Below are 55,773 nucleotides of genomic sequence, written 5' to 3'. Positions count from 1 at the left end.
TTGGCGGCGGCGCGGCCGATGGCGGTTTCGATGCGGTTGAGGGCGGCGACGCGCTTGTCTTCGAGGGGGCCGAGGATGGCGTTCTGGACGAAGTTGGGGCCGCCTTGGCCGACGGTGTCGACGAGGCGCTGGTTGGCTTCGTTGATCTGGGTCTGGAGCTGGGCGAGGTTGCGGTCGACCTCGGCCTGTGCGGACGCCGGGATCGCGGGCAGCTGGCCGGTGACGTCCGGGCAGGTGATCGTGCCGGGGCCGGCCAGTGTCCGGGCGCTCGTGCCGTTGCTCCGGGACGTCTCCCCGGCGAGCGCGAAACCGGCGATCACCGTGCCGGACAGCGCCACTGCGGCGGCGCCGCCGATGAACGCGACGCGACGCTTGTTGTACTTCGGAAGAGCCCTGGACATGCGGATGCCTCACTCGGGTTCGGGGGTGTTGTCGTGTACGAACGCGGCGCCTGCGTTCAGCGAGAGATACGAGTAAGCGGTTTCCCGCGTTCAATGTGTGTGCCGAATTTCCGTCGCCCGATTCCCGTCTCCCGCGGTCCGGATTGACGAATCATGCAGAGGTCTGCATACTCATGCAGGTCAATGTGTGGTGAGCGCACTGGCCTGACGACCGCCTCCCCGTTCACGCCACGGGGAGGCGGTGCCACACACGCAGACTCTTCCGAGGAGCGCAGCAAGTGAGCAGCAACAGCGGTGACGTCCGGCTCTGGGGCGGCCGTTTCGCCGACGGTCCCGCCGAGGCCCTGGCCAAGCTGTCCGCGTCCGTCCACTTCGACTGGCGGCTGGCGCCGTACGACATCGCCGGTTCTCGTGCCCACGCGCGCGTGCTGCACAAGGCGGGGCTCCTGACGGAGGACGAGCTGACCCGGATGATCGCGGGGCTCGACCAGCTGGAAGCGGACGTGGCCTCGGGTGAGTTCGTGGGCACGATCGCCGACGAGGACGTCCACACGGCTCTGGAGCGGGGCCTACTGGAGCGCCTCGGCCCCGACCTCGGCGGCAAGCTGCGCGCGGGCCGCTCCCGCAACGACCAGGTCGCCACCCTCTTCCGGATGTACCTCCGCGACCGCGCCCGCGTCATCGGCGGCCTGATCGCCGGCCTCCAGGACGCGCTGATCGGCCTCGCCGAGGCCCACCCGGACGTGGCGATGCCCGGCCGCACCCACCTCCAGCACGCCCAGCCGGTGCTCTTCGCCCACCACGTCCTGGCCCATGTGCAGTCGCTGTCCCGGGACGCCGAGCGGCTGCGTCAGTGGGACGAGCGGACGGCCGTCTCGCCGTACGGCTCGGGCGCCCTCGCGGGTTCCTCGCTCGGCCTGGACCCGGAGGCGGTGGCGAAGGACCTCGGCTTCGAGCACGGGTCCGCCGCCAACTCCATCGACGGCACGGCCTCCCGTGACTTCGTCGCCGAGTTCGCCTTCATCACCGCGATGATCGGCGTGAACCTCTCCCGGATCGCCGAGGAGGTCATCATCTGGAACACGAAGGAGTTCTCCTTCGTGACCCTGCACGACGCGTTCTCCACCGGCTCGTCGATCATGCCGCAGAAGAAGAACCCGGACATCGCCGAGCTGGCGCGCGGCAAGAGCGGCCGCCTGATCGGCAACCTGACGGGCCTGATGGCCACGCTCAAAGCCCTGCCCCTCGCCTACAACCGCGACCTCCAGGAGGACAAGGAGCCGGTCTTCGACTCCTGCGACCAGCTGGAGGTCCTGCTCCCCGCCTTCACCGGCATGATGGCCACCCTCACCGTCAACCGCGAGCGCATGGAGGAACTGGCCCCGGCCGGCTTCTCCCTCGCCACCGACATCGCCGAGTGGCTGGTCAAGCAGGGTGTCCCGTTCCGGGTCGCGCACGAGGTCGCCGGCGAGTGCGTCAAGGTCGCCGAGTCCGAGGGCAAGGAGCTGGACGAGCTGACGGACGAGCAGTTCGCGAAGATCTCCGCTCACCTCACGCCGGAGGTCCGCTCGGTCCTGAACGTTCCGGGTGCCCTGGCGTCCCGCAACGGCCGGGGTGGGACGGCGCCGAGCGCGGTGGCGGTCCAACTGGCCGAGGTGAAGCAGGACGTGGCGGCCCAGCACGAGTGGGCCACTGCCAAGAAGCGGTAGGGCAACGCCCCCAAGGGGCGCGGGGAACTGCGCGACACAGCACGATGAGCCCCCCATCCGCCCAGGAGTCGTACCACCCGAGCTCCTGGGCGCCCCGCTCAGCAAGCGCAGCGTCATCGCGGGTTACGTTGGTCGCAAGCCGCACCGGAACCGACCGAACGGAGCCCGCGATGCCCTTCGCCCGACTGGCAACAGCAACCACCCCGACCTGCCACATCGGACTGGGCCTCGCCGCCGTCGGCCGCCCCGGCTACATCAATCTCGGCCGTGCGGAAGACCTTCCGGCTGACCGCAGTGTCACGGCCCTGCGCGACCGTACGCACGAACTCCTGGACGCCGCCTACGCCCAAGGCGTCCGCTACTTCGACGCCGCCCGCTCCTACGGCCGCTCCGAGGAGTTCCTCGCGGACTGGCTCAACAAGAACCCCCGCATCGACGACGTGGTCATCGGCAGCAAATGGGGCTACACCTACACGGCCGGCTGGACGGCGGACGCCGACACGCACGAGGTCAAGGACCACACCCTCCCGACCTACGAGCGCCAGCACGCCGAGACCGACGCCCTGCTCGGCGACCGGCTCGACCTCTACCAGATCCACTCGGTGACCCCGGACAGCCCGGCCCTCACCGACAAGGACCTCCACGCCAGGCTGGCCGAAGCCGCCGCTCAGGGCCTCACCATCGGCTTCTCCACCAGCGGCCCCGCCCAGGCCGACGCGATCCGCGCCGCTCTCGCCGTGACGGTCGACGGCGAGCCCCTCTTCCGTACCGTCCAGTCGACGTACAACGCCCTGGAGACCTCGGCCGGCGCCGCCCTCGCCGAGGCCCACGACGCCGGGCTCACGGTGATCGTCAAGGAGGGCATGGCCAACGGACGGCTCGCGGACCCGTACGCGCCGGACGCGCTGAAGGCCGTAGCCGCAGAAACGTCTCTGGGCTGCGACGCCGTCGCCCTCGCCCTGATCCTCCGCCAGCCCTGGGCCGGCGTGGTCCTCTCCGGCGCCGCGACGACCGTACAGCTCGCGTCCAACCTGCACGCGGCGGTCGTGGATCTCGACGACGAGCAGGTGGAGCGGCTCGCGGCGCTGGTGGAGGAGCCGGCCGCGTACTGGGAGCGGCGCGGGCAGCTGCCCTGGCACTGAGGCGCCGGCCGAGTAGAGGGATGTGAGCTCTGCACCAGAGCTGTGAGCTCTGCATGCCTTGAATGAGACACCTGTGTCTCAGATGGTCTATGGTTGTCTCATGGCCGTCGATCGTGACCACGTACTGCGCAGCGCCGCAGCCCTGCTGACCCGCAAATCCACCGCGACCATGGACGAGGTCGCCAAGGCCGCCGGGATCAGCCGGGCCACGCTGCACCGGCACTTCGCCGGGCGGGACGCGCTCGTCCGGGCGCTGGAGGCGCTCGGCATCGCGGAGTGCGAGGCGGCGGTGGACGCGGCGCGGCTGGACGACGGGCCGGCGAGTGACGCCGTGCGACGTCTCGTCCGCGAGATCGAGTCCGCCGCCGGGCTCCTCGCCTTCCTCTACACCGAGAACCAACTGTTCGAGGGCGAGGAGCAGCACGAGGGCTGGTCGAGGATCGACGGCCGTATCGCCGCGCTGTTCCGGCGCGGACAGGACAGCGGCGAGTTCCGGATCGATCTCACGCCCGCCTGGCTCACCGAGGCCCTGTTCGGGCTGCTCGCCTCCGGCGCCTGGGTCGTGCAGAACGGCAAGGTCGCCCCCAAGGACTTCCACCACATGATCGTCGAGCTGCTGCTCGGCGGTGCGCTCAGAAGAGAGGAATCATGACCAGCACCCTGCAGCCGGCAACCACGACCGAGGCGGTGAAGCGTCCGGGCCGCTGGCTCGCGCTGTCCGTCCTCGTGCTCGCCGTGCTGCTGGTGGCCGTGGACGCGACCGTCCTCGGCCTCGCGACCCCCTACATCAGCGAGGACCTGAAGCCCTCCGGCACCCAGCTTCTGTGGATAGGCGACGTCTACTCCTTCGTCATCGCGGGTCTGCTGGTGTCGATGGGCAGCCTCGGCGACCGCATCGGCCGCAAGCGGATCCTGCTCGTCGGCGCCACGGCGTTCGGCGCGATATCCGTGCTCAACGCCTACGCGACGACACCTGAACTGATGATCCTGGCCCGGGCGTTGCTCGGCGTCGCGGGCGCCACCCTGATGCCCGCCACGCTCGCCCTGATCCGTAACCTCTTCCACGACCCGCGCGAGCGCAGCCTGGCGGTGGGCATCTGGGGCGCGACGGCCTCCGCCGGCACGGCAGTCGGCCCGATCGCCGGTGGCTTCCTCCTCGAACACTTCTGGTGGGGCTCGGTCTTCCTGATCAACCTGCCCGTGATGCTGGTCCTCGTCGTCGTCGGCATCAAGCTGCTGCCCGAATCACGCAACCCGAGTTCCGGGCCGTGGGACCTGGTCAGCGTCGTACTGTCGCTCGTCGGCATGATCGGCATCGTGTACGCCGTCAAGGAGGCCGCCACCCACGGCTTCACCTCGGCCACGCTCGCCGTGGGCCTGCTGGGCGCGGCCGCGCTGTACGGCTTCGTCCGCCGCCAGTTCACCCTGCCGGCCCCGCTGCTGGACATGCGGCTGTTCCGCCACCGCGGCTTCAGCGGTGCGGTGCTCGCCGACCTGCTGACCATCCTCGGCCTGTCCGGCCTGGTGTTCTTCCTCTCCCAGTTCCTGCAACTCGTGCAGGGCAGGGGCCCGTTCGAGGCGGGCCTCGCGGAGCTGCCCGCCGCGATCGGCGCCGTGGTGGCCGGCCTGATCGCCGGCCGCGTGGCCCGCCGCTTCTCGGTACGGGCCGTCGTCTCCGGCGGCCTCGCGGCAATCGGCCTCGCACTGGCCGCGCTCACGGTGATCGACCGCTCGACGGGTTATCCGCTGCTCGGGGCCGCCCTGCTGGTGGTCGGCGTCGGCGCGGGCTTCTCCTTCACGGTGACGTCCGACGTGATCCTCGGCTCCGTACCGAAGGAGCAGGCGGGCGCGGCGTCGGCGGTGTCGGAGACGGCGTACGAGCTGGGCGCGGCTCTGGGAATCGCCGTACTGGGTTCGATCGTGACGGGTGTCTACCGGGACTTCACGGGTCCGGCAGGCACTCCGGCCGAGGCCCACGAGTCGCTGGGCGGCGCGGTGGAGGCGGCGGCGGGGTTGCCCGCACAGACGTCGGAGGCGCTGTTGGACGCGGCCCGGCAGTCTTTCGTGGACGGCTTGGCGCTGGCGGCGGGGGTAGGCGCGGCAGTGCTGCTCACCGCGGCAGTGGCAGCGTGGTTTCTCCTCCGTGACCAACGGCTGGACAGTGCCGGTTAGGGGCGCGGGGAACGGCGCGATCAACCACGTACCACCCGCAGCCGCCGCACCTGAGAACCGAAACGGCGCTACGCAGCCTCTTTGGCCTTGCTCGCGTACATGTCCACATACTCCTGCCCGGACAACTGCATGACCTCAGCCATCACGGAGTCGGTAACGGCCCGCAGCACATAACGGTCCCGGTCCATCCCCTCGTACCGGGAGAACTCCATCGCCTCACCGAACCGCACCGTCACCTTGCGCGGCCGCGGCATTCCCGCCCCGCCCGGCTGGATCTTGTCGGTGCCGATCATGGCGAAGGGAACGACAGGCGCACCGGTCATCAGCGTCAACCGCGCGATACCGGTGCGCCCCCGGTACAGCCGCCCGTCGGGCGACCGCGTGCCCTCGGGGTAGATGCCGAAGACCTTGCCCTCCTCCAGGATGCGGCGCCCGGTCATCAGCGCAGCGACACCGCCCCGGCCGCCGTCCCGGTCGACCGGGATCATGCCGACGCCGGTGAAGAACCAGGCCATCAGACGGCCCTTGAGGCCCTTGCCGGTGACGTACTCGTCCTTGCCGATGAAGAAGACCTGACGGTCGCAGACCAGCGGCAGGATCATCGAGTCGATGAACGTGAGGTGGTTGCCGGCCAGGATGACCGGACCGTCGCCCGGGATGTGCTCCGCGCCCTCCACCTGTGGGCGAAACATCAGGCGCATGATCGGTCCGAGCACTGCCTTGATGAGCGCGAAGCGGGACAACGGGCCCTCCGGGGTCAAGGGGATGGCGAGGGATCTGTATAAGTCTGTGCAGGTGAGGACGATACTCGCGGTTCCCGGGGTCCCGCACATCGGGTGGGCCGACTTCACCGAGGTCTTACGCACTGTTGACGCACGTTTACCTGCGGTGGCGCGTCGTGGACGGTGCGTAACGCTCCCGCCATGATGTGACGGACATCGCCCCCGGGGCTCAGGGACAGGCCCTACCGGACGACTTCCCCGCACCGCCGGGCCCATTCCGACGGGCCGTCATCTCACCTTTCCCGTACGACATTCAGCGTCACCCGCGAGTTCCGCCGGAGGTCTCCCATCCGTCATGTGCGCGCACCTACGATCGGCGCGCACTGAATGAGCGGAAGGTCAGGGAGGGCCCTCATGGGAACCCAGGAGAACGAGCAGGCGGGCGTAACCGGACGGCGGATGTTTCTCGGCGCGGCCGTGCTCGGCGCGGGCGGAGCGGTCCTCGGGCTGTCCGGTACGGCGAGAGCGGCCGAGGCCCGGCCCGGTGGTGGCGGTGGCGGTGGACTGAAGAGCCTGCCCAAGCCGACGATCATCGGCCACCGGGGTGCCAGCGGCTACCGGCCCGAGCACACCCTCGGCTCCTACCAGCTGGCCCTCGACATGGGCGCCGACATCGTCGAGGCGGGCGACCTGGTGCCCACGAAGGACGGTCACCTCGTCTGCCGGCACGAGCCGGAGATCGGCGGCACGACCGATGTCGCCGACCATCCGGAGTTCGCCGACCGGAAGAAGACGAAGTCCCTCGACGGTGTCGCCACCACCGGCTGGTTCACCGAGGACTTCACGCTCGCCGAGCTGAAGACCCTGCGCGCGATCGAGCGCATCCCGGCGAATCGCCCGCACAACACCCTCTACAACGGCCGCTGGGAGATCCCCACCTTCGAAGAGGTCCTGAAGTGGCAGGACGAGCAGACCCGTAAGCGCGGCAAGCAGGTCTGGATCTACCCCGAGCTCAAGCACCCCACCTACTTCCGCAAGCAGGGCCTCGCCCTGGAGGAGCGGATCGCCAAGGTGTTGCACAAGCACGGCAAGGACAAGCGGAACTCGGCGGTCATCATCCAGTCCTTCGAGCCGACCAGCATCCAGCGCCTGAACAAGCTGGTCGACAACCCGCTGGTGGTCCTGCTCTCCGGCCCGACCACCCGCCCCTGGGACTTCGTCGAGACGGGCGACCCGCGCACGGTCGCCGACCTGGTCAAGCCGGCCGGCCTCAGGGAGATCGCCTCCTACGCGCAGGGCATCGGCCCGACCCTGGACCTGGTCATCCCGAAGGACGCGAGCGGCAACCTCACCACGCCCACCACGCTGGTGAGCGACGCGCACAAGGTCGGCCTGGTCCTGCACCCCTGGACCATGCGCAACGAGAACCCCTTCCTCCCCGCGAACTTCCGCAAGGGCACCGACGCGGACGCCTACGGCGACGTCTTCGGCGCCTACAAGACGTACTTCGCGACCGGCATCGACGGCGTCTTCACCGACAACCCCGACACGGGCGTGCTGGCCCGCGAGGACTTCGTCAACGGCTGAGACCCGCGCCCCGGTTGGGGTGACTGTCGGCCGCCCGGGCAACCCCGCGCCCGGGCGGCCGCGTCGTGCCGCATATGACGGACGACCTGGTTGCCGCCCTGCGCCCGCTGCTCCTCGCGGAGGCCTCCGCCGAGGCACACGCCGCCGGAACGGAGCCGGGCGACCTGGAGCAGGCGGTCTGGTTACGTCTCCTGGAACGCCTCGACTCGGACGGCCCACCCGTGGACCCGCAGGGCTGGCTGCGCAGAGCCGTCCGCTCCGAGGCGCGCCGAAGCCGCCGTACGACGCGACGGGAACAGCCGTACGACGGCGAGCCCGCCGCCGATACCGATCGCCATGACCCCGAACACCTCGCCCTCACGGCGGCCCGCCACCGAGCCCTGCGCGAAGCGGTGCGCCGCCTCCCCGGCCGCTGCCCTCGCCTCATGGAGGCGCTCCTCTCCCCGAACGACCTGACATACCGGGAAATCGCGGGGGAGTTGGGTATCTCACAGGGCAGTCTCGGCCCGGAACGTTCCAGATGCCTGGGATGTCTGCGGCGATTGCTCACACCGGAGGTTGCGGCCCGCGGAGTGCGGGGATAGGAGTGAGGGACGACAGGCGATCAGGTGAGCGGGAGGCGTGCGCACATGGGCATGAGCGTGACCATCTCGGCGGCGACCGAGCAGGACGCGGAGCAGATCTTCAGGCTGCAGTACCTGTGCTTCCAGAGCGAGGCGGCGCTGTACGGCAACTACCGCATCGACCCGCTGGTCCAAACCCTGGACTCGGTCCGTGCGGAGGTCGCCGCGGACTGTGTCTTCGTGGCGCGCCTCGGCGAGGAGGTCGTCGGTTCGGTCCGCGGCAGCGTGACCGCGGACGGCGCCGCCGCCATCGGCAAGCTCTGCGTCCACCCCCGCCTCCAGGGTCACGGCATCGGCGCCCGCCTCCTGCGCGCCGCGGAAGCCGCCCTGACCGAGCGGCACGGCGCCACGAGGTTCCGCCTGGAGGCCGGCCACCGCAGCGAGGGCAACCTGCGCCTGTACCGCAAGGTGGGCTACGAGGCGGTGGGCACGTCGAAGGGCGCGGACGGGGTCCCGATGATCGTCCTGGAGAAGCCGGCGGGGACGTACGCCACTACTGCGTGACGGTTCGTGCCTTGCGCAGCCAGTACAGGGCCGACAGGGGCAGCAGTACGGGGATGAACAGATAGCCCATGCCGTAGTCGGACCAAACGGTCGCATCGGGGAACGCCGAGGGCTCCACCAGGGTCCAGGTGCCGACGATCAGAACGCCCGCGAGTTCGGCGGCGCAGCACACCCGCGCCGCCTTGCGGGCCGTTTCCCCGCCTCGTACCAGCGTGTACGTGATGAAGCCGTACACGAGACCCGCGACGGCCGACAACGCATAGGCGAGCGGCGCCCGGTCGAACTCGGTCGCGATCTGGTACGCCGATCGCGACACGGCCCCGACCACCATCACGCCGTACAGCCACACCAGCAGTATTCCGGGGCCGCTGATCAGCCGCGTCCTGGTGGGCTTGTCCTGTGTCACGGCCACCTCAGCCTCCCCAGATGTCATAGAGCCGCACCTCCAGCACGGCCAGCACCACACCGCCGGCGGCGACCGTCACCGAACCCCACTTGGACCGCTCGGCCAGCGACATGAACCCCGCGGCCGGAACGCACGCGAAGGAGCCCAGCAGATACGCAACGAAGATCGTCGTGCCCTGCTCCGGCTTCTCGCCCCGCGCCAGCAGCACGACCCCGACCACCAGCTGCACCAGAGTCAGCACCGTGACCACGGCCATCCCGATGAAGTGCCAGTCCTTCGTCGACTGGTCACGGTAGGCGGCCCACCCGCACCAGGCGGCGAGCAGCAGCGCGGCGACACCGATCACCAGCGTCAGGGCATCAAGCATGGAGCGACCTTAATACGGCCCAAAAGACCTGATGCGCCCGGCCCCGGCGGTCAGCCGACCGGCTCGTCGGTGACGAGTCCGACGTTCACGACACGGGGGTTCGGCCCCGTCTCGACCAGGTGCGGCAGCGTCCAGGTCACGCCGTAGCAGTCGTCGGGGCCGAAGCAGTCGGCCGCCGCCCGGGCCTCCGCGGCCGTCACCGGCTGCGCGATCGTCCGGCCCCCGAGGCCGTGTCCGGCACATCCCGGCGGCCCCGTAGGGTCCAGACCATGACGATCCACGCACGCGCTCTCCTGTTCGACAACGACGGCACACTCGTCTCCTCCCTCGCATCCGTCGACCGATGCTGGGCGCTGTGGGCCGACGAGTACGGCATCACGGAGGAGTTCGGCGAGGTCGAGCTGCACGGACGCCCGGCCGTCGAGATAGTCGCCGACCTGCTGCCCGCCGACGTCGTGTCGGAGGCCCTCGCGCGGATCGAGACGCTGGAGGTGGAGGACGTACCGAACGACGGCGTCCACCTGCTGCCCGGCACCAAGGCGTTCCTCGACTCGCTGCCCGCCGACCGCTGGGCCGTCGTGACCTCTGCCACCCGACGGCTGGCAGAGGCCCGGCTCGACGCCGTCGGGATCCTCCCCAAGACGATGGTCACCGCCGACGACATCACCCGCGGCAAGCCCGACCCCGAGCCCTACCTCCTCGCCGCCCGCGAACTGGGCGTCGAGCCGGCCCACTGCGTCGTCTTCGAGGACGCCCCCGCCGGTCTGGCGGCCGGTCGCGCCGCCGGGATGATCACCGTGGCGTTGACCACAACCCACCAGGCCCACGAGCTCGACGCCGACCTGGTCGTGAAGGACCTGTCGGCCCTGTCCGCCCTGGTCACCGATGGGGGAGTGGAGATCTCCGTCCGCGGCTGAGCGCTGTCCGCCGCTGTCCAGTATGCGGACAGCGGCGGTCGGTAAGGACCGTACGTCTGGTTTACTGATCGCATGACCACGACGAGCTGCCGCACCTTTGCGACCGAGGCGACCCTGACGCCCGGTGCTCGTTGTATGTGTCGAATGTGTGCCTGCTAGAGGGCCCCCGCACCACCCTGAGCCTCGCGCCCCGAAGCGAGAGCCCGCTCATGTCCACGTGCCCGCCACGCGTACGGGACTGAGCCGCCCCGCGCACACGATTCTCCTCACCGGTTCCACCGCGCCTGCGAGAGCCGTGCCGCGTCCTGGCTGCCTTCGACCATGAACGCCACGTGCCCGGCGCCCACGAGGTGCCGCGCACTCGACAGTGACGGAATCCCAGTGATCACCACAACGGGCCTGACCAAGGTCTACCGCTCACGCGCCCGCGAGGTCACCGCCCTCGACGGCGTCGATCTGCACGTCCGCGAAGGCGAGGTGTACGGCGTCATCGGTCAGTCCGGCGCCGGCAAGTCCTCGCTCATCCGCTGCGTCAACCTGCTGGAGCGGCCCACCGCCGGGACGGTGACCGTCGACGGACAGGACCTCACCGCCCTCGCCGGTCGCGGTCCCCGGGCCGGCAAGGAACTGCGGCAGGCGCGCAGCCGTATCGGCATGGTCTTCCAGCACTTCAACCTGCTCTCCTCCCGGACGGTCCAGGACAACGTCGAGCTTCCGCTGGAGATCCTCGGCAAGTCGGGGAAGGAACGCTCACGCAAGGCACTTGAGCTGCTCGACCTGGTGGGCCTCGCGGACAAGGCCAAGGCCTACCCCGCCCAGCTCTCCGGCGGCCAGAAGCAGCGCGTCGGCATCGCCCGCGCGCTGGCCGGCGACCCCAAGGTGCTGCTCTCCGACGAGGCCACCAGCGCCCTCGACCCGGAGACCACCCGCTCCATCCTCCAACTGCTGCGCGACCTGAACCGGCAGCTGGGCCTGACCGTCCTGCTCATCACCCACGAGATGGACGTCGTGAAGTCGATCTGCGACTCGGCCGCGCTCATGGAGAAGGGGCGCATCGTCGAGTCCGGCACCGTCAGCGAGCTCCTCGCGACCCCCGGCTCCGAACTCGCCTCCGCGCTCTTCCCGGTGGGCGGCGAAGCCTCCGCCGACGACCGCACCGTCGTCGACGTCACCTTCCAGGGCGAAGCCGCCACTCAGCCGGTCATCTCCCAGCTCTCGCGCACCTACAACATCGACATCTCGATCCTCGGCGCCGCCATCGACACCGTCGGCGGCCTCCAGGTCGGCCGGATGCGCATCGAACTGCCCGGCCGCTACGAGGACAACGTCGTGCCCATCGGCTTCCTGCGCGAACGGGGCCTGCAGATCGATGTCGTCGGGCAGGAGCCCGTGCTGGTGAAGGAAGGTGCCAAGTGACCTGGTCCGAGATGCAGCCCCTGCTGGAGCAGGCGTGTTGGGACACCCTCTACATGGTCGGCTGGTCCACCCTCATCGCCGTCGTCGGCGGTCTTCCGCTCGGCATCCTCCTCGTCCTCACCGACCGGGGCGGCCTGCTCCAGAACGTCCTCGCCAACAAGGTCATCGGGCAGGTCGTGAACGTCGCCCGCTCGATGCCGTTCATCATCCTGATGGTCGCGCTGATGAGCTTCACGCGCTGGGTCACCGGGACGACGATCGGCCGCGAGGCCGCGATCGTGCCGCTCGCGATCGGCGCGATCCCGTTCTTCGCGCGCCTGGTTGAGACGGCTGTCCGCGAAGTGGACGGCGGGCTCGTGGAGGCCGTGCAGTCCATGGGCGGCAACACCTGGACGGTCGTACGGAAGGTGCTCGTCCCCGAGTCCCTGCCGTCCCTCATCGCCAGCACCACGACCACGATCGTCGCCCTCATCGGCTACTCGGCCATGGCCGGCACCGTCGGCGCCGGCGGCCTCGGCGACATCGCCATCCGCTACGGCTACCAGCGCTTCGAGACCGAGCTGATGTGGCTCACCGTCGCGATCCTCGCCGTCGTCATCTCCCTCATCCAGTTCGCCGGCGACTACGCGGCCCGCTCCCTGCACCGGCGGGGCGGCACATCGGGCCCGGCGCCGAAGCTGCGGCTGCTGAAGGCGTCCACGGCCACGAGCAAGACCGTCTAGGCCCAGCTCCCCCTGAACTCCCCGACCACCCAAGTCGGGGTCGCACCACCCATAAGGAAAGGCACTTTTCGTGCGTAACACCGCCAAGATCACCACTGCCGTCCTCGCCGCCGGAGCCCTCACCCTCGGACTCTCCGCCTGCGGCTCGGACAAGGACTCCGGTTCCGACACGAGCGCCCCGCTGAAGGTCGCGGCCACGCCCACCCCGCAGGGCGAGATCCTCACCTACATCAAGGACAAGCTCGCGAAGAAGGCCGGCCTCGAACTCGAGGTCAAGGAGTTCACCGACTACGCGACGCCGAACACGGCCGTCCAGCAGGGTGAGGTCGACGCCAACTACTTCCAGCACCAGCCGTACCTGGACGACTTCAACAAGAAGAGCGGCACCGACATCGTGGCCGTCCCGAACGCCACGGTGCACCTGGAGCCGCTCGGCGTGTACTCCCAGGGCGTCAAGAAGCTCACGGACCTCAAGAAGGGCGCCACGGTCGCCGTCCCGAACGACACCACCAACGAGGCCCGCGCGCTGAAGCTGCTGGAAGCGGGCGGCGTGATCAAGCTGAAGGCGGGCGTCGGCTACGAAGCGACCCCCAAGGACATCGCCTCCAACCCCAAGAACCTCCAGTTCAAGGAGCTTGAGGCCGCTCAGCTGCCGCGCTCCCTCGGCGATGTCGACGCCGCCGTCATCAACGGCAACTACGCGCTGGAGGCCGACCTCAGCCCGGCGAAGGACGCCATCGCCGCCGAGTCGCCCAAGGACAACCCGTACGGCAACTTCCTCGCGGTGAAGAAGGGCAACGAGGACGACCCGCGCGTGCGGAAGCTGGCGAAGCTGCTCACCTCGCCCGAGGTGAAGAAGTTCATCGAGGACAAGTACAACGGTGCCGTCGTCGCGGCGTTCTGAGAGGTCAACCTCCATCTGACGGTGCGTTTACCGCGTATCGCCACGCACGGGGTCCACTCCTTCACTTGGTGTGGGCCCCGTGGTGCATCTCAGTGCTTTCATGCTGCATGCTGGGCAGTTCAGCAGGCCCTGAAGGTTTTGTCGAAGGTTACGGAGCGGCGCATGACTAGCACCTTCCCCAACATCTCCATCAGCACGGAGCGGTTGGTGCTGCGGCCCCTCGACGAGGACGACGTGCCCGCACTGGCCGAGATGATGAACGACGAGCAGGTCGGCGCCTGGACCGACGTCCCCCAGCCCTTCACCGAGGACGGCGCGCGCACCTGGATCACCGACCACGCCCCCACCGAGCGGGAGACCGGCCGCGGACTCGACCTCGCCGTCACCGAGTTCCTCACCCAGCGCCTGGTCGGCGTCGTCCAGCTGGCCAAGACGAACTGGCATGTCCGGGCCACCGAGTTGTCGTACGTCATCGCCCCCTGGGCCCGCGGCGAGGGCTACGCCTCCGAGGCCGCACTCGCCACCGCCCAATGGCTCTTCAGCGACCAGAAGTTCGAACGCATCGAGCTGCGCACGGCCGCCGACAACACCGCCTCCCAGCAGGTCGCCCAGAAGATCGGTTGTATCAGCGAGGGCGTCCTGCGCAACGCCTGCATAGCGCACGTCCGGGCGGAGGACGGCACCTGGACCGACGTACGCACCGACTTCATCGTGTGGAGCCTCCTCCCGGAGGACCTCGACGGCGCCGGGGAGCAACTGGCCGACAGCGGCGGCTTCACCTCGTTCGGCGAGTGGAACTGACGGGAACCGAAACCTCGGGCCTCACCGGTGCCGACATACCGACCAGGTACCCTCACGGAGCCCGCCCCTCGGGCTGACCTCTGATCGACCTGCGCGAACCCAGGAGACTGACGACGATGGCCGACCGCGTCACGGTGATCGGCTGGGACGGCTCGCCGCTGACCGCCGCGGCACGCTCCGCCCTCGGTGCCGCCACGCTCGTGGCCGGTGCCGCCCACCACCTGGCGCTCCCCGAGGTGCCGCCCGCCGCCGAGCGCATCCGCCTCGGCAGCGTCGCCCTCGCCGCCCGTCGCATCGCCGGCCACCGCGGCACCGCGGTGGTGCTCGCCGACGGCGACCCCGGCTTCTTCGGAGTCGTACGGACCCTGCGCGCACCCGAGTTCGGCCTGGAGGTCGAGGTCGTCCCCGCCGTCTCCTCGGTCGCCGCCGCCTTCGCCCGGGCCGGCATGCCCTGGGACGACGCACAGGTGGTCGTCGCACACCGCCGCACGCTTCGACGTGCGGTGAATGTGTGCCGCGCCCACACCAAGGTCGCCGTCCTCACCTCACCGGGCGCCGGGCCCGCCGAACTCGGCCTGCTCCTGGAGGGCGTCCACCGCACCTTCGTCATCTGCGAGGCGCTGGGCAGCGACCGCGAGGGCGTCACCGTCGTCACCTCCGACAAGGCCGCCGACCACACCTGGCGGGACCCGAACGTCGTCATCGTCATCGGCGGACACCCCGGAAGAGGTGCCGCGGCGGAGGGCGGCGGGTGGATCGCCGGCCGCGACCCGGGCGCCGGACCGCGAGGCTGGACCCTGCCTGCCGAGTCCTACGGCGGTCTCATGGGCGAAGGTGAGCTGGAACCGCTGCGTGCCGCCCAACTCACCCGGCTGGGCCCGCGCGTCGGCGACCTCGTGTGGGACATCGGTTGCGGCAGCGGCGCCTTCTCCGTCGAGGCGGCCCGGGCCGGTGCCGCCGTCATCGCCGTCGACCGCGACCCGCAGGCCTGCGCCCGCACCGAGGCGAACGCGCGCGGCTTCGGGGTCCAGCTGCAGATCGTCCACGGCACGGCCCCGCACGCGTTGGAGAACCTCGCCGAACCGGACGTCGTACGCGTCGGCGGCGGGGGAGCGGCCGTCGTTTCCGCCGTCGCCGACCGGCGTCCGCAGCGCATCGTCACGCATGCCGCGACCCGTGACGCCGCCGAAATCGTCGGACGCGACCTCAGCGCACACGGCTACGACGTCGAGTGTGCCCTCCTGCAGTCCGTCGAACTCGACACGCGGGCCTGGACGGAGCGGGAGCGCAGTGTCGCGTTCCTGCTCAGCGGGGTATTGCCCGACCGCACGGTATGACCGTGCGCCCGTCCCCGTGATCCTGTTGTCATACCGCGCGCGGTAGGCTGGCCGATCGTTGTACCGCACTCGGTCGCCCGGCGCTTCGTCGGTCAATGTCCGGAAAACACGCCCCGTTTGGGGTGGGTGTGGTACGGCGAAACCGGAGGACGCGCAACGTGGCGCAGTCCACAGCGGCCTGTCGCGGATCAGCCTGTCGCGACGGCCGAACGGCCACGACAATGCCACTCAATGGCTTTGTCGCCTTTTTTGGGCGGGTCGTTCGTGCCGCTGGGCACGCACGCTCGTTCTTCACTGCGGGGGCGGTCGGTGCGCCGTCCCCGGTGAGCTGGTCGTAGAAGCACTAACCGATGGGCGAGGGGTACGCATGACCGACACCGGCCAGGTCCCGGGCGAGGGACTGCCGGAGAGCGCAGGCATGGTGGAGCAGCCGGGCGCCCCCGCGGCGCACGGTACGTACACCTACCTCTCCGAGACCACCGCCGAGGACGAAGACCTGCTGCTGCCCGGCTCCCAGGGAGCCTGGGGCAACGAGGTCGTCCCGCCCGCGCCGGAGCCGGTCGTCGAAGCCGTGCACGAGCCGGACGCGCACCAGATCTCCGGCCGCGACAGCGGCTCGGTCGACCTGAGCGGCGTCCGCCTCCCGGGCCCGACGGCTCCCTCGACGCCGATCCCGCCCATCACACCCCGACGTCCTCTGCACCTCGGCCCGCCCATCCCCGACGCCTCCGCCAGCCCGGTCCGCTCCCTCGCCGACCGCGGTGCCGTAGGCACCCCCACCCGCCAGCCCGGCCCGGCCCCGACCGGCCCCGAGTACTTCGACGCCCCCCAGCACCACGAGGCGCAGGTCCCGCAGCCGGCGGCTCCCTGGGGCGCCCCGGCCCAGGCCGCCGTCCAGACCGCCGTCCAGGCTCCGGCCCCGGCGCCGGTCGGCGTGGAGGTGCCGGCTGGCGAAACGGTTGTCCCGACCGGACAGCCTGATGGCGAGCCGGTGGGCGTGGCGCAGGCGATGGTGGCTCGGGCGGCCACGGAGGCCGGTGCCCCGACGAACGCTGCTCAGGGCGCCGAGGCCGGTATGCCTGTGCCGCAGGAGGGCATGTACGGCGGTCAGGAACCGCCGGGTGGCGACGCCGCGCCGGGGGCCGGGGCGGTGCCTGGCCAGGACGCCGGTCAGATGCCGGCGGCCGCGCAGGAGCCGGGTGGGGGAGAGGCGGCCGGTGCTGCGGCTGCTGCGGGCGCGGACGAGGCCATGGGTGTGGCGGCTGCTTCGGGCGCCGACGAGGCCGCGGGCGCCGCGCCTGCCGCTGAGGCCGAGCAGATCTCGGCGGCTGTGCCTGCTGGGGACGCCGGCGATGCCGCGCCCGGTGCGGACGATTCCGGTGCCGGCGAGGTCGCGGTGGCTGCGGGTGCGGACGGCACGGCCGCCGGGGAAGTGCCGGCGAGCGCCGCCGACCCGGGTGCCGCGCAGGTGCCTGACGGTGCCGGTGGCCCGAATGCCGCGCAGGTCGCGGAAGTTGGCGATGCCCCGGAGGGTAGCCAGGGTGCTGAGCCAGGGCAGGCCCCGGAGGACTTGGTCGCCGCCGCTGCGCCTGCCGAGGCCGCCGAAGCCGTTGTCGGCGAAACCGTGCAGGTGACCGAGGTCCCGCCGGCTGAGTCCGGCCCGGTCGCTGCGGAAGCCGCGCCGGAAACTGCTCAGGCTTCCGAGGCGGTCGACGCTGACGCCGGGCAGGTTGCCGTGGCGCCGGACGCTGCGGTCGAGCAGGTTGTCGAGGGTGCTGCCCCTGCGGCGGAGCAGGTGCCCGAGGGTGCCGCCCCTGAGCCGGCGCAGGTTCCCCAGGCGCTCGACCCCGAGACCGCGCAGGTCGCCGACGGCTCCGCTCCCGAAGCCGTCCAGGTACTCGACGCTGCCGCGCCCGAGACCCCGGCGCTGGTCTCCGAGCCCGCCGCAGCCGAGGCCGCCGCAGCCGAGGCCGCGGCAGCCGAGCCCGCCGTCGAGTCCCAGGAGGCGCAGGCCCCCGAGGCGGTCCCCGTCCCGCCCGTGCCGGACGCCGCACAGGCCCCCCACCCCGCGGATGCCGAGCACATCGCACCGGACCCGCAGGCGGCCGAGGCCGTCGCCGCGGCCACCGACGGCGCCTGCGCCGCCGTAGCCCCGGAACCGACCCCGCAGCCCGCGGACGTCGAGCAGGTCGCCGCCGAGCAGGAGAGCGAGCCCCCTGCCCCGGCCGCCCAGCCTGCCGAGGTCCCGGACCCGCAGCAGGTGCAGGCCCCGGAAGCCGTCCAGGACCCCCACCACGCGCCCGCCCCGCAGCCCATGCAGGACGGGGTTCCGACGGACGTGGACACCGCAGCACAGGCTGTGGCCGCGAGCGCTACCGCCCCTGGCGCCGAAGCACAGACCGAGGCCGTAAGCCCCACCGCCCCCGACGACGCGGAACCCCCCATGGCGGACCCAGCGGCCCAGATGCCGGACGCCCAGCAGACCCCGGACGTCAGCGCAGAACCGGCCGAGGCCGTCCAACCGCTCGCCACGGACACCGCCTCGGAAACCGCCGCCCCGGACTCCACCGACCCGCAGCCCGCCCCGTCGGCGGACACCGCACCGCCCGAGGCCCCCCAGCCCTTCGTCGCCGAACCGGCCGGCCCGCAGCTCCAGCCCCTGGCAGCCCAGTCCGCCGACGGCTCCGAGGAACCGGTCACGCGCCTGGAGCCCACGCCCGACCAGTCGTTGGGTCAGTTCGTCCCGGTCGAGGGCTCGGTGCCGACCACCCCGCACCTCGCGCCGACCCCGCCGCAGCCGACGGTCCTCCCCACGGACGAGGCGCCGGCCCCCGTCGCCACGGTCCCCGCACCCCGTGAGGGCGACCTCGAGCTCGTACAGCACGCGGAGGACCTGGACACCCGGGCCGCCGACCAGGAAGACCAAGAAGCCCCCGCAGAAGAGAGCACGGCCGTGGAAGAAGTGCGACAGTCCACCGGCCCGGCAGCGCCCGCCTACGACGACGCCGAACGCGAGGCCGTCCTCAAGGTCATGCGCGAGCGCCGCGACATCCGCAACGGCTTCCGCAGCGACCCCATCCCGCACGAGGTGCTGCTCCGCGTCCTGGAGGCCGCCCACACAGCACCCTCCGTCGGCCACTCGCAGCCCTGGGACTTCGTCGTCATCCGCTCCGCCGAGACCCGGCGCACCATGCACGAACTGGCCATGCGCCAGCGCGAGGCATACGCCAAGTCGCTCCCCAAGGGCCGGGCCAAGCAGTTCAAGGAACTGAAGATCGAGGCCATCCTCGACACCCCGGTGAACATCGTCGTCACCGCCGACCCGACCCGCGGCGGCCGCCACACCCTCGGCCGCCACACGCAGCCGCAGATGGCGCCGTACTCCGCCGCCCTCGCGGTGGAGAACCTCTGGCTCGCCGCCCGCGCCGAGGGCCTCGGCGTCGGCTGGGTCAGCTTCTTCGACGAGCGCGAGATGGTCCGCACCCTCGGCCTGCCCGAGCACCTGGAGGTCATCGCCTACCTGTGCGTCGGGTACGTCGACGAGTTCCCGGACGAGCCCGAGCTGATGCAGGCCGGCTGGTCCAAGCGCCGCCCGCTGTCCTGGGTCGTGCACGAGGAGACGTACGGCCGTCGCGCCCTGCCCGGCGAGGAGCCGCACGACCTGCTCGCCGAGACCGTCGCCCAGATCCGCCCGCTGGACGCCAAGGCGCTCGGCGAGGCCTGGGAGCGGCAGAAGCGCATGACCAAGCCAGCCGGCGCGCTCGGCATGCTGGAGATCATCTCCGCCCAGCTGTCCGGTCTGTCCCGGCAGTGCCCGCCGCCGATCCCGGAGCCCGCGGCCGTCGCGATCTTCGCCGGCGATCACGGCGTGCACGCGCAAGGGGTCACCCCTTGGCCGCAGGAGGTGACGGCCCAGATGGTCGCCAACTTCCTCGGCGGCGGCGCGGTCTGCAACGCCTTCGCCGGCCAGGTGGGCGCCGAGGTGTGCGTCGTGGACGTCGGCGTGGCCGCCGACCTCCCGGCCACCCCCGGCCTGCTGCCCCGCAAGGTCCGCGCGGGCACGTCCGACATGACGACCGGCCCCGCGATGACCCGCGAAGAGGCCAAGCAGGCCATCGAGGTCGGCATCGAGACCGCCCGCGACCTGGTGGCGGCCGGCAACAAGGCCCTGCTGACGGGCGAGATGGGCATCGCCAACACGACCGCGTCGGCGGCCCTGATCTCGGTCTTCACGGACACCGACCCGGCCGAGGTGACGGGCCGTGGCACCGGCATCAACGACGAGACCCTCGCCCGCAAGACCGAGGTCGTCCGCCGCGCCATCGAACTCCACCAGCCGGACCCGGCGGACCCCATCGGCGTCCTGGCGGCGATCGGCGGCTTCGAGCACGCCGCGCTGGTCGGCCTCCTGCTGGGCGGCGCCTCCCTGCGCACGCCGGTGATCCTGGACGGCGTCAGCGCCGGCGCGGCCGCCCTGGTCGCCCGCGCGATCGCCCCCGAGGTCCTCGCGGCCTGCATCGCCGGCCACCGCAGCGCCGAGCCCGGCCACGTGGCTGCCCTCAACAAGCTGGGCCTGCGCCCCCTGGTCGACCTGGACCTCCGCCTCGGCGAGGGCACGGGCGCGCTGCTCGCGCTGCCGCTGGTACAGAGCACGGCGCGGGCGATGCACGAGGTGGCGACGTTCGATTCGGCGGGGGTAACTGAGAAGTAGCCGATGCCGTGGTGCGGGCGAGGGGCTCCGGTACGACAGCGCCGGGTCCCTCATAGACGCGCCGCGTGACAGCAGTCCTTCCGTGGGTCTGTGGGCAGTCGTTCCGCAGGGCGGCACGGGTGGGCGCGGACCCACGCACCCGCATTCGACAACTGAGCTCAGCCACCGGACACCCAAGCCGCCCTCCCCACCCGCCCCGTAAAATCCGCACGTCAGGGCCACTGCACCGCCGTACAGAGGAGCCGCACCCTCATGGCCGAAAACCCCGCCTACCCCGTAGGCCTCCGCCTCACCGGCCGCAAAGTGGTCGTCCTCGGCGGCGGCCAGGTCGCCCAGCGCCGCCTCCCGGCACTGATCGCGGCAGGCGCGGACATCCTCCTCGTGTCCCCCGAAGCGACCCCGTCGGTCGAGGCCATGGCGGACGCGGGCGAGATCACCTGGGAACGGCGCCTCTATGCGGACGGTGACCTCGCCGACGCCTGGTACGCCCTGATCGCCACCGGCGACAAGGAAGCGAACACCCGGGCCTCCGCCGAAGCGGAGCGCCACCGCGTCTGGTGCGTCCGCTCCGACGACGCCGACGCCGCCACCGCCTGGACGCCGGCCACCGGCCACAGCGAGGGCGTCACGGTCGCCGTCCTCACCACCAGCGCCCGTGGCCGCGACCCCCGCCACACCGCAGCCATCCGGGACGCGGTCGTCGAGGGCCTGCGCGACGGCACCCTCGTCGCCCCTCACCACCGCACCCGTACCCCCGGCGTCGCCCTGGTCGGCGGCGGCCCCGGCGACCCGGACCTGATCACCGTCCGCGGCCGCCGCCTGCTCGCCGAGGCCGACGTAGTGATCGCCGACCGCCTCGGCCCGCGCGACCTCCTCGCCGAACTCCCGCCCCACGTCGAGGTGATCGACGCGGCGAAGATCCCGTACGGCCGTTTCATGGCCCAGGAGGCCATCAACAACGCCCTCATCGAGCACGCCGAGCAGGGCAAGTCGGTCGTACGGCTGAAGGGCGGCGACCCGTACGTCTTCGGCCGCGGTATGGAGGAGCTGCAAGCCCTCGCCGAAGCCGGCATCCCCTGCACGGTGGTCCCCGGCATCTCCAGCTCGATCTCGGTGCCGGGCGCGGCAGGCATCCCCGTCACCCATCGCGGCGTCGCGCACGAGTTCACGGTGGTCAGCGGCCACGTGGCCCCCGACGACGAGCGCTCCCTCGTCGACTGGCCGTCCCTGGCCAAGCTGACCGGGACCCTCGTCATCCTCATGGGCGTCGACAAGATCGGCAGGATCGCCGAGACCCTCGTCGCACACGGCAAGTCCGCGGCCACCCCCGTCGCCCTGATCCAGGAGGGCACGACGGCCGCCCAGCGCCGCGTCGACGCGACCCTGGCGACGGTCGCGGAGACCGTACGGACCGAGGATGTGAAGCCCCCGGCGGTCATCGTCATCGGCGAGGTCGTGAACGTAGGACCGAGCCCTTCCGCGTAACCGCGGGTAACCCATCCGTTCCGAGCCGTTGGCACCGCACCCAGGACAAGGCAGTATCACCCTGTGGCCGATCTCATCACCGTCGAGGATCCCGACGACCCGCGCCTGCGCGACTACACGGGCCTGACCGACGTCGACCTGCGCCGCAAGCGCGAGCCGGCCGAGGGCCTGTTCATCGCCGAGGGCGAGAAGGTCATCAGACGGGCGAAGGAAGCCGGCTACGAGATGCGGTCCATGCTGCTCTCGGCCAAGTGGGTCGACGTCATGCGCGACGTCATCGACGAACTCCCGGCCCCGGTGTACGCGGTCAGCCCGGACCTCGCCGAGCAGGTCACCGGCTACCACGTGCACCGCGGCGCGCTGGCCTCCATGCAGCGCAAGCCGTTGCCCACGGCGTCCGAGCTCCTGCGGACCGCCCGCCGGGTCGTGATCATGGAATCCGTGAACGACCACACCAACATCGGCGCCATCTTCCGGTCGGCCGCCGCCCTCGGCATGGACGCGGTGCTCCTCTCCCCGGACTGTGCCGACCCGCTCTACCGCCGCAGCGTCAAGGTCTCCATGGGCGCGGTCTTCTCCGTCCCCTACGCCCGCCTGGAGACCTGGCCCAAGGGCCTGGAGTCGGTCCGCGAGGCCGGGTTCACCCTCCTCGCCCTCACCCCCGACGAGAAGGCCAAGTCCCTGGACGAGGCCGCCCCGCACCGGATGGACCGGGTCGCGCTGATGCTGGGCGCCGAGGGCGACGGCCTGTCCACCCAGGCCCTGGTGGCCGCCGACGAATGGGTCCGCATCCCGATGTCCCATGGCGTCGACTCCCTCAACGTCGGCGCGGCGGCCGCGGTCGCCTTCTACGCGGTGGCCACGGGCCGCCCCCAGGTCCAGGTCTAGGCCGTACGGCGATGGCGCAGCGCGAGGCGATCGTCGCGGTCCTGCTCCGCGCCGACCGCGTGCTCGCCATCCGCCGCGGCCCCGCCGTCGCGCGCCCCGGCTACTGGCAGCCCCTCAGCGGCAAGGTCGAGCCGGGGGAGACCCAGCGAGAGGCCGTCGTCCGGGAGGTCCGCGAGGAGGTGGGCCTGACCGTCGTACCCCTGGCGAAGGTGTGGGAGTCGGAGACGGACGACGGCTCCTTCCGCCTCCACTGGTGGACGGCCCGGGCCGACACCGGCGACGTGGTCCCCGACCCGGACGAGGTCGGCGAGGCCCGCTGGGTCACGCCGGAGGAGTTCCTGTCCCTGGACCCGGTCTTCGACGGCGACCGGGAGTTCTTCGAACGGATCCTGCCCGGCCTGTGACGCCGGCCGTGACATCCGCCGCCCCCGGCGCCCGCCCCTGAGACCTGTTCGGGAACGTCCCCTACTCGGAGATGTCGAAGGTCGACTCGTACTGGTCGGACATCGAGTCCCCGTCCATCGGCTGGTAGCCCGACTCGACGTGCTCCTGCGGCTGCCGTACGACGTCCCCGTCGCCCCCGAGCCCGCGCTGCGGCCCTTGGCAGCCTTGAGCTGCCGCGATGCCGAGCGCCACGAGCAGCGTCACCACGACGAACACGAACAGCCGCTGCCGCAGCAGCTGCGGGTTGGCGGGCCGCCGCCCCGTCCCCGTGTTCCGCGGCACCGGCCGGCCGGTGCCACCACGCGGCGTGGGCCGGCCGCCGTTGCCCGAACGCGGGTTGTTCCGCGCCCCCGGCACCGGACGGGCCCCGGACCTGGACGACGTGGTACCGCCCTGCGCGCCGCTGCCGCCCCTCGACGGACCCCCGTCGCGCGCGGGGCCGGGCACCCGCGAGGCGCCGGTACCGCGCGCCGGGGCAGTGCCCTGGGGACGTCGCTGGGCGCGCTGCGGCTCCGCATAGGTGTCGGCGAGACGCCCGGTCGGCCGGTCCGTCTCCGCGCTGCGCTGCGCGGGCGGGCGTACGTCCGACAGTCCCTGAGCCTCCCGGGCCGCGATCTCCTTGAGGCGCAGCGACAGCTGGAGCGTGCTGGGCCGCTCCTCCGGGTCCTTCGCCAGACACGCCCGCACCAGCGGAGCCAGGGCGTCCGGCACGCCGTACAGCTGTGCTTCCTCGTGTACGACGCGGTACAGCATCACCTCGGAACTGCCGTGTCCGAAGGGCGAGTCACCCATCGAGGCGTACGCGAGCGTGGCGCCGAGGGAGAAGACGTCCGTGGCCGGGGTGACGGCGGCGCCGCGCACCTGCTCCGGCGCGAGGAAGCCGGGGGAGCCGACCGCCGTACCGACGTGCGTGAGGGTCGAGGCCCCCGTCGCCCAGGCGATACCGAAGTCGATGATCCGCGGGCCCTTGGGGGAGAGGAGGATGTTGGAGGGCTTGAGATCCCGGTGCACGACCCCCGCCTCATGGACGGCGACCAGCCCCTCGGACAGGGCGGCCCCGACGGCGGCGACCTCCGCCGCGCCGAGCGGGCCCTCGTCGGCGACCTTGTCGTGCAGAGAGGGGCCGGGCACGTACTGCGTGGCGAACCACGGGCGATCCGCTTCGAGGTCGGCGGCCACGAGCCGTGCCGTACAGCCTCCGCGAATCCGCCGTGCCGCCGAGACCTCACGCGCGAACCGCGAGCGGAACTCCTGATCCTCCGCCAGGTCGGGCCGGATCACCTTCAGTGCGACCCGCTGCCCCTTCTTGTCGGAGCCCAGGTAGACGACGCCCATGCCGCCCGCGCCGAGCCTTCTGTGAAGCCTGAACGAGCCGACGACGCGCGGGTCCTCGCGCCTCAGGCGCATCATCGCCATGTTCATCCCCGCTGCCCGGTCCGTGTGACGAGCCACAGCTTACGTTTCCGTGGGCCGCCGTGCGCAGAGGCCGCGCCCTCTCGGGAGGATGGATTGTCAGTGGTGGGTGGGAGACTTGAAGGGTGGTCAGAGGGCTGGCGAGCAGGGCGACTTCGGCCCGTTTGGTCCCCCAACGACCCATCACGGAAGGGGGATTGGGCCCGGGAAGGGTGATCGCGTGGAGATAGTCGTGGACGCAGGGGACACGACGCGTACCTACGAGGTGGTGGCGAGCAGGGCGGGCCGCCGGGTGGAGACCGCGGTGCGTCGGGGTGTCGTGGAAGTGAGCGAAGTCACCCGGTGGGGGTCCCTCCACGCCGTTTAGGCAGTGGGAGGAGGATCCGTGGTGCGTACGGCCCGCTTCATGGCGAACCGGGTCCTGGCGCTGGTGGAGCAGCCGGTGCCGCGTGAGGACAGCTCGGAGGAATCGGGGTAGACCGGGCGTCCCCTCGGGGAAGACCCCGAGACCTAGGACCTCGTCTCCACCCAGGGGAGTACTCCGCAGGTCATGGCTCATCCTCCGGGAGGCCCGGCAATCGGTACGAGGGCATGACGCCCGAGGTGGCCCGGACGCCTAGATTTGAGGTCAAGCGGCGGGTGCAGCACTCGTCCCCCGAGGTCAGACACCCGCCGCTGCCAACGACAACTGATACAGGTCAGGAGAGGGACCATGGCCCACACGGCACCGCGGACACTGATCCGCACGCAGGAGCGCACGGCGCTGCGCCCCCGCCGTCAGGGCCGTCGCCACCCCTTGGTGGCGACGCTCATGGCCCTTCCCCTGGCGGCCCTCCTCCTCGTCGTCTTCGACGGCTGGGAGACGGTGGCCACACAGGCGTCGTCCGTGGGTGTGATGCTGGGGCGCTGAGCGGCGACCCCAGGCCCGGAAGAGCGGTCCGGGCGGGGACATCCATCCATGAAACCCCGTGGGGACGGGGGTGCGGCGGACGGCACAAATGCCGGCGCAGCTGGGGAGCTGCGCCGGCATTGCTTTGCCTGGCACGTCTTGTGCTCGCCGCCGGACGGTCACTTTCGAGTGCCGGTCCGTGCATCTCGGCCCGTCCGGCGTTTGAGGACGAGGCCTGTTCAGGGCCGAAGCGGAGGTCCGGGGGCGGCAGCCACCAGCAGGGCCCGTGCCGACGCCGGGTCCATGGAAAGCCTTGGCGCGTGGTGGTCCGGCTCAGCTGACGCCGTCGCCCCGCGTACCCTCGGCCCAGATCCTCCGCACCCAAGGGACCCCAGTGACCCCCAGCCCCCTCCTGCCCGGCCTCACCGCACAAGCCGAAGCCGCGGCCCACTCCCGTACATCCGCCTGTCCCTGCGGAGCAACCGTCACCCTCGCCGACCGTCCCGACGCCACCGTCGTCCGGCACGCCGACACCGTCGCCAAGGCCCACGCCCCGGACCTCACCCCCGGCGACCTGACCCCCCGCCTCACCGCAGCCACGCACCTGCCCGGCCTCCTCCTGCCCCCGCTCGGCCCCACGCCCGTCGACCTGCACGGCCGGCTCGTGACCTTCTGGCCGTACGGCACCCCAGTGGACCCGGGAGATCCGGACGCGGCCCCCTGGGAAGCGGCGGCAACCCTTCTCGCCCGTCTCCACAGAACCCCCGCGCCCACGCCACTGCCCGCTATGCGCGGCCCCGTCAAAGCCGCCCTCGCCGTGTCCCGCCTCCGCGCGGCCACCGGCACAGACCTGGCACCCGGCACCACCGCCGTGCTCCGTGCCTGGGACACCCTTCCCGCGTGGGCCCGCGCCGAGGCCGCGCAGCCCGACACCACCACCCTCTGCCACGGCGACCTCCACCTCGGCCAACTCGTCCGTCACCCGGCCCCGGACGGCCCTTGGCTGTTGATCGACGTCGACGACCTCGGCGTGGGCGTGCCGGCCTGGGATCTCGGGCGGCCGGCCGCCTGGTACGCCTGCGGGCTGCTGCCGCCCGACGAATGGGACCGCTTCCTCACCGCCTACCGTGCCGCCGGCGGTCCGGCCGTCCCCGCCCACGGCGATCCCTGGCCCGCACTGGACGTCCCGGCCCGCGCCCTCACCGTGCAGACCGCCGCCCGGGCGATCACCAAGGCCCTGGCCGAGGGACGTCTCCTGGACGAGGTCGAGCAGGCCCTCGTCGACGCCTGCGACCGAATGGCTTCGCTCCCCCCTGAGTTGACCCAGGGATACGCAAAGTAGGGTGCAACCGACCGCAGCCGGACAGAGTCTGTTCTGGCGATACGCGAAGCAGGACCGACCGGCGAGGAGTTGAGCCGACCATGCAGTGTCCGAAGTGCCATGCGCCGATGCACACGTACAACCGAAACGGCGTCCAGATCGAGCAGTGCAGCGGCTGTCGCGGGATCTTTCTCGACTACGGCGAGCTGGAGTCGCTGACACGCCTGGAGTCCCAGTGGTCCCAACCCGCTCCACCGCCTCCGGCCGCCCCGCAGGCCTACCCGGCCGCACCTCAGGCCCCCGCCTGGGGCGCCCCGCACGGTGGGCACCATGGCGGACATCACGGCGGTCACTACGGCCACAAGCGTCACAAGAGCTTCGGCCACATGCTGTTCTCCAGCTGAGCACCACACCGCGAAGAAGCCCCCGGTCATCGACCGGGGGCTTCGGAGTGTGGACGATACTGGGATTGAACCAGTGACCTCTTCCGTGTCAGGGAAGCGCTCTCCCGCTGAGCTAATCGTCCTCGGGACCGTGATCGACATCCACCCGAAGATCACGAGCTACTGCGTGCGCGATACTGGGATTGAACCAGTGACCTCTTCCGTGTCAGGGAAGCGCTCTCCCGCTGAGCTAATCGCGCGGGGGATCCGAAGATCCAGTGGACGATACTGGGATTGAACCAGTGACCTCTTCCGTGTCAGGGAAGCGCTCTCCCGCTGAGCTAATCGTCCTTGGAGGTGGAGACGGGATTTGAACCCGTGTAGACGGCTTTGCAGGCCGTTGCCTCGCCTCTCGGCCACTCCACCAGGAGTGCAGGGGTTCGGGAAGATCCCCTTGTTCCTTCGAGCGGACGACGAGGTTCGAACTCGCGACCTCAACCTTGGCAAGGTTGCGCTCTACCAACTGAGCTACGTCCGCTTGTCGTTTCGGTCCGCTCCCGCGTCCCGGCGACGTGTTGAACTCTAGCGGATTCCCCGGCCAGCACAAAAACACGTTTGTGCAGCGTGCTGCGCTGCACCTGCTCAGGGGCCTGGGGAGGTCCCCCGAAGGGACATGGCCAGGTCACCCGCAGGTCACCCGCCATAGACTCGACTGCGTGCTCGACCTCCCTCCTCTCGCCCGCTTCGGCGACCGCGTCGCCACCGGCCTCCTCGATCTCACCAGCGACCCGGCGGCTCTGGACTCCCGTGGTTTCTGGGCCGTCTGCGCCGACTTCGAGGGCGGTCTGACCTGCGCCCGCTTCCGGGACGTACGAGAGGAGCCCGTGCCCGCCCCGGTGCCGGGGCAGTGGCGGGGCCCCGCGGTCGGCGACTGGACGTCTTCCCTTGATCGCGCCGAGTACACGGCGGGCGTACGGCGGATACGCGAGTACATCGCGGCCGGCGAGGTCTACCAGGCGAACCTCTGCCGCGTCCTGAGCGCGCCGATCGGCCGGGACGCCGACGTGGACGCCCTCACCGCCCTGCTCGCCCGCGGCAACCCGGCGCCGTACGCAGGAACGATCCGGCTGCCGGAGCACGGGGTGGAGATCGCCACCGCGTCGCCCGAGCTGTTCCTGCGCCGGGAGGGGCGGATCGTGGAGTCCGGGCCGATCAAGGGCACCGGGCGCACCGAGGCGGACCTTCTGGAGAAGGACTACGCCGAGAACGTGATGATCGTCGACCTCGTGCGCAACGACATCGGCCGCGTGTGCGGTACCGGGACAGTGACCGTCCCCGACCTGTGCGCCGTCGAGAAGCACCCTGGGCTCGTCCATCTGGTCTCCACTGTGCGGGGTGAGCTGCGCGCCGGTACCGGCTGGCCCGAGCTGCTCGACGCCGCCTTCCCGCCCGGGTCGGTCACCGGTGCGCCCAAGTCGAGTGCGCTGCGGATCATCGACGCGTTGGAGACGGCGCCCCGCGGGCCGTACTGCGGCGGCATCGGCTGGGTCGACGCCGACCGGGGTGTGGGCGAGCTGGCCGTCGGGATACGTACCTTCTGGATCGACCGGGCCGCGGGGGCGCTGCGGTTCGGGACCGGTGCCGGGATCACCTGGGGGTCGGACCCGGAAGGCGAGTGGCGGGAGACCGAGCTGAAGGCGGCCCGGCTGCTCGCGGTAGCGTCGGGAGTGTACGAGGTGAGTGGAGAGGGACTGCGATCGTGAGGATCTGGCTCGACGGCGGGCTGCAGGACATCGAGTCCGCCCGTGTCTCCGTCTTCGACCACGGGCTGACCGTGGGCGACGGCATCTTCGAGACGGTGAAGGCGGTGGACGGCCGTCCGTTCGCGCTGACCCGGCATCTCGACCGGCTGACGCGCTCGGCGCGCGGTCTCGGCCTGCCCGAGCCCGACCACGACGAGGTCCGCCGCGCCTGCGCCGCCGTCCTCGAGGCCAACCCGATGCCGCTCGGCCGGCTGCGCATCACCTACACCGGCGGTCACGGGCCCCTCGGCTCCGACCGGGGCGAGCACGGCCCGACCCTCGTCGTCGCCCTCGGCGAGACCACCCGGCGCCCCGACTCCACGTCGGTCATCACCGTCCCCTGGACGCGCAACGAACGCGGCGCGCTCACCGGCCTGAAGACGACCTCGTACGCCGAGAACGTCGTCGCCCTCGCCCGCGCCCACCAACACGGCGCCTCCGAGGCCCTGTTCGGCAACACGGTCGGGCAACTCTGCGAGGGCACCGGGTCGAACGTCTTCGTCGTGCTGGACGGCGAGATCCACACCCCGCCGCTCGCCTCGGGCTGCCTCGCGGGCATCACGCGCGCGTTGGCGGTCGAGTGGACCGGCGCCAAGGAGACCGACCTGCCGCTGGAGGTGCTGGAGCAGGCCGAGGAGGTCTTCCTCACCTCCACCCTGCGGGACGTGCAGGCCGTACACAGGGTCGACGAGCGCGAACTGCCCGGCTCGGCGGGGCCGGTGACCGCCAAGGCCATGCGGATCTTCCAGGAGCGGTCCGGGGACGACCTGGATCCGTGAGAGCGAAGAAATGGGCTGCCGCGGGTCGGCATGGCGGGTAGAACACTCCTGATGACCACGACCCTGCGGCCGACCGAGCCGCTTCAGCGCGCCGCCGACGGGACGCAGTCACGCCGCTACCAGGTGTGCGTGAACAGCCGTCCCGTGGGCGGGATCCGCCTCTCCACCGGCCCTGACGGCCCGTCCGTGGCCTGCGTCACCGACCTGTACATCGAGGAGCCCGATCGCCGGCGGGGGCGGGGCACGGTGGCGGTGCTCGCCGCCGAGGAGATCGCGCGGAGCTGGGGTTGCAGGACCATCGACGCCCGCGTGCCCGGCAACGCCGACGCCGAAGCCGTGCTGAGGCTCGCCACGGCTCTCGGGTACGTGCTGCGGAGCCGGCACATGGCCAAGCCGCTGGACGCAATCCCGCCCGAGCTGCCCGTCGGCACCACGGCCCGCCCCTTGACCGAGGCCGAGTACGGTCCCTGGCTGGCGCACTCGCGCGAGGGCTTCGCCCGCGACCTGATCGAACGGGGCGTGTCCGCCGACGAGGCGTACACCAGGGCGGACCAGGGGAACGCCAAGTATCTGCCGGACGGCCTGGCCACGGAGAACACGCTGATCAGCGTGCTGGAGCACGAGGGGACGCCGGTCGGCACGCTCTGGCTGGGGCTGTGGCCGGAGACGGCCTACGTGCTCGACGTCGAAGCGGACGCCCGGTACCGCGGCCGTGGCCACGGACGGGCACTCATGCTGCTGGCCGAGGCCCAGGCGCTCGCCGGCGGCAAGGACCGCATCGCCCTGCACGTCTTCGCGGACAATGCCCCGGCCGAGCAGCTCTACGAGTCACTCGGCTACGTGACCACCCACTACAACCTGCACAAGCAACTGCTCTGAGGGTCAGGCACCGTCGGCCAGCAGCCGGTCCGCGATCTCCTCGATGCGCTCGCGCAGCCCCTCCTGGCTCTTGCCGCCGTCGAGTCGCTCACCGCCGATCACATACGTCGGGGTACCGGTCACGCCGATCGCCTTGCCCTCGGCCTGGTCGGCGTCGACGATCAGGATGTGCCGGCCGTCGATCAGCGCCGTATCGAATTCCTCGGCGTCCAGGCCGAGTTCCCCGGCCACCTCGACCAGGAAGGGTTCTCCCTTACGGTCCAGCTCCTCGACCCGGGCCAGGACGGTCTCCACGTACGTCCACCCCTGCCCCTGCTCCGCGGCCTCCTCGGCGGCCTGCGCGGCGGCGAAGGCGTGCTTGTGCTTCTCCAGCGGGAAGTGCCGCAGCCGCAGCTCCAGCCGGTCGCCGTAGCGGGCGCGCAGGACGCGGAGATCATCGAGGGCGCCGCGGCAGTCGGGGCACTGCAGCTCGCACCAGACGTCGAGAACGGGGGCGGCGGGGCGGTCGGGGGAGGAGTCGCTCATGGCCCCAGTCTCCCAGCACCGGCCCGGACGACCCAATCCGACCTGGTGTTTCCCCGGCCGCCGGCCCTGGCCGTACGACGGTGACCGGCACCTGCGGACGAGGCGACCCGGAGATGTCCCTGATGTCCCGCCCAGGCATGGCCGCGCGGGGTTGCCACGGTGCAGGATGGAAGGGGCGAAGTGCCCTGACCCGACCAGACCCGCCCCAGCCTGCCCGGAGGACCGGATGATTGCCGAGACCGTCTGTTCAGCCGCCGCCGTGGCCGGCCTCGGCATCGCGGCGGTCACGGCGTACCGCAAGCGCTTCCTCGCGGCCGCCCGTATGGCCGCGTACTCCCTGGTGCCCCTCGGTCTGGTGATGACCGGGGTCGTCGACTGGCTGGCGGACACCGCGTTCAGCCCGACCGCGTGGGCGGGCTTCGGAGTCCTCGGTCTGTCCTGGCTGCTGTTCGCGAGCACGCGCGCGGTGGAGCGCCGCCGAGGCGGCACCCGCAAGGAGCGCAGGCAGGCGCGTGCCGCGGGACGGGGCGAGGCGGTGGCCCCGACGGCCTCGGCGCCCTCGCTGGGACCGGGCTCCCGTCAGGCGAACCGGCCCGCGACCGCACCGCGAGCCGATGCCGGCGACGACTTCAGCGACATCGAGGCCATCCTCAAGAAGCACGGCATATGACGCCCGCACCCCGGACTGAAACGACACAGGGGGTCGCCGCCCGGCCGTAAGCGATCAAGACTCGAACCGGACATCACGGAATCCAGCGAACTCCCGCTCATTCCGGGCGTGTTGATCGCGCGGCGAGGGGCAACTGCGCCATCATCGCCGCGAGATGCTGGACACGACACAGAGCGAGGCCGCGCCACCTCAGGACGAGCCTCGCGGGTGCCTCTTCGCCCTTTCCCAGCCACCGCTGATGATCTTCCTTGCGGTGATCGGGTGTCTGCTGCTCATGGCTGCGCTGCACGATCTGCTGCTGCTCTGAGCCGTACCCGCGGCCCCCGGCGCCACCCGCCGGGGCCCGCGTCCACGCACCGGTCGTGTCGGTCCCTGGGCAAGCGCCGCCGCTCAGCCGGCCGCTTCCTTGCGTCGTGCTCGGTAGGCGGCCACATGCAGACGGTTTCCGCAGGTACGGCTGTCGCAGTACCGCCGCGAACGGTTGCGGGAAAGATCCACGAAGGCGTGCCGGCAGTCCGGCGCCTCACAGCGTCGCAGGCGCTCCTGCTCCCCGGCCACCACGAAGAACGCCAGTGCCATGCCGCAGTCGGCCGCCAGATGGTCGGCGATGGAGGCGCCGGGGGCGAAGTAGTGCACATGCCAGTCGTAGCCGTCGTGGTCCGTGAGGCGGGGCGTGGTGCCCGCGGCGGCGACCAGCTCGTTGATCAGGCCGGCCGCTTTCCGGGTGTCCGGCTCGGCGAAGATCGCGGCGAACCGCCCGCGTACCTTGCGCACCGCCGAGAGATCGAACTCCGAGAGGACCCCGACATCGCTGATTTCGTGCTTTCGTACGAAATCCCCGAGAGCCGTGACGTCCGGCAGCCCGTCCGGAGTCCCGTCGTCATCCGGTGCGGTGTTCACCAGATCCACCACGGCATCGAGTGCACACCGGGTGTCATGGGTGATCAGCACGTTTCGCTCCCTGGCCTGGGGGGTCGGGCGGGGTGCCCGCCGATGCTGGCCGATGGTAGTGGCTCACAGAGCCGTCACACCGGTCGCGCTCGCACGCGGCTTCGAATACAACGCCGCAACGGTGCCGACGGTTCCCGACGAGCCGGTCCCACCCGAGCCGAGCCTGGCCCGGCCGGTCCCCATCCGGCGCAAGGCATGCCAACGCCGCCCTCGCGGAGCGAAGACGGCGCTGCTGTGTGCCGTATGCGGTTGTCTTGGCCCGAGCCGTCTCCCCGAGTCGACGGCGCCGGGCGGCCTTGTGGGGCCTCGCCCTAGCTTTCCGCCAGGATGTGCGAGAGCTCCTGATCCAGATCGAAATGCCGATGCTCCGTGCCGGGGGGCACGGCGGCGTCGGTGCGCTTCAGGAAGGACTCCAGAGCCCGTGCCGGGGCCTCGAGCAGTGCCTCGCCCTCCGGAGAGCTCAGGGCGATGCAGACGACGCCCTGGCCGTGACTGCGCGACGGCCAGACGCGGACGTCGCCGGTTCCGGTGGGCCGGTGGAGGCCCTCCGCAAGAAGGTCGCGGGCGAACACCCACTCGACGGTTTCCTCGGCTCCGGTGTGGAAGGTGGCGTGCACGGCGTAGGGGTCGGCCGTGTCGTACCGCAGGCCTGCGGGGACAGGCAGGGAGGACTCGCTCGACACAACGAGGCGCAGGTGCAGCTCGCAGCTGACCGTGGTGTTCATAAGCGCCAGGGCCTTTCGCTCAGTGTGCGCTCGGGGATTCGCACGTCGGCGAAATCGACATGCCACCTACGGTGCCGTTGTAAACCCCTCTGAGTGTTTTGCGTGGGTTTACGTAACTCTTCCGGCCGAGGACCCGTTCGCGAGATACGACCATTCCGGTGACGGGTTTCCGTCCGGTAGGGTTTGGCCGTATGAATACGGGGAGTAACGAGTCGGGCGGGGTGGCCGTGACGACCGACGAGATCGAAGTGGACGGTGTGAAAGGCGACAGCGAGCAGGGGCTCGGCTCAAGAGCGCCGGAGTTCATCAAGGCGCGCCGTGCGCTGCACCTGAGCTGGCAGGTGGGCGTCTTCATCATCGGCCTGGCGGTCGTGGTCGCCGGCATCATCATGCTGCCGTTGCCCGGCCCCGGCTGGGTCGTGATCTTCGGCGGCATGGCGATCTGGGCGACCGAGTTCGTCTGGGCCCAGCTGGTGCTGCGCTGGACCAAGCGCAAGGTCACCGAGGCGGCCCAGAAGGCCCTCGATCCGAAGGTGCGCCGCCGCAACATCATCCTGACGTCGATCGGTCTCGTGATCATCGCCGTGCTCGTCGGCTTCTACGTGTGGAAGTTCGGCGTCGTCATGCCCTGGAAGATCAAGGACCAGTGATCCGCGACGGGGGTGCGGGCGTCGGCCGGTGCGGGTCCGCGCTGGTCACACGCACCCCCTGACATGGGGTAATGTTCTTCCTGCGTCCGGGCGATTAGCTCAGTGGGAGAGCGCTTCGTTCACACCGAAGAGGTCACTGGTTCGAACCCAGTATCGCCCACCCGGATCCGGCGGCCCGCCTGCGATTGTGCAGGCGGGCCGCCGTTGTTTCTGCGTATGACGGCCCGCGCGAGCGAGCCCTCCGGCGGTGCGGGAAGGTGCTCCCGTGCGTCGGGGGAAAGCCTGCCCGGCGTGCGGCCGCAGGAGGGTGCCCACTCGTCTTGCCGCGCCTCGTGGCTGACGCCTCGTAAGGTCCCGTGCCCCGCCCCGGGTCGAGCGAAGGCGACGCCTCGTCAGCTCACCGGCGACCGGACGACTTTCAGCCGACCGGCACCGGCATACGGAAGCCAACTTCCCGTTCGATCCACCGACCGCGCGCCTCTCACCTGCGGCATCGCACCGCCGATCCGACCGGCCCGCCCTCACGAGCCGTCAACTCACCGAGCAAACCCACAAGAAATTCCTGTCCGAATCATTGACGTGCTCCTAGGCCCTCCGTAACTTGTGCCAGCAAGCGCTTACTTGAAACGATTCATGCAGGCGGTAGTGACGCTGTGGGGAGGCTCGACGATGAGAACCAGCAGGAATGTTGAGAGGCGTACGATCCTGAAGGTGGCCGGGGCCTCGGCAGCCACGCTCGGGCTCGCTGCGACGACCGGATGCGGCGGCGACAGTGGTTCCGGAGACGGGACCGTGACACTTCGTTACGCGTGGTGGGGTGGCGAGCCGCGCACCATTGCCATCAAGAAGACGATCGCGCTCTTCGAGAAGAAGTACCCGAAGATCAAGATCAAGCCTGAATTCACGGATTATGAGGCGTTCTGGGAGAAGTTCCAGACCCAGGCCTCCGGCGGAAACCCGCCGGACGTTTTCCAGAATGCGGTCGGCTTCCTGCGCAAGTACGACAAGCGCGGCGTTCTGATGGATCTCAAGTCGCAGGCGGACGCGGGGAATCTCAGCCTGGACAACTTCCGCAACGGCGTTCTGGCGAACGGTCAGGTCGACGGCAAGCAGATCGGCATACCCGTCGGCGCCAACACCATGGCGCTCGTCATCGACCTCAAGGCCTTCGAGAAGGCCGGCGTCGAGGCGAAGTTCGGCTGGACCTGGGACGAGTACTTCGACGCGCTCCAGACCATCCAGGACAAGCTGAAGATCGCCGGTGACACCGGCTACTGCAGCATCATGTACCTCTACGACCTGTACCTCCGTCAGAACGGCAAGGCCTTCTTCACCGACACCGGTCTCGGCTTCACCGAGGACGATCTGACGCAGTGGTGGGAGGACGGCTACAAGCGCGTGCGGTCCGGGCTCGTCGCCGACCCGAAGAAGGTCGAGCAGGTCAAGCCCAAGTCCGCGCTCTCGGCGGGCCTCGCCGCGTCCGAGTTCACCTGGGACAACTTCTCCATCCGCTACGAGGGCGAGGGCGAGTCGGACTACGGGCTCGCGCCGATCCCCACCACGGACGGCAAGCAGACCGGCCAGTACCTCGGCTCGCTGATGCTCAGCGCCTTCTCCGGGACCAAGCACCCCAAGGAGGTCGCGCAGTTCATCGACTTCATGGTCCACGACCCCGAGGTCGGCAAGATCATGGGCTACGACCGCGGCATCCTCGCCACGACCGAGCAGTACGACGCGTTCACGCCCACCGACGACAACAACAAGGGCGTCAAGGCGTACGAGGAAGAGGTCGCCAAGGCCGGAGTGCTCGGGAAGATCACCCCGCACCCGTCCGGCGCCGACGTCATCGAGGCGGCGTTCCTGCGCATCGGCGGCGAGGTCACCCAGGGCAAGGCCAAGCCCGCCGACGCCGCCAAGACGCTGTTCAGCGAGGCCAAGGCCGCGTTCGCGGGCTGAGGGGACGTACCACCATGACGCTCGTCAAGGAAGCGCCCGTGCGCCCGGCCGGGAAGCGGTCCGCCGCTCCCGCCGCCGGGCGGCGCGGGCGGCGCCGCGAGAACCTCGCCGGCTATCTCTTCATGTCGCCGTGGATCGCGGGGTTCCTGCTGCTCACGGCGGGGCCGATGATCGCGTCGCTGTACTACGCGTTCACCCGCTACAACCTGTTCACGCCGCCCGAGTGGGTGGGGTTCGACAACTTCACGACGATGTTCCAGGACCCGCGCTGGCAGAAGTCGGTGGAGGTCACGCTCAAGTACGTCGTCGTGGCCACTCCGCTGAAGCTGCTGCTCGCGCTCGGCGTCGCGCTGCTGCTCGCACAGAAGCGGCGCGGGCAGGGTGTGTACCGGGCCGCGTTCTACATGCCCTCGCTCATCGGTGCCAGCGTCTCCGTGGGCTTCGTGTGGCGGGCGCTGTTCTCGGACGACGCGATCGTGGACCGTGGGCAGAAGATCTTCGGTCTTGACGTGGGGGGCTGGATCGGCAACCCGGACTACGTCCTCTACTCCCTGGTGGCCCTGAGCATCTGGCAGTTCGGCGCGCCGATGGTCATCTTCCTGGCCGGCCTCAAGCAGGTCCCGCGGGAGCTGTACGAGGCCGCCGAGGTGGACGGGGCCGGCCCGCTCCGGCGGTTCTGGAACATCACGCTGCCGATGATCTCCCCGGTGCTCTTCTTCAACGTGCTGCTGGAGTCCATCCACGCGTTCCAGGTGTTCGGCTCCGCCTATGTCGTCTCCGACACCCGGTGCGGGCCCGCCGACGCGACGCTCGTCTACACCTGTTACCTCTACCAGAAGGGCTTCAAGGAGGCCCAGATGGGCTTCGCCTCCGCGATGGCCTGGACGCTGGTGATCGCGGTGGCGCTCGTCACGGCGGTCCTGTTCTGGTCGCAGAAGAAGTGGGTGCACTACGAGGAGGCCGCCAAGTGACCAGCGCCACCACCCCTGTCGTACACACCGCGAGCGAGCGCCGGCGCACCGGATCGATCGCCTGGCACCTGGGCGCGCTCGCCGTCCTCGCGGTCGTCCTGTACCCCGTGGTCTGGGTTGTCGGCGCCTCGTTCAAGCCGAGCAAGGACATCATCGCCAGCCTCGACCTGCTGCCCACCGAGCCGGTCTGGGCGAACTTCTCCGGGCTCGCCGACGGCATCTCCGGCATCTCCATCAGCAGCTTCTTCATGAACTCGCTGATGTACGCGGTCCTCGCCGTGGCCGGTGTCGTGGTGTCCAGCTCGCTGACCGCCTACGCCTTCGCCAAGATCCGGTTCGCCGGACGGAACCTGCTGTTCACGCTGATGATCGGCACGCTGCTGCTGCCGTACCACGTGCTGCTCATCCCGCAGTACGTGCTTTTCCGCAACCTCGAGCTCACCGACACCCTGGTGCCGCTCGTGGCGGGCAAGTTCCTGGCCACGGAGGCGTTCTTCGTCTTCCTGATGGTGCAGTTCATGCGTGGGCTGCCGCGCGAGCTGGACGAGGCCGCCAAGCTCGACGGCTGCGGGCACCTGAGGACCTACTGGTCCATCGTGCTGCCCCTGACCCGTCCCGCCCTCATCACCAGCGCCATCTTCACCTTCATCAACGCCTGGAACGACTTCATGGGGCCGTTGATCTACCTCAACACCCCCGAGAAGTACACCGTTTCGCTGGGCCTGATGATGTTCCGCGACCAGGAGGGCATCTCCAACTACGGCAGCATGATCGCGATGTCGTTGGTGGCGCTGATCCCGGTCATCGCCTTCTTCATGGCCTTCCAGCGCTACCTCATCGACGGCATGGCGACGTCCGGACTGAAGTGAGAGGACTGAGGCGGTCACCATGGCGCAAGCACGAGTGAAGGCCCGCTCCTCACGCAGGGAGTCCGTGTTCGGCGAGCGCTTCTCGGTCTTCGCCGAGTCCCTGCTCACCGGCGTGTGGATCGCCGTGGCCTGCCTCGGGGTCGTCACGTACCCGGCGGCCTTCGCCGCCGGCGCGCGGCATCTGCGGCGGCGTACCCGTCATGAGGCCGGCGGCTGGCGGGAGTTCGTCGCGGACTTCCGGGTGGCCCTGCGCGGCGGGTGGGCCGTCGGGCTCGCCGGCTGGGCGACCGCCGCGGCGGTCTGGGTGGACGTCCTGGCCGCGCGGGCCGGGATTCCCGGCGGGCCGTTCGTCGGGGCGGTAGGAATCTTCGCGCTGATCGGGCTGGTCGTGGCCCTGCTGCGGGCGGCGGCCGTCTGGACGCCGGGCGCCTCCTGGCGGGCGCTGCTGGCGGGGGCCGGGCGCCGGACCGTGCTCGATCCCGCCGGGTCCTTTCTGCTCGTCGGCGGGCTGGGCGTCGTAGCCCTGTCCGCCGCGTTCATCGCACCGCTGGCGGTCCCCGTCCTGGGGGCCGTCGCGGCGGCCGCCGTCGCCGTGGAGGAGCGGTACCGGCACCGCTGAGAGGCGGTGTCCTCGCACGTAGGCGGCACCGCGGAGGGCGGTGCCCGCACACAAGGTCGGTGCCCCGGGCGCCGTACCTCTCTCTGTCATGCCCCCGTCCACCCCCTCGCATCCCGCACGGAAGGAAAGGCCATGTCCCCCATCCCCCGCAGGTCCATCCTCAAGGCGGCCGCCGTCGCCGGCGCCGCCGCGCAGTTCAGCTGGGCACTGGGAGCCAAGGACGCGCAGGCCGCGCCGAGAGCCGCCGACGCCGATGCCGACCCCGTGACCCTCGACTGGCTGGAGGACGGCGGCCTGGGTGCCGCGCCCGGCTCCACCGTGGGTGTGCCGTGGCCGAAGGGCACGTACCAGGAGGACCAGACGTTCGCGGTGACGGACGCGGACGGCAAGTCCGTGCCCGTGCAGTCCTGGCCGATCGCCTACTGGCCGGACGGTTCCCTCAAGTGGACGGCCCACGCGGTGAGTTCGGGCACCGGCAAGCTCACGCTCGCCGCCGGCGAGGCCGCCGTACCGGAGAAGAAGGTCACCGTCGACAAGAGCGGCGGCACCATCGACATCTCGACCGGCGTCATCACCGCGAAGATCGGCAAGTCCGGCGCCACGCTGATCAAGTCGGTCACCCGGGGCTCCACCGAGATCGCCAAGAACGGCCGGCTCGTGCTGATCCGCCAGCCCGAGATCGAGGACGAGGACCAGGGCGCGGTCAAGACCGAACGCTTCGAGGGCGCCATCTCCGACGTCACCGTCGAGCAGGAGGGCCCGGTCCGCGCGGTCGTCAAGATCGACGGCAAGCACCGCAAGGGCAGCCGCAGCTGGCTCCCCTTCTCCATCCGGCTCTACTTCTACGCGGGCGCCGACTCCTTCCGCATGGTGCACACCATCACGTACGACGGCACCCAGGAGCCGGGCAAGGCCGGCGGCGACTTCATCCGCGGCATCGGCGTGCGCTTCACCGTGCCGATGCGCGACGAGTCCTACGACCGCCACATCCGCATCGGCGGCGAGGGCACCGGCATGCTCCGCGAGGCCGTCAAGGGCATCACCGGACTGCGCCGCGACCCGGGGGCGGCCGTACAGGCGGCGCAGTTCGCGGGGCAGAAGCTGCCCGACCCGTCCACCTGGGACCAGCGCGTGACGACCCGGTTGCAGTACATCCCCGAGTGGGGCGACTACACCCTCTCCCAGCTGTCCGCCGACGGCTTCACCCTGCGCAAGCGGACCAAGAAGGGCTACGGCTGGATCGGCGCCGGTGGCGGCAAGCGGGCGTCCGGCTTCGGGTACGTGGGCGGCGTCAGCGGCGGATTCTCCTTCGGGCTACGGGACTTCTGGGAGAAGTTCCCCGCCCAACTCGACATCCGCGACGCCCACACCGACCAGGCCCAGGTCACCATGTGGCTCTGGTCGCCCGAGGCACAGCCCATGGACCTGCGCTTCTACCACGACGGCATGGGCCAGGACACCTACCCCGAGCAGCTCGAAGGCCTCAACATCACCTACGAGGACTACGAGCCCGAGTTCGGCACCCCGTACGGCATCGCCCGCACCTCCGAACTCCTCTTCTGGGCCAACGAATCGACCCCGAGCGCGACGCAACTCGCCCAACAGGTCGATGCCGTACGGGTGTTGCCCCAGCTCGCCGCCCCGCCCAAGCAGCTCATCAAGGCCCAGGTCTTCGGGCCGGGCCTGTACTCCGAGCCGGACCGCTCCACGCCCGCCAAGGCCAAGATCGAGGACCACCTCGACTTCCTCTTCACCTACTACAAGGACCAGGTGGAGATGCGCCGTTGGTACGGCTTCTGGGACTACGGCGACATCATGCACACCTACGACACCGTCAGGCACCAGTGGCGGTACGACATCGGCGGCTACGCCTGGGACAACTCCGAGCTCTCGCCGGACCTGTGGCTGTGGTTCGCGTATCTGCGCTCCGGCCGTGCGGACATCTTCCGGTTCGCGGAGGCGATGACCCGGCACACCGGTGAGGTCGACGTCTACCACCTCGGGCAATGGGCCGGCCTCGGCACCCGGCACGGCGTGCAGCACTACGCCGACAGCGCCAAGCAGCAGCGCATCGCCAACACGACGTATCGCCGCTACTACTACTTCCTCACGGCCGACGAGCGGGTCGGCGACCTCATGCACGCCAACGTCGACTCCGACGAGACCTTCCTCGTCCTCGACCCGATCCGCAAGATCCGCACCGAGCCGTACACGCCCGACCGGCACGCGCTGTCGATCGGCTTCGGCACGGACTGGAGCGGGCTGGTGTCGGCGTGGCTGACGGAGTGGGAGCGCAAGGGGCCCAAGTGGGAGAAGGCCAAGGCGCGCGTCCTGTCGACCATGGAGACGATCGCCGCCCAGCCCAACGGCTTCGTGCAGGGCACCGGGCTCTACGACCTCGACACGGGCAGGTTCGCCATCGCCGACAAGCCGGTGGTCGGCGTCTCGCACCTGTCCGCCGTGTTCGGCCTCAACGAGCTGTGCGCCGAGCTCATCGACCTCGTCGACATGCCGAAGTTCAACGAGGCGTACTTCGACTACTGCCGCTACTTCAACGCCACGAAGGCGGAGCAGGCGGCACGCTACGGCTCCAACTTCGGCACACTGCTCCTCTTCCAGGGCCACTCGCGCCTCGACGCGTACGCCGCCGTCCAGACCGGCGACGCGAAGCTCGCCACGCGCGCGTGGCAGAAGTTCTACAACTCCGACGGCTACAAGGAGTCGGCGCCCTGGAAGACGGAGAAACTGAGCGGCCCGGACGCGCTGGTCCCGGGCAGTGAAGCGGCATGGGTGTCGACCAACGACACCGCGCTGTACGGCCTCGCCGCCATCGAGAACCTGGCGCTGCTGGGCGACAAGATGCCGTCCTAGCGGGCCGGTTGGGGCAGGAGGAGCGCCGCCGCACGGGCGGCGGCGCTCACCTGTCCGGGAGTGTGGTACACGTCACACCGTAGGGCATGAGTACGCGTACTCAGAACGTACTCAGATGCGGTGGAACCTCCCGGACGGGGGCAGACTCGGCCCATGGACTGGAGCCACTACCGCTTCCGCAGCCTGTGGGCCCTGCCCGCACCGCCCGCCACCGTCTACGGCCTGCTGGAACAGGCCGAGGACTACCCCCGCTGGTGGCCCCAGGTGCGCGCGGTGACCAAGGTCAGTGACTCCACCGGCGTGATGACCATCCGATCCGTCCTGCCGTACGACATGGTCTTCACCGCGCGCGAGGTGCGGCGGGACCCGGAGGCGGGGGTGCTGGAGATCGCCATGTCCGGCGACCTCGACGGTTGGGCCCGCTGGACCGTCGCGTCGGGCGGCAGCGGGACCATCGCCCGCTACGACCAGGTGGTCGATGTGAACAAGCCGCTGCTGCGGCGGTTCGCCGTGCCGGGGCGGCCGGTCTTCCGCGCCAACCACTGGCTGATGATGCGGGCCGGGCGGCGAGGGCTGGTGGCGCACTTGGCCGGTGACCACCAAGGCGGTCGTGCACGTGGTCATGCACGTGGTCATGAAGGTGGTCATGACGGCGGTCCTCAAGCGGTTTGAAGGAAGCGCGCGGGGACCTGTATTGTTCAGTCCGTTCCCGGGCGATTAGCTCAGTGGGAGAGCGCTTCGTTCACACCGAAGAGGTCACTGGTTCGAACCCAGTATCGCCCACCGGGAAAGGCCGGTCCGCAGCAGCGGACCGGCTTTTTTGTGCGCCTCGCCTCGCGTATCTAGGCGGCTGCCGCCGGCAGGTCCGGCCGCAGTGGCCACGCCGGGTCCACCGCCTCCTCGCTGCCGCTGCGCGCGAACCACGCCTGCAACCCGCGGGCCTGTGCCGCGTGCCACACCGCCTGCAGCGTGTGCAGCTCGGCGGGGGACAGCCGCTCGAGCCGGGCCGCGAAGCGGCGCCCCACCGCCCGGACCACCTCCAGCGAGGCCAGCGCGTCGGCCGCCGCGTCGTGCGCGCCGTCCAGCGTGACGCCGTAGTGCGCGCACAGGTCGGTCAGGGTGCGGCGACCCTTGCGATAACGGTCCAGATGCTTGTCCAGGACGCGCGGATCGACCACCAAAAGGGGCGTCGCCTCGAACCAGCGGTCCAGCGACGAGGCGCGATGGCGGCGCAACTCGCGGTCCAGCAGCGTCAGATCGAACGGCGCGTTCATCACCACGAGCGGCCGGGCCGCCGTGGCCTGTCCGGCCAGTTCCTCGGCTATCTCATGCATCACCGGCGCCGGCCAGCGGCCGTTGCGCTGGAGATGTTCCTCCGTCAGTCCGTGCACCGCCGTCGCCGCCTCCGGCACCGGCACGCCCGGGTTCACCAGCCACCGGGTCACCCGCGGCCGGGTGCCCGGGGCGTCCTGGACGACGACGGCCGCCGAAACGATCCGGTCGGTCTCGACGTCCACGCCTGTCGTCTCCGTGTCGAATGCCGCCAGCGGGCCTTCATACCAGCACGCCATATCCACACAACCCCTCGTTCACCCACGGCAGCTGACGCACCGTCTTCTGCCCGTTTGGTGATACCCGGGCCGTTTGCGCCGTACGCCGGAAGGACACAACAGGAGTGCGGGTCCTTGCAGTTCAACGGCCCGCACGGGGATTCACCTGGCGTGGAAGGCTGTTGGTCATGGCGATTGCGCAGCCCGAGCGGGGCGGGCTGCTGCCCGAACGAACGGGCCCCCATCGCGGTTCACTCGCCACCACCGCCTGCATGGAGACACTGCAGGTGGGCTATCTGCACGCCGTCGCGGCGGCTGCCGGGTGCTCCCTGTCGCAGCCGTTTCCGGACAACGGCATCGACTGGCACGTCAGCCACAGCGCGCCCGGCCACACGGTCGACGACGAGGTCACCATAAAGGTGCAGCTCAAGGCCACCTACCAGATCGCGCCGAACCCGCCCGGCCGGTTCTTCTCCTTCACGCTCGACAACGACCACCTGGCGAAGCTCGCCCGCACGCCGGTCTCCGTGCACAAGATCCTCGTGGTGATGCTCGTCCCGCGGACCCAGGACGACTGGCTGCGCGCCAGCCACGACCGGCTCGACCTGCGGCACTGCTGCTACTGGGTCAACCTGGCCGGCCACGCGATCACCGGCAGGCGGAGGACCAGCGTACGGATACCGACCTCACGCATCTTCGACGACCGGGCCCTCTGCGAGATCATGACGCGGGTCGGGACGGGAGGCAGACCATGACGCACCGCCCCCTGGAGGAACCGGTACGGCCGGCCAGGCCGCACCCGGTCGAAGCGTCCTGGGACCGTCCCCCCGAGCCCGGCGAGGTCGACCCCGCCGTGCTCAGCGCCCTGCTGCACCGGCACGGCTGGCAGCGGCGCGGGGGAGCGGCCGGGCGCTACGGCCGCTGGACCCCGCCCGGACCCGGCGGCAACGGCACGAGCCTGCTCGTCCCCGAGTCCCGTGCCTTTCCCGACAGCGACGACCTGCTCGGGGAGGCGCTCGTCGCCCTCTCCCGCAGCGGCATGCCCTCCGCGCGCGAGGTGCTGATCGGGCTCGCGGTGCCCAGCGACGAGATCCGGTGGTGGCGGGACGCGCCGAGCGGACCGGCCGGGGCCGCGCCCTGGACCGTCGAGGAGGAACTGCGCACCGCCGCCCGCCAGATGCTCCTCGCCGCGGCGCTCGCCACACGCGCGCGTGCCGGCTACTACGGCGCCCGGCACCGCCGCTCGGCCGCCGCGATGCTGGAGAGCGTCCTCGTCGGCTCCGCGCCCGGCGGCCGCGGGCTCACCGCCTTCGTGCCCGTCGGCACGGCCCGCCCGCTCGCCGTACGCCTCCACCAGGCCCTGTACGCCGCCCGCGAGGCCATCGACTACCAGCGGGCCACCGGCGGCATGGACGCCTTCGACGGTGCCGTCGAGGCAGGCGTCAGCCGCGAGCTCACCGAGGCCCTGATCGCCCTGGTCCGAGGTACGGAGGGCGCACGCATCGCCGTCGAGTGGTCACCCGCGGCCGGGGTGCCCGAGGACTGCGCGGCCGGCGTCGAGCCCGTCGAGTTCTCGCCGGGCGACCTGCCCGCGCTGCGCGAGGCCGGGGCCCGCTATCTGCGCGAGGAGCCGTCCGTGCCGGTGCGGATCACCGGTGCCGTCGTACGCATGCGCAGGTCGGGGCCCCGCGGGGAGGGCACCGTACGGCTGCGTGTCCTCGCCGGCGCCGAGATTCCGCACGTCCGGCTGACGCTGGACGAGGAGGCGTACCGCATCGCCGGGCACGCCCACCTCGTCGGGCTGCCGGTACGAGTGCACGGACGGCTGGAGAGCCGAGGTGGCTTCCGGAAGGTCACCGGGGCCTCCGGGGTCGTACCGGTGCAGGTGGACGAGGCTGAGCGGGACAGGCTGATGAAGTCGCTCCAGGAGGATCTGGACTTCTTCGAAGAGGCTTGCGGCGGGGAGGATGGCGGGGACTGAGGGGGGGGCGGTTGCAGGGCGAGGCCTTGCAGCTGGGGTGCCGAATGCTTGGCTCGGTCGCCTACGGGGCGCCTTGCGCGGCTGTATCAATGTGCGGCTCGGCCGCGTGGGCGCGACCAGCCACGACGCAGCCGCAGACGACCGCCGACCCATCACGGCCCTCCCAGCGGAGCGCTCACGTGACCGTTTCGCGGTCGGCCGTCCCGGGTCGGTACGATCGCGTAATGCGCGCGCTCCTGGTATGGCGCCGCACCCCACCTTCAGTCAGGAGAGACCGGTGTCAGACGTCCGTGTGATCATCCAACGCGATTCCGAGCGGGAAGAGCGCGTGGTGACAACGGGCACTACGGCCGCCGACCTCTTCGCCGGCGAGCGCTCGATCATCGCCGCGCGCGTGGGCGGCGAGCTCAAGGACCTGTCGTACGTGCTCTCCGACGGCGAGGAGGTCGAGGGCGTCGAGATCTCCTCCGAGGACGGTCTCAACATCCTGCGCCACTCCACCGCGCACGTGATGGCCCAGGCCGTGCAGGAGCTCTTCCCCGAGGCCAAGCTGGGCATCGGCCCGCCCGTCAAGGACGGCTTCTACTACGACTTCGACGTCGAGAAGCCGTTCACGCCCGAGGATCTCAAGGCCATCGAGAAGAAGATGCAGGAGATCCAGAAGCGGGGGCAGAAGTTCGCCCGCCGTGTCGTGACCGACGACGCCGCCCGCGAGGAGCTCGCCGCCGAGCCCTACAAGCTGGAGCTGATCGGCCTCAAGGGCTCCGCCTCGTCCGACGACGGCGCGGACGTCGAGGTCGGCGCCGGTGAGCTGACGATCTACGACAACCTGGACGCCAAGACGGGCGAGCTGTGCTGGAAGGACCTCTGCCGCGGTCCCCACCTGCCCACCACGCGCAACATCCCGGCGTTCAAGCTGATGCGCAACGCGGCCGCCTACTGGCGCGGCAGCGAGAAGAACCCGATGCTTCAGCGCATCTACGGCACCGCCTGGCCGTCGAAGGACGAGCTGAAGGCGCACCTCGACTTCCTCGCCGAGGCCGAGAAGCGCGACCACCGCAAGCTGGGCAACGAGCTCGACCTCTTCTCCATCCCGGAGCAGATCGGCTCCGGCCTCGCCGTCTTCCACCCCAAGGGCGGCATCGTCCGCCGGGTCATGGAGGACTACTCGCGCCGCCGCCACGAGGAAGAGGGCTACGAGTTCGTCTACACCCCGCACGCCACGAAGGGGAAGCTCTTCGAGACGTCGGGCCACCTGGACTGGTACGCCGAGGGCATGTACCCGCCCATGCAGCTCGACGAGGGCGTGGACTACTACCTCAAGCCCATGAACTGCCCGATGCACAACCTGATCTTCGACGCGCGCGGCCGTTCATACCGTGAACTGCCGCTGCGCCTCTTCGAGTTCGGGACCGTGTACCGGTACGAGAAGTCGGGCGTCGTGCACGGCCTCACGCGCGCGCGTGGCTTCACCCAGGACGACGCGCACATCTACTGCACGCGCGAGCAGATGTCGGACGAGCTCGACCGGACGCTCACCTTCGTCCTCGGCCTGCTCCGCGACTACGGCCTGACCGACTTCTATCTGGAGTTGTCCACCAAGGACCCGGAGAAGTTCGTCGGCTCGGACGAGGTCTGGGAGGAGGCCACGGAGACCCTCCGCCAGGTCGCCGAGAAGCAGGGCCTGCCGCTGGTCCCGGACCCGGGCGGCGCCGCCTTCTACGGCCCGAAGATCTCCGTCCAGGCCAAGGACGCCATCGGCCGGACCTGGCAGATGTCGACCATCCAGCTCGACTTCAACCTGCCGGAGCGCTTCGACCTCGAGTACACCTCCGCGGACGGCTCCAAGCAGCGCCCGGTCATGATCCACCGTGCCCTGTTCGGATCGATCGAGCGGTTCTTCGCGGTGCTCCTGGAGCACTACGCGGGCGCCTTCCCGGCCTGGCTGGCCCCGGTCCAGGCGATCGGCATCCCGATCGGCGACGGGCACGTGGACTACCTGGAGAAGTTCGCCGCGGCCGCCAAGAAGAAGGGTCTGCGCGTCGAGGTCGACTCCTCCTCCGACCGCATGCAGAAGAAGATCCGCAACGCCCAGAAGCAGAAGGTGCCCTTCATGGTCATCGCGGGCGACGAGGACATGGCCAACAACGCCGTCTCCTTCCGCTACCGCGACGGCTCGCAGGAGAACGGCATCCCCTTCGACGAGGCCATCGCGAAGATCGCGACGGTGGTCGAGGAGCGGGCGCAGGTCTGACGCTCGTACGTGACGAAGGCCCTCGGGGAAGTTCAGCTTCCCGGGGGCCTTTCGTCTTCCCTGTGGTCGTCTTCCCCGCGGGAGAAGGCCTGGAGGAGCCACGAGGCGAACGTGCCGGTCACGGCGCCGAGCAGGCCGAGCCCCACAGCCATGATCCCGACGGCGATCACCCGCCCGCGTGACGTGACGGGAGTGATGTCGCCGTAGCCGACCGTGGCGAGGGTCGAGCATGTCCACCACACGGCGTCCCCGAAGCTCCGCATCGTCGCGCCCGGCGCCCCGCGCTCCTGCTGGTAGACGGCCAGGGCGCCCGTGAAGCCCAGCAGCACGGTGGACAGCCCGGCATACACGATCACGCGCGCGTGCAGGGAGAGCCGAGGCCTTCCGTGCCGGCGCTGGACAGCCTCGTACAACTTCACGACCCGCAGCGGCCGCAACAGCGGCAGCACCAGCACCACGGTGTCCAGCAGGTGTCTCCGTACGAAGCCCAGGCGCTGCCCGCTGAGCCGCCAGCACAGGGCGTAGTCGACGGCGAACAGTGCCCAGGCGGCACAGGTCAGCGCGAGGCAGAGGTCGAGCACGGCCGGCGGCAGATGACCATGGCCCAGCACGCGGACCGCGTACGAGGCGAGAAAGATCAGCGACGCCCCGAAGAGCGCGACCTCGGTGTGCCGCCGCCGGCGGGCCGTACGACCGTCTTCATCGTCCACCGGCCCAGCTTGGCCCGGGGCGATCGGGTGCGAGCCCCGGCGACACGCCGCGAACGGACGAAGCCATATGCTGCACGCATGACGAGTGAGCCGGAGCAGCAGTGGGGAGTGGGGATCCAGGACGCGTTCCAGCGTCTGTGGACGCCCCATCGGATGGCCTACATCCAGGGTGAGAACAAGCCGACCGGCCCCGGAGCCGACGACGGTTGCCCCTTCTGCTCGATCCCGGCCAAGTCCGACGAGGACGGGCTGATCGTCAGGCGCGGTGAGCAGGTGTACGCGGTCCTCAATCTGTACCCGTACAACGGCGGCCACCTCATGGTCGTGCCCTACCGCCACGTCGCCGACTACACCGACCTCACCGAGCCGGAGTCCATTGAGCTCGCCGCCCTGACCAAGCAGGCGATGACGGCCCTGCGGACCGCCTCCGGCGCCCACGGCTTCAACATCGGCATGAACCAGGGCTCGGTCGCCGGCGCCGGCATCGCGGCCCACCTCCACCAGCACATCGTCCCGCGCTGGGGCGGCGACACGAACTTCATGCCGGTCGTGGGCCACACGCGGGTGCTGCCGCAGCTGCTGGCGGACACCCGCAAGATGCTGGCGGAGGCCTGGCCGACGGCTTGACGGTACCGGCAATTCAGCCCGTCCGGCGTTTGAGGACGAGGCCGTCAAGGCCGAAGGGGGGTCTGGGGGCGCAGCCCCCAGGGGACGGCCACCCAGACCCACCTCACCCGCTCAACCGCCGGAGGCCTACGCGTCGTAGACGTCGGCCTTCCGCGGCGCCGCATCCTGCACAGCCGTACTCAGGAACGCCGAGCGCGTACCGAACTTCTCCGTGTCCACGCCGTTCTCGTCCAGCACCTTGATCGCCGCGGCATGCACCACCCGCAGCACCGGCGTGGCGGCGCGCAGCGCGTCGTCGGCCATGAAGCGGTGCCGCCACGGCTGATCCGCCCACGCGTGCCGGAGCCCGAACGGCTCGGGCAGGCCTATCGTGCCGCCGAGCCAGTTCAGCAGCGGCGGATACCAGGAGATCGGGGCTCGCACCGCCAGCCGTACCACCTCGTCGCTGTTCACCAGCGGAAGCTTCACCTTGCGGGTCTCCCACGGCTTCAGCGACTTGGCGACCTCCTTGGTCGGCGCCTCGGGCTTCTCCTGGAAGAGGCCGTTCACCGGGCCGAGCGCATGCCCGGTGACCTCGATGCGCAACGTCTCGTGCAGCACGGTCACCGTGATCAGCATGGTGATGATCAACTGCCCGTCCCACAGCGTCCACTGGACACCCAGGTAGTGCCGGTCACCGCTGCCGAACTGCTGCTTGTTGCAGATGTCCTGTATCGCGTGCTGCTTGACCTGGTACGCCTCGACGTCCGTGCCCTCCGGCCGGGACACCGCCTTCGCGCCCTCGGCGATCGGCGTGACGACCCAGTGCCGTATCGAAGGCTTGGGAAAACCGCCGGTGTTCAGTGGGCCGCGCTCCAGCATGCGCAACTGGTCGTGGATCGAGCGGATGACGTCCCAGCTGCGGAAGGGGTGGATCTCCCGGGTGGGGTCGGCCGGGGACAGGTTCTCGGCCAACTGCCAGCTGCCCCACCGGGTTCCCATGCCGAGTATCCCCTTGGGCCCGGCGTAGAACACGGAGTTGGACTGCTGCTCCGCGCTGAGCTTGGCGAGCGACTGCCGCAGCTGCTCGGCCTGGGTCTCGGTGGGGCTGGTCGGCACCGCCTCCGGCACCTTCGCGCCGACGCTGCTGCCGGCCAGCAGGCTGTCCCACCGCTCCCGCAGGTCCTTCGCGGTGCGCTCGCAGACCTGCTTGGCCCAGAACCAGCCGACCACGGGCATGACCACACAGGCACGCGCATACCACGCCCAGAACCCGCCGAACGGCATCCGGATCAGGAAGATCACGGCCAGCGCGCCCGCCGCGACGAGCAGCACGGAGGCCAGCGCACCGCCCCGCTTCTCGTTCGCCTTTCCGATGGTGGTGCGCAGCTGGAAGATCAGCAGCCACACCAGCAGGCCGGGCAGGAAGAGCACACCGCACAGGACCGTGATGGCGCTGAGCATCCGATCACGGGCCTTGCGGATGTTGTTGGCGGCCAGACAGTGCTCGACGACGACCTGCGGCTCGGTGCCGAAGGACTGGATCAGCGGCTTGCGGCCGCTGCCGAGCATGCGGTCGACGACGGCACGTGAGAAGGCCTCACCCAGGTTGGGCCGGAAGATCTTGGCCCACGCGCGGCCTTCCTTGACGTCGGTCTGGTGCCATTCGTTGTCGGCCTTCTTGATGTCCTGAAACGGATTGTCCCGATAGGCCGCCGAGGCCAGCGCGAACGTCGCCGTCTGTCCCTCGCCGGCCGTGCGCGGCACCTGCGGACCGAAGATGTCCGCGTAACCGCTCTCAACGGTCATTCCCGCCCCCGATCGCCGCACTGTCGCTTCTGCGGCCTTCCCGACTTCCGTACTCCGCACACCTGTTGATCAATGATCAGCGTATCCCCCGCCACCGACAATCGTCGGCGGACGGCCCAATGCCGCCCGCCGACGCGGAGGGGAGCGTTCCGCAGAAGCCGTTTGTCAGTGCCGAGCGCCGACTACGTCAGCACCGGGCACCGACGACGGTCAGTGCCGAGCGCCGACTACGAGGCGTCGCGCGTCTCTTCCCGAATCCTTTCCGCGACCTGCGGCGGCATCGGCTCGTGCCGCGCGTACGAGCGGTTGAAGCGTGCGGTGCCGTGCGACAGCGACCTCAGATCGACGGCGTACCGGCCGATCTCGATCTCGGGCACCTCGGCCTTGATGAGCGTGCGGCCACCGCTGGTCTGCTCGGTGCCGAGGACGCGGCCGCGCCGCCCGGACAGGTCGCTCATCACGGCGCCCACGTAGTCGTCGCCGACCAGGACGGACACCTCGGCCACTGGCTCCAGCAGATGGATCTTCGTGTCGGCCGCGGCCTCGCGGAGCGCAAGCGCGCCCGCCGTCTGGAACGCGGCGTCGGAGGAGTCCACGGAGTGCGCCTTGCCGTCGAGCAGGGTGACCCGGATGTCGACGAGCGGATGCCCGGCCGCAACTCCCTTGGCGGCCTGGGCCCTTACGCCCTTCTCCACCGACGGGATGAACTGCCGCGGCACCGCGCCGCCGACGACCTTGTCCACGAACTCGATGCCCGAGCCGCCCGGCAGCGGCTCCACCTCGATCTCGCAGATCGCGTACTGCCCGTGCCCACCGGACTGCTTCACATGCCGGCCGCGGCCCGCCGCCTTGTTCGCGAACGTCTCCCGCAGGGAGACCTTGTGCGGCACGACGTCGACCTGGACGCCGTAGCGGCTGCGCAGCCGTTCGAGGGCGACGTCCGCATGCGCCTCGCCCAGGCACCACAGCACCACCTGGTGGGTGTTCTGGTTCTGTTCGAGCCGCATGGTCGGGTCCTCGGCGACCAGCCGGGACAGCCCCTGCGACAGCTTGTCCTCGTCCGCCTTGCTGTGCGCCTGGATGGCGAGCGGCAGCAGCGGGTCGGGCATCTGCCAGGGCTCCATCAGGAGCGGGTCGTCCTTGGCCGACAGCGTGTCACCGGTCTCCGCCCGGCTCAGCTTCGCCACACAGGCCAGGTCGCCCGCGATGGCATGGGTGAGCGTCCGCTGCTGTTTGCCGAAGGGCGCGGACAGGGCGCCGATCCGCTCGTCGACGTCGTGGTCCTCGTGCCCGCGGTCGGCCAGCCCGTGACCGGAGACATGGACCGTCTCGTCGGGGTGCAGGGTGCCGGAGAAGACGCGCACCATCGACACCCGGCCGACGTACGGGTCGGACGCCGTCTTGACGACCTCCGCGACCAGCGGCCCGTCCGGGTCGCACGGCTTCAGCTCGCGCGGCCTGCCGTCGACCGTGGTGACCCGCGGCGCCTCGCGCTCCAGCGGCGTCGGGAAGCCCCGCGTGATCAGCTCCAGCACCTCGACCGTGCCCAGCCCCTGCCGGGCGCCGTCGGCGGCCGGGGCGGCGGCCAGGACGGGGAAGAACGTGCCGCGCGCGACGGCTCGCTCCAGGTCCTCGATCAGCGTCTTGACGTCGATCTGCTCGCCACCCAGATACCGGTCCATGAGGGTCTCGTCCTCGCTCTCCGCGATGATCCCCTCGATCAGCCGGTTACGGGCCTCCTCGATCTCCGGCAGCTGGTCCTCGCCCGGCTCGGACCCCTTGCGCTCCCCGGAGGAGTAGTCGAACAGCTGCTGCGACAGCAGCCCGATCAGGCCGGTCACGGGCGCGTGCCCGTCCGGGCCCTGCGGGCCGTGCAACGGCAGATACAGCGGCAGCACGGCGTCGGGGTCGTCCCCGCCGAAGGCCTCCGCGCAGATCCGCGTCATCTCCTCGTAGTCGGCCCGGGCGGCCTCCAGGTGCGTGACGACGATCGCGCGCGGCATGCCGACGGCCGCGCACTCCTCCCACACCATGCGGGTCGAGCCGTCCACGCCGTCCGAGGCGGAGACGACGAAAAGGGCCGCGTCCGCCGCTCGCAGACCGGCCCTGAGCTCCCCGACGAAGTCGGCGTATCCGGGGGTGTCCAGAAGGTTGACCTTGATGCCGTCCCATTCGACCGGCACCAGGGAGAGCTGCACCGAGCGTTGCTGCCGGTGCTCGATCTCGTCGTAGTCGGAGACGGTGCCGCCGTCCTCCACACGGCCCGCCCGGTTCACCGCTCCCGCGGTGAGCGCGAGAGCCTCCACCAGAGTCGTCTTGCCGGATCCGCTGTGGCCGACCAGCACCACATTCCGTACGGACGCGGGGTGGTCGGCCGCTGTAGCCCTGCCGGCGGCTCCGAGGTGTGTGTTCGCCTTGTCGCCCATGATCCTGCCTCCCGTGCACGGTGAGGTCACTGTGGGCGCGGACATACGGATCCTCCCCCAGGCTTCGCCCGGGAGGTGCCCCCAGCGATGGCGGCTCCGGTGACGCCCGCGGTCCTTCGAGCTTTCCACTCCCGTCACGGTGCGTCCATACGGCGGACGTCATCGCGCCGTCCGGCACCGGTGGACCGGCCCGTCCGACCCGGGTATGAGTGCCCGGCGGTCGCCCGTACGCGCGCGTGGCTACGATGGGCCAGCCGGTGGCCAGCAGGGGCCCACGGCGCCACACCGACCCTCGGGAAGGCCATGCTGAACAAGTACGCGCGTGCATTCTTCACGCGTGTCCTCACACCGTTCGCCGCGTTTCTGATCCGGCGGGGCGTCAGCCCCGACACGGTCACGCTCATCGGCACGGCCGGTGTGGTCGCGGGCGCGCTGGTCTTCTACCCCATGGGCGAGTTCTTCTGGGGCACGGTCGTGATCACGCTCTTCGTGTTCTCCGACCTCGTCGACGGCAACATGGCCCGCCAGCTCGGCCGCTCCAGCCGCTGGGGCGCCTTCCTGGACTCCACGCTCGACCGGGTCGCCGACGGCGCGATCTTCGGCGGCTTCATCCTCTGGTACGCCGGTGGGGGCGACGACCTCGTCCTGTGCGCCGTCTCGATCTTCTGCCTGGCCAGCGGCCAGGTGGTGTCGTACACCAAGGCCCGCGGCGAGTCGATCGGCCTGCCGGTCGCGGTCAACGGCCTCGTCGAGCGCGCGGAGCGCCTGGTGATCTCGCTGGTCGCGGCCGGTTTGGCGGGCCTGCACAAGTTCGGGGTACCCGGCATCCAGTACCTGCTGCCCGTCGCCCTGTGGATCGTCGCCGTCGGCAGCCTCGTCACCCTGATCCAGCGGGTCGTCACGGTCCGCCGCGAGTCGGCGGAGGCGGAGGCGGAGGCGGCGACCGCACAGGACGAGGAGTCGCAGAACGCCTCTCAAGGGAGCGAGGCAGCCAAGTGAGTGCCCAGGAGCGCCTCACGGACGCGCTGTACGCCCTTGGCTGGGGCACCGTCAAGAAGCTCCCGGAGCCGGTCGCCGTACGGCTCGGCCGCACCATCGCCGACCTCGCCTGGAAGCAGCGGGGCAAGGGCGTCCAGCGGCTGGAGAGCAACTACGCGCGCGTGGTGCCCGACGCGAGCCCGGAGCGCCTCGCCGAGCTCTCGCGCGCGGGCATGCGGTCGTACCTGCGCTACTGGATGGAGTCCTTCCGGCTCCCCGCCTGGAGCGCCGAGCGCGTCAAGGACGGCTTGGACGTCAAGGACGTCCACTACGTGACCGACAGCCTGGCAGCCGGCAAGGGCGTGATACTCGCCCTGCCGCACCTGGCCAACTGGGACCTCGCGGGCGCCTGGGTCACCACCAAGCTGGAGACACGCTTCACCACGGTCGCAGAACGCCTCAAGCCCGAGACGCTCTACGACCGCTTCGTCGCCTACCGCGAGGGCCTCGGCATGGAAGTCCTGCCGCACAGCGGCGGCACCGCCTTCGGCACGCTGGCCCGCAGGCTGCGCGACGGCGGCCTGGTCTGCCTGGTCGCGGACCGCGACCTGTCGGCGTCCGGCGTCGAGGTCGAGTTCTTCGGCGACACGGCCCGCATGCCCGCCGGCCCGGCGCTGCTGGCCCAGCAGACCGGGGCGCTGCTGTTCCCCGTCACGCTCTGGTACGACGACTCCCCGGTCATGCAGGGCCGAGTCCATCCGCCGATCGAGGTGCCCGAGACAGGTACCCGGGCCGAGAAGACGTCTGTCATGACACAGGCGCTGGCCGACGCCTTCGCCACGGGGATCGCCGAACATCCGGAGGACTGGCACATGCTCCAGCGCTTGTGGCTCGCCGACCTGGAACCACGACCATGCGCTGCCGACGGCCGGGACGGGGAGCGTCCGTGAGAATCGGCATCGTCTGCCCGTACTCCTGGGACGTGCCGGGCGGCGTCCAGTTCCACATCCGCGACCTCGCCGAATACTTCATCCGGCTCGGCCACGAGGTGTCCGTCCTGGCCCCCGCCGACGACGACACCCCGCTGCCGCCGTACGTGGTCTCGGCGGGCCGCGCGGTCCCGGTGCCGTACAACGGCTCGGTCGCCCGCCTGAACTTCGGCTTCCTCTCTGCGGCCCGCGTGCGCCGCTGGCTGCACGACGGCGAGTTCGACGTGGTGCACATCCACGAGCCGGCCTCACCGTCGCTCGGCCTGCTGACCTGCTGGGCGGCACAGGGCCCGATGGTCGCCACGTTCCACACCTCCAACCCGCGGTCCAAGGCGATGATCGCCGCGTACTCGATCCTCCAGGCGGCGCTGGAGAAGATCAGCGCCCGGATCGCGGTGAGCGAGTACGCCCGCCGCACGCTGGTGGAACACCTGGGCGGCGACGCGGTGGTGATCCCCAACGGCGTCGACGTCGAGTTCTTCGCCAAGGCCGAGCCCAACCCCGAGTGGCAGGGCGACACGATCGGCTTCATCGGCCGCATCGATGAGCCCCGCAAGGGCCTGCCGGTGCTGATGAGGGCCCTGCCCAAGATCCTCGCCGCCCGCCCGCAGACCAGGCTCCTGGTGGCGGGCCGCGGCGACGAGGAGGAGGCCGTGGAGTCCCTGCCCACCGAACTCCGCTCCCGCGTCGAGTTCCTCGGCATGATCAGCGACGAGGACAAGGCCCGTTTCCTGCGCAGCGTCGACCTGTACGTCGCGCCCAACACCGGCGGCGAGAGCTTCGGGATCATCCTGGTCGAGGCGATGTCGGCCGGCGCCCCGGTCCTCGCCTCGGACCTGGACGCCTTCGCCCAGGTCCTCGACCAGGGCGCGGCGGGCGAACTCTTCACCAACGAGGACGCGGACGCCCTCGCCGAGGCAGCGGTACGCCTCCTGGAGG

The 55,773-nt window shown here is 70.6% G+C and carries 52 protein-coding genes, 7 tRNA genes and 1 pseudogene (2 of these 60 only partly in view); 42 read left to right on the top strand and 18 right to left on the bottom strand.

Annotated features, from left to right (window positions below; genetic code table 11):
- On the bottom strand, nt 1-401 hold the 5' portion of the coding sequence (locus tag ACTMVF_RS08440) for a hypothetical protein (RefSeq protein WP_441270316.1). The gene continues 514 nt to the left of window position 1, outside the view; only the first 401 of its 915 coding nucleotides appear in the window; its start codon is at nt 399-401; its stop codon lies beyond the left edge, outside the window.
- Nucleotides 402-679: 278 nt separating this feature from the next.
- Here ACTMVF_RS08440 and argH point away from each other — a divergent pair, with 278 nt between their 5' ends.
- From argH to ACTMVF_RS08420, 4 genes are all read left to right on the top strand, one after another.
- Nucleotides 680-2,110, top strand: a complete 1,431-nt coding sequence (gene argH, locus ACTMVF_RS08435) for an argininosuccinate lyase (RefSeq protein ID WP_441270315.1) — start codon at nt 680-682, stop codon at nt 2,108-2,110.
- A gap of 170 nt (nt 2,111-2,280) precedes the next feature.
- Complete coding sequence (locus ACTMVF_RS08430) at nt 2,281-3,252, top strand: aldo/keto reductase (protein ID WP_441270314.1); 972 nt, start codon at nt 2,281-2,283, stop codon at nt 3,250-3,252.
- Between the two features lie 100 nt (nt 3,253-3,352).
- Entirely contained in the window at nt 3,353-3,904 is a 552-nt protein-coding gene (locus ACTMVF_RS08425) for a TetR/AcrR family transcriptional regulator (RefSeq protein ID WP_441270313.1), read from the top strand.
- A complete protein-coding gene (locus ACTMVF_RS08420) occupies nt 3,901-5,424 on the top strand; it encodes an MFS transporter (RefSeq protein WP_441270312.1) in 1,524 nt (507 codons plus the stop codon). The genes ACTMVF_RS08425 and ACTMVF_RS08420 overlap by 4 nt, the downstream gene beginning before the upstream one ends.
- A 68-nt stretch (nt 5,425-5,492) precedes the next feature.
- On the opposite strand, the gene ACTMVF_RS08415 is transcribed toward ACTMVF_RS08420, so the two are convergent.
- Complete coding sequence (locus ACTMVF_RS08415; RefSeq protein ID WP_441270311.1) at nt 5,493-6,167, bottom strand: lysophospholipid acyltransferase family protein; 675 nt, start codon at nt 6,165-6,167, stop codon at nt 5,493-5,495.
- 393 nt (nt 6,168-6,560) lie between these two features.
- On the opposite strand from ACTMVF_RS08415, the gene ACTMVF_RS08410 reads away from it, so the two are divergent.
- The 3 genes from ACTMVF_RS08410 to ACTMVF_RS08400 all read left to right on the top strand — a co-directional run bounded on the left by ACTMVF_RS08410 (nt 6,561) and on the right by ACTMVF_RS08400 (nt 8,860).
- The gene (locus ACTMVF_RS08410) at nt 6,561-7,733 is read left to right on the top strand and encodes a glycerophosphodiester phosphodiesterase (protein WP_441270310.1); all 1,173 of its coding nucleotides are present in this window, start codon (nt 6,561-6,563) and stop codon (nt 7,731-7,733) included.
- A gap of 74 nt (nt 7,734-7,807) precedes the next feature.
- The gene (locus ACTMVF_RS08405) at nt 7,808-8,317 is read left to right on the top strand and encodes an RNA polymerase sigma factor (RefSeq protein WP_441270309.1); all 510 of its coding nucleotides are present in this window, start codon (nt 7,808-7,810) and stop codon (nt 8,315-8,317) included.
- 45 nt (nt 8,318-8,362) lie between these two features.
- Entirely contained in the window at nt 8,363-8,860 is a 498-nt protein-coding gene (locus ACTMVF_RS08400) for a GNAT family N-acetyltransferase (RefSeq protein ID WP_441270308.1), read from the top strand.
- On the opposite strand, the gene ACTMVF_RS08395 is transcribed toward ACTMVF_RS08400, so the two are convergent.
- The 3 genes from ACTMVF_RS08395 to ACTMVF_RS08385 are packed head-to-tail and all read right to left on the bottom strand — an operon-like array spanning nt 8,850 to nt 9,833.
- Nucleotides 8,850-9,293: a hypothetical protein gene (locus ACTMVF_RS08395; RefSeq protein ID WP_441270307.1), complete on the bottom strand. Its 444-nt coding sequence runs from the start codon at nt 9,291-9,293 to the stop codon at nt 8,850-8,852. The two genes, ACTMVF_RS08400 and ACTMVF_RS08395, sit on opposite strands and share 11 nt — an antisense overlap.
- A complete protein-coding gene (locus ACTMVF_RS08390; protein WP_441270306.1) occupies nt 9,274-9,633 on the bottom strand; it encodes a hypothetical protein in 360 nt (119 codons plus the stop codon). Before ACTMVF_RS08390 ends, ACTMVF_RS08395 begins: the two co-directional genes overlap by 20 nt.
- A gap of 50 nt (nt 9,634-9,683) precedes the next feature.
- Complete coding sequence (locus tag ACTMVF_RS08385) at nt 9,684-9,833, bottom strand: hypothetical protein (protein WP_441270305.1); 150 nt, start codon at nt 9,831-9,833, stop codon at nt 9,684-9,686.
- Between the two features lie 69 nt (nt 9,834-9,902).
- Here ACTMVF_RS08385 and ACTMVF_RS08380 point away from each other — a divergent pair, with 69 nt between their 5' ends.
- The 10 genes from ACTMVF_RS08380 to ACTMVF_RS08335 all read left to right on the top strand — a co-directional run bounded on the left by ACTMVF_RS08380 (nt 9,903) and on the right by ACTMVF_RS08335 (nt 23,218).
- The gene (locus tag ACTMVF_RS08380) at nt 9,903-10,550 is read left to right on the top strand and encodes an HAD-IA family hydrolase (RefSeq protein ID WP_441270304.1); all 648 of its coding nucleotides are present in this window, start codon (nt 9,903-9,905) and stop codon (nt 10,548-10,550) included.
- Nucleotides 10,551-10,931: 381 nt separating this feature from the next.
- Complete coding sequence (locus ACTMVF_RS08375; RefSeq protein ID WP_441270303.1) at nt 10,932-11,966, top strand: methionine ABC transporter ATP-binding protein; 1,035 nt, start codon at nt 10,932-10,934, stop codon at nt 11,964-11,966.
- A complete protein-coding gene (locus ACTMVF_RS08370; RefSeq protein WP_441270302.1) occupies nt 11,963-12,688 on the top strand; it encodes a methionine ABC transporter permease in 726 nt (241 codons plus the stop codon). Before ACTMVF_RS08375 ends, ACTMVF_RS08370 begins: the two co-directional genes overlap by 4 nt.
- Nucleotides 12,689-12,758: 70 nt before the next feature.
- A complete protein-coding gene (locus ACTMVF_RS08365; RefSeq protein WP_441270301.1) occupies nt 12,759-13,592 on the top strand; it encodes a MetQ/NlpA family ABC transporter substrate-binding protein in 834 nt (277 codons plus the stop codon).
- Nucleotides 13,593-13,754: 162 nt separating this feature from the next.
- Nucleotides 13,755-14,393, top strand: a complete 639-nt coding sequence (locus ACTMVF_RS08360) for a GNAT family N-acetyltransferase (RefSeq protein WP_441270300.1) — start codon at nt 13,755-13,757, stop codon at nt 14,391-14,393.
- A gap of 116 nt (nt 14,394-14,509) precedes the next feature.
- Nucleotides 14,510-15,730, top strand: a complete 1,221-nt coding sequence (gene cbiE, locus ACTMVF_RS08355) for a precorrin-6y C5,15-methyltransferase (decarboxylating) subunit CbiE (protein ID WP_441270299.1) — start codon at nt 14,510-14,512, stop codon at nt 15,728-15,730.
- 367 nt (nt 15,731-16,097) lie between these two features.
- The gene (gene cobT / locus ACTMVF_RS08350; protein ID WP_441270298.1) at nt 16,098-20,441 is read left to right on the top strand and encodes a nicotinate-nucleotide--dimethylbenzimidazole phosphoribosyltransferase; all 4,344 of its coding nucleotides are present in this window, start codon (nt 16,098-16,100) and stop codon (nt 20,439-20,441) included.
- Nucleotides 20,442-20,693: 252 nt separating this feature from the next.
- Complete coding sequence (gene cobA, locus ACTMVF_RS08345; RefSeq protein ID WP_441270297.1) at nt 20,694-21,926, top strand: uroporphyrinogen-III C-methyltransferase; 1,233 nt, start codon at nt 20,694-20,696, stop codon at nt 21,924-21,926.
- A gap of 63 nt (nt 21,927-21,989) precedes the next feature.
- Nucleotides 21,990-22,814: a TrmH family RNA methyltransferase gene (locus ACTMVF_RS08340; RefSeq protein ID WP_441270296.1), complete on the top strand. Its 825-nt coding sequence runs from the start codon at nt 21,990-21,992 to the stop codon at nt 22,812-22,814.
- Between the two features lie 11 nt (nt 22,815-22,825).
- Nucleotides 22,826-23,218, top strand: a complete 393-nt coding sequence (locus tag ACTMVF_RS08335) for an NUDIX domain-containing protein (protein ID WP_441270295.1) — start codon at nt 22,826-22,828, stop codon at nt 23,216-23,218.
- A gap of 61 nt (nt 23,219-23,279) precedes the next feature.
- Here the strand turns inward: ACTMVF_RS08335 and ACTMVF_RS08330 are convergent, their stop codons facing one another.
- Nucleotides 23,280-24,680: a protein kinase domain-containing protein gene (locus ACTMVF_RS08330; protein ID WP_441270561.1), complete on the bottom strand. Its 1,401-nt coding sequence runs from the start codon at nt 24,678-24,680 to the stop codon at nt 23,280-23,282.
- Between the two features lie 211 nt (nt 24,681-24,891).
- Here ACTMVF_RS08330 and ACTMVF_RS08325 point away from each other — a divergent pair.
- From ACTMVF_RS08325 to ACTMVF_RS08310, 4 genes and pseudogenes are all read left to right on the top strand, one after another.
- Nucleotides 24,892-25,149 (top strand): annotated as a pseudogene (locus ACTMVF_RS08325) (hypothetical protein).
- A gap of 234 nt (nt 25,150-25,383) precedes the next feature.
- Nucleotides 25,384-25,581: a hypothetical protein gene (locus ACTMVF_RS08320; RefSeq protein WP_302002069.1), complete on the top strand. Its 198-nt coding sequence runs from the start codon at nt 25,384-25,386 to the stop codon at nt 25,579-25,581.
- A 373-nt stretch (nt 25,582-25,954) separates the two neighbouring features.
- Complete coding sequence (locus ACTMVF_RS08315) at nt 25,955-26,902, top strand: phosphotransferase family protein (protein WP_441270294.1); 948 nt, start codon at nt 25,955-25,957, stop codon at nt 26,900-26,902.
- A gap of 80 nt (nt 26,903-26,982) precedes the next feature.
- Entirely contained in the window at nt 26,983-27,285 is a 303-nt protein-coding gene (locus ACTMVF_RS08310; RefSeq protein WP_441270293.1) for a zf-TFIIB domain-containing protein, read from the top strand.
- A gap of 50 nt (nt 27,286-27,335) precedes the next feature.
- Here the strand turns inward: ACTMVF_RS08310 and ACTMVF_RS08305 are convergent.
- From ACTMVF_RS08305 to ACTMVF_RS08285, 5 genes are all read right to left on the bottom strand, one after another.
- Nucleotides 27,336-27,407: transfer RNA gene (locus ACTMVF_RS08305), tRNA-Val, on the bottom strand.
- Nucleotides 27,408-27,452: 45 nt separating this feature from the next.
- Nucleotides 27,453-27,524 (bottom strand) — tRNA-Val (locus tag ACTMVF_RS08300).
- A gap of 19 nt (nt 27,525-27,543) precedes the next feature.
- Nucleotides 27,544-27,615, bottom strand: a tRNA-Val gene (locus ACTMVF_RS08295).
- A 1-nt stretch (nt 27,616) separates the two neighbouring features.
- Nucleotides 27,617-27,690: transfer RNA gene (locus ACTMVF_RS08290), tRNA-Cys, on the bottom strand.
- A gap of 39 nt (nt 27,691-27,729) precedes the next feature.
- Nucleotides 27,730-27,802 (bottom strand) — tRNA-Gly (locus tag ACTMVF_RS08285).
- A 178-nt stretch (nt 27,803-27,980) separates the two neighbouring features.
- Here ACTMVF_RS08285 and ACTMVF_RS08280 point away from each other — a divergent pair.
- Genes ACTMVF_RS08280 through ACTMVF_RS08270 form a run of 3 tightly spaced genes read left to right on the top strand, consistent with a single transcriptional unit; the run spans nt 27,981 to nt 30,724 of the window.
- Complete coding sequence (locus tag ACTMVF_RS08280; RefSeq protein WP_441270292.1) at nt 27,981-29,027, top strand: chorismate-binding protein; 1,047 nt, start codon at nt 27,981-27,983, stop codon at nt 29,025-29,027.
- Complete coding sequence (locus ACTMVF_RS08275) at nt 29,024-29,845, top strand: aminotransferase class IV (RefSeq protein WP_441270291.1); 822 nt, start codon at nt 29,024-29,026, stop codon at nt 29,843-29,845. Before ACTMVF_RS08280 ends, ACTMVF_RS08275 begins: the two co-directional genes overlap by 4 nt.
- Nucleotides 29,846-29,896: 51 nt before the next feature.
- The gene (locus ACTMVF_RS08270) at nt 29,897-30,724 is read left to right on the top strand and encodes a GNAT family N-acetyltransferase (RefSeq protein ID WP_441270290.1); all 828 of its coding nucleotides are present in this window, start codon (nt 29,897-29,899) and stop codon (nt 30,722-30,724) included.
- A 3-nt stretch (nt 30,725-30,727) separates the two neighbouring features.
- On the opposite strand, the gene ACTMVF_RS08265 is transcribed toward ACTMVF_RS08270, so the two are convergent.
- Nucleotides 30,728-31,249 (bottom strand): DsbA family protein, encoded by a 522-nt coding sequence (locus ACTMVF_RS08265; RefSeq protein WP_441270289.1) that lies wholly within the window; start codon nt 31,247-31,249, stop codon nt 30,728-30,730.
- Between the two features lie 226 nt (nt 31,250-31,475).
- On the opposite strand from ACTMVF_RS08265, the gene ACTMVF_RS08260 reads away from it, so the two are divergent.
- Together ACTMVF_RS08260 and ACTMVF_RS08255 are read left to right on the top strand one after the other, a co-directional pair.
- Nucleotides 31,476-31,919, top strand: a complete 444-nt coding sequence (locus ACTMVF_RS08260; RefSeq protein WP_441270288.1) for a hypothetical protein — start codon at nt 31,476-31,478, stop codon at nt 31,917-31,919.
- A gap of 154 nt (nt 31,920-32,073) precedes the next feature.
- The gene (locus ACTMVF_RS08255; protein WP_004002639.1) at nt 32,074-32,226 is read left to right on the top strand and encodes a hypothetical protein; all 153 of its coding nucleotides are present in this window, start codon (nt 32,074-32,076) and stop codon (nt 32,224-32,226) included.
- A gap of 83 nt (nt 32,227-32,309) precedes the next feature.
- Here ACTMVF_RS08255 and ACTMVF_RS08250 read toward each other — a convergent pair whose 3' ends face one another.
- Both ACTMVF_RS08250 and ACTMVF_RS08245 read right to left on the bottom strand, forming a co-directional pair.
- Nucleotides 32,310-32,870 (bottom strand): CGNR zinc finger domain-containing protein, encoded by a 561-nt coding sequence (locus ACTMVF_RS08250; protein ID WP_441270287.1) that lies wholly within the window; start codon nt 32,868-32,870, stop codon nt 32,310-32,312.
- A 311-nt stretch (nt 32,871-33,181) separates the two neighbouring features.
- A complete protein-coding gene (locus tag ACTMVF_RS08245; RefSeq protein ID WP_004002642.1) occupies nt 33,182-33,595 on the bottom strand; it encodes an SsgA family sporulation/cell division regulator in 414 nt (137 codons plus the stop codon).
- Between the two features lie 191 nt (nt 33,596-33,786).
- Between ACTMVF_RS08245 and ACTMVF_RS08240 the strand changes: the two genes are divergently transcribed.
- From ACTMVF_RS08240 to ACTMVF_RS08200, 9 genes are all read left to right on the top strand, one after another.
- Nucleotides 33,787-34,245 carry a TIGR02611 family protein gene (locus ACTMVF_RS08240; protein WP_441270286.1) on the top strand — a complete coding sequence of 153 codons (459 nt, stop codon included), beginning with the start codon at nt 33,787-33,789 and terminating at the stop codon, nt 34,243-34,245.
- An 88-nt stretch (nt 34,246-34,333) separates the two neighbouring features.
- Nucleotides 34,334-34,405 (top strand) — tRNA-Val (locus ACTMVF_RS08235).
- Nucleotides 34,406-34,914: 509 nt separating this feature from the next.
- Nucleotides 34,915-36,201, top strand: a complete 1,287-nt coding sequence (locus ACTMVF_RS08230; protein ID WP_441270285.1) for an ABC transporter substrate-binding protein — start codon at nt 34,915-34,917, stop codon at nt 36,199-36,201.
- A 14-nt stretch (nt 36,202-36,215) separates the two neighbouring features.
- Entirely contained in the window at nt 36,216-37,172 is a 957-nt protein-coding gene (locus ACTMVF_RS08225) for a carbohydrate ABC transporter permease (protein WP_441270284.1), read from the top strand.
- Nucleotides 37,169-38,041 carry a carbohydrate ABC transporter permease gene (locus ACTMVF_RS08220; protein WP_441270283.1) on the top strand — a complete coding sequence of 291 codons (873 nt, stop codon included), beginning with the start codon at nt 37,169-37,171 and terminating at the stop codon, nt 38,039-38,041. The genes ACTMVF_RS08225 and ACTMVF_RS08220 overlap by 4 nt, the downstream gene beginning before the upstream one ends.
- Nucleotides 38,042-38,060: 19 nt before the next feature.
- Entirely contained in the window at nt 38,061-38,660 is a 600-nt protein-coding gene (locus ACTMVF_RS08215) for a hypothetical protein (RefSeq protein WP_441270282.1), read from the top strand.
- 132 nt (nt 38,661-38,792) lie between these two features.
- Nucleotides 38,793-41,531 carry an exo-rhamnogalacturonan lyase family protein gene (locus tag ACTMVF_RS08210; RefSeq protein ID WP_441270281.1) on the top strand — a complete coding sequence of 913 codons (2,739 nt, stop codon included), beginning with the start codon at nt 38,793-38,795 and terminating at the stop codon, nt 41,529-41,531.
- A gap of 153 nt (nt 41,532-41,684) precedes the next feature.
- A complete protein-coding gene (locus tag ACTMVF_RS08205; protein WP_441270280.1) occupies nt 41,685-42,203 on the top strand; it encodes an SRPBCC family protein in 519 nt (172 codons plus the stop codon).
- 39 nt (nt 42,204-42,242) lie between these two features.
- Nucleotides 42,243-42,314 (top strand) — tRNA-Val (locus ACTMVF_RS08200).
- Nucleotides 42,315-42,373: 59 nt separating this feature from the next.
- Here the strand turns inward: ACTMVF_RS08200 and ACTMVF_RS08195 are convergent.
- Nucleotides 42,374-43,102 (bottom strand): 3'-5' exonuclease, encoded by a 729-nt coding sequence (locus tag ACTMVF_RS08195; protein ID WP_441270279.1) that lies wholly within the window; start codon nt 43,100-43,102, stop codon nt 42,374-42,376.
- A 167-nt stretch (nt 43,103-43,269) separates the two neighbouring features.
- Between ACTMVF_RS08195 and ACTMVF_RS08190 the strand changes: the two genes are divergently transcribed.
- From ACTMVF_RS08190 to thrS, 3 genes are all read left to right on the top strand, one after another.
- Entirely contained in the window at nt 43,270-43,836 is a 567-nt protein-coding gene (locus ACTMVF_RS08190; RefSeq protein WP_302002099.1) for a DUF4365 domain-containing protein, read from the top strand.
- Nucleotides 43,833-45,062: a hypothetical protein gene (locus ACTMVF_RS08185; RefSeq protein ID WP_441270278.1), complete on the top strand. Its 1,230-nt coding sequence runs from the start codon at nt 43,833-43,835 to the stop codon at nt 45,060-45,062. Before ACTMVF_RS08190 ends, ACTMVF_RS08185 begins: the two co-directional genes overlap by 4 nt.
- Before the next feature lie 277 nt (nt 45,063-45,339).
- Nucleotides 45,340-47,316, top strand: coding sequence for a threonine--tRNA ligase (thrS, locus tag ACTMVF_RS08180; protein ID WP_441270277.1), 1,977 nt, complete (start codon nt 45,340-45,342; stop codon nt 47,314-47,316).
- A 32-nt stretch (nt 47,317-47,348) separates the two neighbouring features.
- On the opposite strand, the gene ACTMVF_RS08175 is transcribed toward thrS, so the two are convergent.
- Nucleotides 47,349-48,026 carry a potassium channel family protein gene (locus ACTMVF_RS08175; protein WP_441270276.1) on the bottom strand — a complete coding sequence of 226 codons (678 nt, stop codon included), beginning with the start codon at nt 48,024-48,026 and terminating at the stop codon, nt 47,349-47,351.
- Nucleotides 48,027-48,104: 78 nt separating this feature from the next.
- On the opposite strand from ACTMVF_RS08175, the gene ACTMVF_RS08170 reads away from it, so the two are divergent.
- On the top strand, nt 48,105-48,653 hold the full coding sequence (locus ACTMVF_RS08170) for an HIT family protein (protein WP_441270275.1): 549 nt from the start codon (nt 48,105-48,107) through the stop codon (nt 48,651-48,653).
- Between the two features lie 126 nt (nt 48,654-48,779).
- Here ACTMVF_RS08170 and ACTMVF_RS08165 read toward each other — a convergent pair whose 3' ends face one another.
- Both ACTMVF_RS08165 and ACTMVF_RS08160 read right to left on the bottom strand, forming a co-directional pair.
- Nucleotides 48,780-50,441, bottom strand: coding sequence for a hypothetical protein (locus ACTMVF_RS08165; protein ID WP_441270274.1), 1,662 nt, complete (start codon nt 50,439-50,441; stop codon nt 48,780-48,782).
- Nucleotides 50,442-50,668: 227 nt separating this feature from the next.
- Nucleotides 50,669-52,867: an elongation factor G-like protein EF-G2 gene (locus tag ACTMVF_RS08160; protein ID WP_441270273.1), complete on the bottom strand. Its 2,199-nt coding sequence runs from the start codon at nt 52,865-52,867 to the stop codon at nt 50,669-50,671.
- A 303-nt stretch (nt 52,868-53,170) separates the two neighbouring features.
- On the opposite strand from ACTMVF_RS08160, the gene pgsA reads away from it, so the two are divergent.
- The 3 genes in view from pgsA to ACTMVF_RS08145 are tightly spaced (each overlapping or abutting the next) and all read left to right on the top strand, a layout consistent with a single transcriptional unit that may run on beyond the window.
- Nucleotides 53,171-53,866 carry a phosphatidylinositol phosphate synthase gene (gene pgsA, locus ACTMVF_RS08155; RefSeq protein ID WP_441270272.1) on the top strand — a complete coding sequence of 232 codons (696 nt, stop codon included), beginning with the start codon at nt 53,171-53,173 and terminating at the stop codon, nt 53,864-53,866.
- On the top strand, nt 53,863-54,795 hold the full coding sequence (locus ACTMVF_RS08150; RefSeq protein ID WP_441270271.1) for a phosphatidylinositol mannoside acyltransferase: 933 nt from the start codon (nt 53,863-53,865) through the stop codon (nt 54,793-54,795). Before pgsA ends, ACTMVF_RS08150 begins: the two co-directional genes overlap by 4 nt.
- A protein-coding gene (locus tag ACTMVF_RS08145; protein ID WP_441270270.1) for a glycosyltransferase family 4 protein crosses the window boundary here: on the top strand, nt 54,792-55,773 show its 5' portion. 197 nt of this gene lie beyond the right edge of the window; 982 of the gene's 1,179 nt are visible here — the first part of the coding sequence; it begins with the start codon at nt 54,792-54,794; its stop codon lies off the right edge, out of view. Before ACTMVF_RS08150 ends, ACTMVF_RS08145 begins: the two co-directional genes overlap by 4 nt.

Origin of the sequence: Streptomyces sp. SD31 (assembly GCF_052068475.1) — a bacterium.
Lineage (GTDB): Bacteria > Actinomycetota > Actinomycetes > Streptomycetales > Streptomycetaceae > Streptomyces.
The sequence above is the reverse complement of the archived record's forward strand: the minus strand, read 5'-3'. Positions and strand labels throughout refer to the sequence as shown.

Coding starts and splice junctions, on each gene's coding strand:
- ACTMVF_RS08195 (WP_441270279.1), bottom strand. CDS start 43,102: ATGGCGTGCTGGTATGAAGGCCCGCTGGCGGCATTCGACACGGAGACG.
- ACTMVF_RS08160 (WP_441270273.1), bottom strand. CDS start 52,867: ATGGGCGACAAGGCGAACACACACCTCGGAGCCGCCGGCAGGGCTACA.
- ACTMVF_RS08390 (WP_441270306.1), bottom strand. CDS start 9,633: ATGCTTGATGCCCTGACGCTGGTGATCGGTGTCGCCGCGCTGCTGCTC.
- ACTMVF_RS08190 (WP_302002099.1), top strand. CDS start 43,270: ATGGCGATTGCGCAGCCCGAGCGGGGCGGGCTGCTGCCCGAACGAACG.
- ACTMVF_RS08330 (WP_441270561.1), bottom strand. CDS start 24,680: ATGAACATGGCGATGATGCGCCTGAGGCGCGAGGACCCGCGCGTCGTC.
- ACTMVF_RS08255 (WP_004002639.1), top strand. CDS start 32,074: ATGCTGGACACGACACAGAGCGAGGCCGCGCCACCTCAGGACGAGCCT.
- pgsA (WP_441270272.1), top strand. CDS start 53,171: ATGCTGAACAAGTACGCGCGTGCATTCTTCACGCGTGTCCTCACACCG.
- ACTMVF_RS08210 (WP_441270281.1), top strand. CDS start 38,793: ATGTCCCCCATCCCCCGCAGGTCCATCCTCAAGGCGGCCGCCGTCGCC.
- ACTMVF_RS08430 (WP_441270314.1), top strand. CDS start 2,281: ATGCCCTTCGCCCGACTGGCAACAGCAACCACCCCGACCTGCCACATC.
- ACTMVF_RS08165 (WP_441270274.1), bottom strand. CDS start 50,441: ATGACCGTTGAGAGCGGTTACGCGGACATCTTCGGTCCGCAGGTGCCG.
- ACTMVF_RS08335 (WP_441270295.1), top strand. CDS start 22,826: ATGGCGCAGCGCGAGGCGATCGTCGCGGTCCTGCTCCGCGCCGACCGC.
- cobA (WP_441270297.1), top strand. CDS start 20,694: ATGGCCGAAAACCCCGCCTACCCCGTAGGCCTCCGCCTCACCGGCCGC.
- ACTMVF_RS08400 (WP_441270308.1), top strand. CDS start 8,363: ATGGGCATGAGCGTGACCATCTCGGCGGCGACCGAGCAGGACGCGGAG.
- ACTMVF_RS08225 (WP_441270284.1), top strand. CDS start 36,216: ATGACGCTCGTCAAGGAAGCGCCCGTGCGCCCGGCCGGGAAGCGGTCC.
- ACTMVF_RS08270 (WP_441270290.1), top strand. CDS start 29,897: ATGACCACGACCCTGCGGCCGACCGAGCCGCTTCAGCGCGCCGCCGAC.
- ACTMVF_RS08230 (WP_441270285.1), top strand. CDS start 34,915: ATGAGAACCAGCAGGAATGTTGAGAGGCGTACGATCCTGAAGGTGGCC.
- ACTMVF_RS08320 (WP_302002069.1), top strand. CDS start 25,384: ATGGCCCACACGGCACCGCGGACACTGATCCGCACGCAGGAGCGCACG.
- ACTMVF_RS08170 (WP_441270275.1), top strand. CDS start 48,105: ATGACGAGTGAGCCGGAGCAGCAGTGGGGAGTGGGGATCCAGGACGCG.
- ACTMVF_RS08425 (WP_441270313.1), top strand. CDS start 3,353: ATGGCCGTCGATCGTGACCACGTACTGCGCAGCGCCGCAGCCCTGCTG.
- ACTMVF_RS08395 (WP_441270307.1), bottom strand. CDS start 9,293: ATGACATCTGGGGAGGCTGAGGTGGCCGTGACACAGGACAAGCCCACC.
- ACTMVF_RS08240 (WP_441270286.1), top strand. CDS start 33,787: ATGAATACGGGGAGTAACGAGTCGGGCGGGGTGGCCGTGACGACCGAC.
- ACTMVF_RS08260 (WP_441270288.1), top strand. CDS start 31,476: ATGATTGCCGAGACCGTCTGTTCAGCCGCCGCCGTGGCCGGCCTCGGC.
- ACTMVF_RS08205 (WP_441270280.1), top strand. CDS start 41,685: ATGGACTGGAGCCACTACCGCTTCCGCAGCCTGTGGGCCCTGCCCGCA.
- ACTMVF_RS08360 (WP_441270300.1), top strand. CDS start 13,755: ATGACTAGCACCTTCCCCAACATCTCCATCAGCACGGAGCGGTTGGTG.
- ACTMVF_RS08185 (WP_441270278.1), top strand. CDS start 43,833: ATGACGCACCGCCCCCTGGAGGAACCGGTACGGCCGGCCAGGCCGCAC.
- cobT (WP_441270298.1), top strand. CDS start 16,098: ATGACCGACACCGGCCAGGTCCCGGGCGAGGGACTGCCGGAGAGCGCA.
- ACTMVF_RS08405 (WP_441270309.1), top strand. CDS start 7,808: ATGACGGACGACCTGGTTGCCGCCCTGCGCCCGCTGCTCCTCGCGGAG.
- ACTMVF_RS08410 (WP_441270310.1), top strand. CDS start 6,561: ATGGGAACCCAGGAGAACGAGCAGGCGGGCGTAACCGGACGGCGGATG.
- ACTMVF_RS08265 (WP_441270289.1), bottom strand. CDS start 31,249: ATGAGCGACTCCTCCCCCGACCGCCCCGCCGCCCCCGTTCTCGACGTC.
- ACTMVF_RS08310 (WP_441270293.1), top strand. CDS start 26,983: ATGCAGTGTCCGAAGTGCCATGCGCCGATGCACACGTACAACCGAAAC.
- ACTMVF_RS08215 (WP_441270282.1), top strand. CDS start 38,061: ATGGCGCAAGCACGAGTGAAGGCCCGCTCCTCACGCAGGGAGTCCGTG.
- ACTMVF_RS08420 (WP_441270312.1), top strand. CDS start 3,901: ATGACCAGCACCCTGCAGCCGGCAACCACGACCGAGGCGGTGAAGCGT.
- ACTMVF_RS08245 (WP_004002642.1), bottom strand. CDS start 33,595: ATGAACACCACGGTCAGCTGCGAGCTGCACCTGCGCCTCGTTGTGTCG.
- ACTMVF_RS08380 (WP_441270304.1), top strand. CDS start 9,903: ATGACGATCCACGCACGCGCTCTCCTGTTCGACAACGACGGCACACTC.
- cbiE (WP_441270299.1), top strand. CDS start 14,510: ATGGCCGACCGCGTCACGGTGATCGGCTGGGACGGCTCGCCGCTGACC.